Annotated in this window: 40 protein-coding genes (1 of these 40 only partly in view); 19 read left to right on the forward strand and 21 right to left on the reverse strand. The window is 41.3% G+C overall.

Annotated elements, in window-relative coordinates; all coding sequences use genetic code 11:
- The 4 genes from FC093_RS12315 to FC093_RS12330 form a co-directional block, all read left to right on the forward strand.
- Positions 1–1,954 (forward strand): choice-of-anchor X domain-containing protein (locus tag FC093_RS12315; protein WP_170971073.1); only part of this gene is annotated, 1,954 nt, incomplete at its 5' end.
- A 73-nt stretch (positions 1,955–2,027) separates the two neighbouring features.
- Complete coding sequence (locus tag FC093_RS12320; protein ID WP_137262095.1) at positions 2,028–3,266, forward strand: T9SS type A sorting domain-containing protein; 1,239 nt, start codon at positions 2,028–2,030, stop codon at positions 3,264–3,266.
- Positions 3,267–3,763: 497 nt separating this feature from the next.
- Positions 3,764–5,833 carry a choice-of-anchor X domain-containing protein gene (locus FC093_RS12325; protein WP_137262096.1) on the forward strand — a complete coding sequence of 690 codons (2,070 nt, stop codon included), beginning with the start codon at positions 3,764–3,766 and terminating at the stop codon, positions 5,831–5,833.
- Positions 5,834–6,568: 735 nt separating this feature from the next.
- Positions 6,569–8,572 (forward strand): T9SS type A sorting domain-containing protein, encoded by a 2,004-nt coding sequence (locus FC093_RS12330; RefSeq protein WP_170971074.1) that lies wholly within the window; start codon positions 6,569–6,571, stop codon positions 8,570–8,572.
- A gap of 118 nt (positions 8,573–8,690) precedes the next feature.
- Here FC093_RS12330 and FC093_RS12335 read toward each other — a convergent pair whose 3' ends face one another.
- The 15 genes from FC093_RS12335 to FC093_RS12405 all read right to left on the reverse strand — a co-directional run bounded on the left by FC093_RS12335 (position 8,691) and on the right by FC093_RS12405 (position 26,283).
- Positions 8,691–10,400 carry a GMC oxidoreductase gene (locus FC093_RS12335; protein ID WP_137262098.1) on the reverse strand — a complete coding sequence of 570 codons (1,710 nt, stop codon included), beginning with the start codon at positions 10,398–10,400 and terminating at the stop codon, positions 8,691–8,693.
- A 78-nt stretch (positions 10,401–10,478) separates the two neighbouring features.
- Positions 10,479–11,000 (reverse strand): gluconate 2-dehydrogenase subunit 3 family protein, encoded by a 522-nt coding sequence (locus FC093_RS12340; protein WP_137262099.1) that lies wholly within the window; start codon positions 10,998–11,000, stop codon positions 10,479–10,481.
- A 508-nt stretch (positions 11,001–11,508) separates the two neighbouring features.
- Positions 11,509–12,756, reverse strand: a complete 1,248-nt coding sequence (locus FC093_RS12345; protein ID WP_137262100.1) for an arsenic transporter — start codon at positions 12,754–12,756, stop codon at positions 11,509–11,511.
- Positions 12,757–12,996: 240 nt separating this feature from the next.
- Positions 12,997–16,020 carry an efflux RND transporter permease subunit gene (locus FC093_RS12350; RefSeq protein ID WP_137262101.1) on the reverse strand — a complete coding sequence of 1,008 codons (3,024 nt, stop codon included), beginning with the start codon at positions 16,018–16,020 and terminating at the stop codon, positions 12,997–12,999.
- Between the two features lie 89 nt (positions 16,021–16,109).
- Positions 16,110–17,042 (reverse strand): efflux RND transporter periplasmic adaptor subunit, encoded by a 933-nt coding sequence (locus FC093_RS12355; RefSeq protein WP_137262102.1) that lies wholly within the window; start codon positions 17,040–17,042, stop codon positions 16,110–16,112.
- Positions 17,039–18,382, reverse strand: coding sequence for a TolC family protein (locus FC093_RS12360; protein ID WP_137262103.1), 1,344 nt, complete (start codon positions 18,380–18,382; stop codon positions 17,039–17,041). Before FC093_RS12360 ends, FC093_RS12355 begins: the two co-directional genes overlap by 4 nt.
- A gap of 134 nt (positions 18,383–18,516) precedes the next feature.
- Positions 18,517–18,795 (reverse strand): SelT/SelW/SelH family protein, encoded by a 279-nt coding sequence (locus FC093_RS12365; RefSeq protein WP_137262104.1) that lies wholly within the window; start codon positions 18,793–18,795, stop codon positions 18,517–18,519.
- A gap of 121 nt (positions 18,796–18,916) precedes the next feature.
- Positions 18,917–19,627, reverse strand: a complete 711-nt coding sequence (locus FC093_RS12370; RefSeq protein ID WP_137262105.1) for a pirin family protein — start codon at positions 19,625–19,627, stop codon at positions 18,917–18,919.
- A 16-nt stretch (positions 19,628–19,643) separates the two neighbouring features.
- Positions 19,644–20,276: an alpha/beta hydrolase gene (locus FC093_RS12375; protein WP_137262106.1), complete on the reverse strand. Its 633-nt coding sequence runs from the start codon at positions 20,274–20,276 to the stop codon at positions 19,644–19,646.
- A 213-nt stretch (positions 20,277–20,489) separates the two neighbouring features.
- Complete coding sequence (locus tag FC093_RS12380; protein ID WP_137262107.1) at positions 20,490–21,443, reverse strand: ring-cleaving dioxygenase; 954 nt, start codon at positions 21,441–21,443, stop codon at positions 20,490–20,492.
- Between the two features lie 65 nt (positions 21,444–21,508).
- Positions 21,509–21,997, reverse strand: coding sequence for a DoxX family protein (locus FC093_RS12385; protein WP_137262108.1), 489 nt, complete (start codon positions 21,995–21,997; stop codon positions 21,509–21,511).
- Positions 21,998–22,093: 96 nt separating this feature from the next.
- A complete protein-coding gene (locus tag FC093_RS12390) occupies positions 22,094–22,672 on the reverse strand; it encodes a Crp/Fnr family transcriptional regulator (protein WP_137262109.1) in 579 nt (192 codons plus the stop codon).
- Positions 22,673–23,337: 665 nt separating this feature from the next.
- Positions 23,338–23,610, reverse strand: a complete 273-nt coding sequence (locus FC093_RS12395; protein WP_137262110.1) for a DUF4242 domain-containing protein — start codon at positions 23,608–23,610, stop codon at positions 23,338–23,340.
- A gap of 87 nt (positions 23,611–23,697) precedes the next feature.
- Positions 23,698–26,064, reverse strand: a complete 2,367-nt coding sequence (locus FC093_RS12400) for a helix-turn-helix transcriptional regulator (protein WP_170971075.1) — start codon at positions 26,062–26,064, stop codon at positions 23,698–23,700.
- 75 nt (positions 26,065–26,139) lie between these two features.
- Positions 26,140–26,283, reverse strand: a complete 144-nt coding sequence (locus FC093_RS12405; protein ID WP_137262112.1) for an ATP-binding protein — start codon at positions 26,281–26,283, stop codon at positions 26,140–26,142.
- Between the two features lie 113 nt (positions 26,284–26,396).
- Between FC093_RS12405 and FC093_RS24050 the strand changes: the two genes are divergently transcribed.
- Both FC093_RS24050 and FC093_RS12420 read left to right on the forward strand, forming a co-directional pair.
- Positions 26,397–27,020 (forward strand): DUF4242 domain-containing protein, encoded by a 624-nt coding sequence (locus tag FC093_RS24050; protein ID WP_206106560.1) that lies wholly within the window; start codon positions 26,397–26,399, stop codon positions 27,018–27,020.
- A gap of 122 nt (positions 27,021–27,142) precedes the next feature.
- Positions 27,143–27,982, forward strand: a complete 840-nt coding sequence (locus tag FC093_RS12420) for an FG-GAP repeat domain-containing protein (protein WP_170971076.1) — start codon at positions 27,143–27,145, stop codon at positions 27,980–27,982.
- Positions 27,983–28,023: 41 nt separating this feature from the next.
- Here FC093_RS12420 and FC093_RS12425 read toward each other — a convergent pair whose 3' ends face one another.
- Positions 28,024–29,040, reverse strand: a complete 1,017-nt coding sequence (locus tag FC093_RS12425) for a LacI family DNA-binding transcriptional regulator (RefSeq protein WP_240743282.1) — start codon at positions 29,038–29,040, stop codon at positions 28,024–28,026.
- A 469-nt stretch (positions 29,041–29,509) separates the two neighbouring features.
- Between FC093_RS12425 and FC093_RS12430 the strand changes: the two genes are divergently transcribed.
- The 4 genes from FC093_RS12430 to FC093_RS12445 all read left to right on the forward strand — a co-directional run bounded on the left by FC093_RS12430 (position 29,510) and on the right by FC093_RS12445 (position 35,574).
- Positions 29,510–30,766: an MFS transporter gene (locus FC093_RS12430; protein WP_240743283.1), complete on the forward strand. Its 1,257-nt coding sequence runs from the start codon at positions 29,510–29,512 to the stop codon at positions 30,764–30,766.
- Between the two features lie 78 nt (positions 30,767–30,844).
- Positions 30,845–31,090 carry a hypothetical protein gene (locus FC093_RS12435; RefSeq protein ID WP_137262114.1) on the forward strand — a complete coding sequence of 82 codons (246 nt, stop codon included), beginning with the start codon at positions 30,845–30,847 and terminating at the stop codon, positions 31,088–31,090.
- A gap of 141 nt (positions 31,091–31,231) precedes the next feature.
- On the forward strand, positions 31,232–32,536 hold the full coding sequence (locus FC093_RS12440; RefSeq protein ID WP_137262115.1) for a sugar MFS transporter: 1,305 nt from the start codon (positions 31,232–31,234) through the stop codon (positions 32,534–32,536).
- A 389-nt stretch (positions 32,537–32,925) separates the two neighbouring features.
- A complete protein-coding gene (locus tag FC093_RS12445) occupies positions 32,926–35,574 on the forward strand; it encodes an MGH1-like glycoside hydrolase domain-containing protein (RefSeq protein WP_137262116.1) in 2,649 nt (882 codons plus the stop codon).
- Between the two features lie 152 nt (positions 35,575–35,726).
- Here the strand turns inward: FC093_RS12445 and FC093_RS12450 are convergent, their stop codons facing one another.
- Positions 35,727–38,534: a hybrid sensor histidine kinase/response regulator transcription factor gene (locus FC093_RS12450; RefSeq protein ID WP_137262117.1), complete on the reverse strand. Its 2,808-nt coding sequence runs from the start codon at positions 38,532–38,534 to the stop codon at positions 35,727–35,729.
- 304 nt (positions 38,535–38,838) lie between these two features.
- Between FC093_RS12450 and FC093_RS12455 the strand changes: the two genes are divergently transcribed.
- The 8 genes from FC093_RS12455 to FC093_RS12490 all read left to right on the forward strand — a co-directional run bounded on the left by FC093_RS12455 (position 38,839) and on the right by FC093_RS12490 (position 51,674).
- Positions 38,839–40,164, forward strand: a complete 1,326-nt coding sequence (locus FC093_RS12455) for a sugar porter family MFS transporter (RefSeq protein ID WP_137262118.1) — start codon at positions 38,839–38,841, stop codon at positions 40,162–40,164.
- A 203-nt stretch (positions 40,165–40,367) separates the two neighbouring features.
- The gene (locus FC093_RS12460) at positions 40,368–41,291 is read left to right on the forward strand and encodes a carbohydrate kinase family protein (protein ID WP_137262119.1); all 924 of its coding nucleotides are present in this window, start codon (positions 40,368–40,370) and stop codon (positions 41,289–41,291) included.
- Positions 41,292–41,395: 104 nt separating this feature from the next.
- Positions 41,396–44,473 carry a SusC/RagA family TonB-linked outer membrane protein gene (locus tag FC093_RS12465; protein WP_137262120.1) on the forward strand — a complete coding sequence of 1,026 codons (3,078 nt, stop codon included), beginning with the start codon at positions 41,396–41,398 and terminating at the stop codon, positions 44,471–44,473.
- Between the two features lie 19 nt (positions 44,474–44,492).
- Positions 44,493–46,211 carry a RagB/SusD family nutrient uptake outer membrane protein gene (locus FC093_RS12470; protein ID WP_137262121.1) on the forward strand — a complete coding sequence of 573 codons (1,719 nt, stop codon included), beginning with the start codon at positions 44,493–44,495 and terminating at the stop codon, positions 46,209–46,211.
- Positions 46,212–46,301: 90 nt separating this feature from the next.
- A complete protein-coding gene (locus tag FC093_RS12475) occupies positions 46,302–47,810 on the forward strand; it encodes a glycoside hydrolase family 32 protein (RefSeq protein WP_137262122.1) in 1,509 nt (502 codons plus the stop codon).
- A gap of 74 nt (positions 47,811–47,884) precedes the next feature.
- The gene (locus tag FC093_RS12480; RefSeq protein ID WP_170971077.1) at positions 47,885–48,367 is read left to right on the forward strand and encodes a peroxiredoxin family protein; all 483 of its coding nucleotides are present in this window, start codon (positions 47,885–47,887) and stop codon (positions 48,365–48,367) included.
- A 24-nt stretch (positions 48,368–48,391) separates the two neighbouring features.
- Positions 48,392–49,909, forward strand: a complete 1,518-nt coding sequence (locus tag FC093_RS12485) for a glycoside hydrolase family 32 protein (RefSeq protein WP_137262124.1) — start codon at positions 48,392–48,394, stop codon at positions 49,907–49,909.
- A gap of 727 nt (positions 49,910–50,636) precedes the next feature.
- Positions 50,637–51,674: a hypothetical protein gene (locus tag FC093_RS12490; RefSeq protein ID WP_137262125.1), complete on the forward strand. Its 1,038-nt coding sequence runs from the start codon at positions 50,637–50,639 to the stop codon at positions 51,672–51,674.
- A 256-nt stretch (positions 51,675–51,930) separates the two neighbouring features.
- On the opposite strand, the gene FC093_RS12495 is transcribed toward FC093_RS12490, so the two are convergent.
- Entirely contained in the window at positions 51,931–52,890 is a 960-nt protein-coding gene (locus FC093_RS12495) for an NAD-dependent epimerase/dehydratase family protein (RefSeq protein WP_137262126.1), read from the reverse strand.
- A 318-nt stretch (positions 52,891–53,208) separates the two neighbouring features.
- On the opposite strand from FC093_RS12495, the gene FC093_RS12500 reads away from it, so the two are divergent.
- Positions 53,209–55,191 (forward strand): alpha-amylase family protein, encoded by a 1,983-nt coding sequence (locus FC093_RS12500; protein ID WP_137262127.1) that lies wholly within the window; start codon positions 53,209–53,211, stop codon positions 55,189–55,191.
- A gap of 8 nt (positions 55,192–55,199) precedes the next feature.
- Here FC093_RS12500 and FC093_RS12505 read toward each other — a convergent pair whose 3' ends face one another.
- The 3 genes from FC093_RS12505 to FC093_RS12515 form a co-directional block, all read right to left on the reverse strand.
- Complete coding sequence (locus FC093_RS12505) at positions 55,200–55,943, reverse strand: glycosyltransferase family 2 protein (protein ID WP_137262128.1); 744 nt, start codon at positions 55,941–55,943, stop codon at positions 55,200–55,202.
- A gap of 8 nt (positions 55,944–55,951) precedes the next feature.
- A complete protein-coding gene (locus FC093_RS12510) occupies positions 55,952–57,031 on the reverse strand; it encodes a glycosyltransferase family 4 protein (RefSeq protein WP_137262129.1) in 1,080 nt (359 codons plus the stop codon).
- A gap of 61 nt (positions 57,032–57,092) precedes the next feature.
- A protein-coding gene (locus FC093_RS12515; RefSeq protein WP_137262130.1) for a glycosyltransferase family 2 protein crosses the window boundary here: on the reverse strand, positions 57,093–57,671 show its 3' portion. Its footprint extends 384 nt past the window's final position; the window shows 579 of its 963 coding nt (coding positions 385–963); its start codon lies off the right edge, out of view; the stop codon is at positions 57,093–57,095.

Raw genomic sequence — 57,671 nt, forward strand, 5'->3', positions numbered from 1 at the left:
CGCATCCCAATCTTACAGTAATGAGCTGACAGATGAAGCTTTGCTGGCGTTTATGGCGGAGAGCGGAGGTGATGGTGCCCTGCAGCAGTTGGATGTGCCGCCTGCTGCCGAGGACGTGCTGGTACAGCGCATCAAGGGAGATAACAGTCATTTGCTGCTGATGGCTTTTTATTCAAAGGAAAACTATTCAAAGAAGTTCATAACCATTGAAAACGGCTTTCCTATTGTACTCAGAGATGATGGAAAAGACGTGGATAAAACAGCCGGTGATGGCTTGTACACTGCCAGAATACCTGCCGATGTACAGGCATTCAGAAAACAGGCTGTCAGCCTGGCAAAGCAGATGCGGGCAAGTGGCTATAAGCCCGTCCGCTATGTACGCCGGCAAATGATCATGGACCCTGATGCAGCAGAAGATTTTCAAACTGCACAGTTCGATGCTAATGAACCTGTCTCCATCTCCGGACTTACCAATGCGCTTGGCGCTGACTTTGCCTCCGAATCAACTCCCTCATCCGGCGAAACGTCTCGTACTGCTGTAACAGCCCTTGCTACTACACCAACTACGCTGGATTCGATTAAACAAAACAGTGTCTTTATCACCAACCTGGCTGTTGTGGAAGACCCTACACGTACCTGGAACTATTGTGATCAAACAGGCAATGTAAATGGTCCATGGACATTTGGCACTTTAATGCGTCAACTGGCATCCAAAGATCCGCTCCAGATTGCTACGGATGCGCAAGTGTCCGACTTTGTGAGGAATTGGCTGAACAGTTGGACTGTTACTCAAGTGATCAATGGAGATAGCTCATTTGCTCGCACACTCATTAACAATCAGATAATAAATCCCTGGATTACTAAGAGTAAAAATGCAGGTGCGACCGGCGGACAGTTGGACATGAGGTTTGCTCCTTTTAAACTGATTGCTATTGTAAACAGATTTGATTTGAGAGACGGACAAAAAAATGGGGTTCCCGGAAGCCCGCTCGGCGAAGCCCGGTTTGTATTTTCTTTGATAAAAAATGACTGTACAAAGTCATTACCAATGACCATTATTTTTGAATATGGCGTTAATAAACCAAATACCTGTGAAGACAAAAAGGCCTGGGCACAACAATGGGTAGATCTAAAAAACCTTACGCTTGGCAGTAGCGAATATAATCAGGCGCTTCAGAATATTACAGATCAGTATAGCTTGTGCGGAACGAATACTTCCAAACCCAACCAAAGCTCGCTTAATCAGTTGCGTACCAACGAAGTAACCTTATCGCCCGCACCCAAACAGTGGGAATTCAGAGAGTTTATTATAAATAGCACTACAGGTAATCTTGTACAATCTACTGTAGCGCAAACGCCGGCAGATAAATACAATTTAAAAATTGTTAATCCCGACGTACAGCGTATGGCCAATTACGTAAATCAAAACAGAAAGGATATTAAAGCAGGAAAGCATATTGTGCCTTTAACGTGGAAAGGGTTCCCGTTCTTAGGGGCAAACTCTCATATAATCGGACCGCCAACAGGCAATCCGCCCAACGTATTCCATTATGATGGAACCGACTCAACCAATAAAGCTACCTTTATTGTGGATAATGATGCGAGAGCAAATTTTTCGCTGGAAACCTGTGGCGGTTGCCATGCAGGCGAAACGCAAACCGGATTTACGCATGTTGATACCGCTTTCTTTGGCAAGGAAGCAGGACTTTCCGGTTTCTTAACTGGTACGGCAGGAACCGGGGGTGCTATTGATTTTGATGGAAATTCAACAAATAGTAAAATGACCATCAAAGATGCTGCATTAAGACCTTCGGAAACCAGCCCGAAGCTAAGAACGTTTAATGACATTAAAAGGCGCGCAAGTAGTTTGAAAAGTTTTGTAAGTACCACTTGCGGTACAGTTTTAAGCATCAGTTCGCAGTTAATGTTTGAACCTACCAATATGGTACATTGATAAAGGATGGTGCAGAACTGAGAATTAAAGTATTGAAATAGCGCATTTGTTTAAAAATTTTAAATTTCATTGTATGAAATTATACCAGATGTATCAAGGGAATAATTACCAGGTTGCTAAAATATGTACACCTGTTCTGATGCTGGCGATGGCTGCTTTTAGTAATCCGGTTACAGCTCAACAGAAAAAAACTTTTTTTGTGAATGAGCAAGCTAATCCCTTGAAAAGTTATGCTGTTCCCTCAAACCGCGAAAGTCATCCTTTTTTTATAGATATCGACGGCGATGGTGATCTCGACTGCTTTAGCGGAGAATATACGAACAGTCAGGTTTCAAAAATTTATTACTATCGTAATGATGGCACCAACAGAAAACCTGTTTTCAAACCAGTTAGCGGGCAGTTCAATCCCCTCTCTAAAGTGGAGGCCAACACACTTTCTATTCCATATTTTGTAGATATTGATGGCGATGGCGATTACGACTGTTTTATAGGAGAAGGCACTACAGGTGCTGTTATGTATTACAAAAATACAGGCAGCGCAACCCACCCGAATTTCCAAAAACAGTCGGCGGCATTTAACCCGCTGAGTATGGTAAAATTTTCAACTTCAGATGTCGCTAATCCTGCTTTTGCAGATATTGACGCTGATGGAGATTATGATTGCCTTATAGCAGATGAAGCGGGTTATCTTAATTATTTTAAAAATACTGGAACTGTTGATAAGCCTGTGTTTGAGCATATGGAAGACCGTGATAATCCGTTCGAATCTTTATCCTCCCAAGGCGGCATTTACAATGTTTCTTTTGAAGATTGGAACAAGGACGGGCTGATTGATTTATTCATTAATACTGCTTATTATAGGAATATTGGGACCAAAGTAAGACCTCAATTCAGTTCTGGCAGCGATGATAAACCTGTTTTCCAGGATGTATCGGCTTATAAATATACATACAACCCGCTCCGTTGGGTAGACTTAAATGATGATGGTGTGAAAGAAGTAGTTCAGGGCAGCGCAAAAGGTGGATTTGTTTATCAAACCTTTACTGCAAATAAGGGTAAAGTTGCCCATATTGCTTCCAACGTTGCAGTTCACGTGTCTCCCAACCCAAGTAGCAACGAGTTTACGTTAAGTATTTCGCCGGCCGCCCCGTCAATAATCAGGGTAATAGATGTTCAGGGTAAATTATTGTCCACTCAAATAACAGGTAGCAGTACTGTAAAATTTGGTACAGAACTAAAGCCAGGCGTTTATATTTTACAGATAATGCAAAACAATGAAGTAATATACAATCAAAAAATTATAAAAGAATAAATACAAATTTTCCCGGCTGCGCTGCGCAGCCGGGAAAATGGGATAAAAGTAGGTCCTGAGACTTGCTTCCTTTTCTGTAATGCTTCTTCTCTTACTTTTAATGCGTTCATTAAAGAATCATTGTATCGGCTGCATTCTAAGGCCAGCCAACCTAAAGGGATAATCTGCTATTGCAGAAAAGAGTTCGTCTCCTCTCCGGCGGGCTCACAAAAGAGCTTCGCAATAGAAGAATACTTACAAACTACACTATAGTTTTCATTGTTATTCTCTTTTGAAATCAGTGTCTTTTTACCTACTTATTATTCAGTAATTTTTTAAATCATCAATGCCGGCTGCTGCTGACATTTTCATCATGTGCGGTACAACATTGCCAAATAAAGGTGCCTACAAAAGATTAAAAAATTATAAAATATTTTATTTTTGTAATAAGCTATCTTTCAACCTTGCTGTAATCCCACATTGATTTGTTTTATTTATTTACAATTTGACTATACACCATGAGAACACTAAAAAGACCATTAGTAGTAGTCTCCACCCTGATTACAGTGATTTTACTTTTATCGTGGAGATATTTTGATGATTATGATACTGCATCCCAATCTTACAGTAATGAGCTGACAGATGAAGCTTTGCTGGCGTTTATGGCGGAGAGCGGAGGTGATGGTGCCCTGCAGCAGTTGGATGTGCCGCCTGCTGCCGAGGACGTGCTGGTACAGCGCATCAAGGGAGATAACAGTCATTTGCTGCTGATGGCTTTTTATTCAAAGGAAAACTATTCAAAGAAGTTCATAACCATTGAAAACGGCTTTCCTATTGTACTCAGAGATGATGGAAAAGACGTGGATAAAACAGCCGGTGATGGCTTGTACACTGCCAGAATACCTGCCGATGTACAGGCATTCAGAAAACAGGCTGTCAGCCTGGCAAAGCAGATGCGGGCAAGTGGCTATAAGCCCGTCCGCTATGTACGCCGGCAAATGATCATGGACCCTGATGCAGCAGAAGATTTTCAAACCGCACAGTTCGATGCTAATGAACCTGTCTCCATCTCCGGACTTACTAATGCGCTTGGCGCTGACTTTGCCTCCGAATCCACTCCCTCCTCTGTTTCAGGCACTTTTAATTCTCCAAATGCCCGCGCTTCCTCCGGAGTAACTGCGCTCGCCACCAAGCCAACACTTCTTGACTCCATTAAGCAAAATAGTATTTTAATTACCAACCTGGCTGTTGTGGAAGATCCCACCCGTACCTGGAACTACTGTACCCAAAAAGGAAATGTAAACGGCCCCTGGACATTTGGAACCCTGATGCGACAGGCAGCATCTAAAGGACCTGGTCAAATTGCCTCAAATGCACGGGTGTCGAACTTTGTAAAGAACTGGCTGAACAGTTGGACTGTTACCCAGGTGGTCAATGGAGATACAATAGCCGCCCGCACACTCATTAATAGCCAGATACTAAATCCGTGGGTTACTAAAAGTAAAAATGCAGGTGCAATTAACGGGCAACTGGATATGAGATTTGCCCCTTTTAAGCTGATTGCTATTGTAAACAGATTTGATTTGAGAGACGGAAGGAGGTTTGGACTTAAGGAAAAGCCGTGTGGTGAAGCGAGATTTATATTTACATTGATAAAAGACGATTGCTCAAGTGCATTGCCAATGACTGTCATTTTTGAATACGGTGTTAATATGCCAAATACCTGTGAGGCGCAGCACAATTGGGCACAGCAATGGGTAAATCTGAAGAACTTTGCACTTGGCAGCAATCAGTACAACCAGGCGCTTCAGAATATTACAGACCAGTTTACTTTATGCGGCACCAATACTTCCAAACCTAACCAAAGCTCACTTGACCAGCTACGTACCAACGAAGTAACCTTATCATCTACTCCCAAGCATTGGGAATTCAGAGAGTTTATTATAGACAGTGCAAGCGGTAATCTTAAAGAAATTACAGTAGCGCAGAACCCGGCAGATAAGTACAATGCGAAGGTAGCCAATGCCGATGTGCAGCGCATGGTAGCTTATGTAAATAACCATGCAAAAGGCATTAAAGCACAAAGAAATATAGTACCTTTAAAATTTCAGGGCGCTCCGTTTTTAGGTGGCGGAACCGAAATAATAGGACCACCAACAGGTAATCCGCCGAATGTCTTTCATTGGGATGGCACAGGCTCAGGTAATAGCTCTACTTTTATAATAGATAACGACGCGAGATTCAATTTTTCGCTGGCTACCTGTGGTGGTTGCCACGGGGGTGAAACACAAACTCATTTTACGCATGTTGATACTGCTTTCTTTGGCAAGGAGGCAAAACTTTCGGGCTTCTTAACAGGCACGGCAGGAAGTGGGGGTGCTATTGATTTTGATAATGATCCAACCAATAATCTTATGACCGTGAAAGACCCGGCATTAAGGCCTTCATCCACCAATCCTGCCATGAGAACCTTCAACGATCTTAATGCGCGGGCAAAAAACCTTAAAAGTTTTGTAAGCACCACCTGCGGTTCTGTTTTAAGCATTAGTTCGGAACTATTGTTTCAACCTATAAATATGGTAGATTAATAAAATAAGTACAGCACTTAACCTGAGCATTTTTTATAGATAATACAAAGTAATTATCAGAGCCGCAAAAGCTCAAAGAGTATAAAGCAGCATATATAACATAGTAAAAAACATGTTGTATAATTTATACTCTTTGAGCTTTTACGGCTCTGGTTTTTCTAAAGCTTTAAACTGCTTTTTAGTTTTTGTTATCCTTACTATTTTTAAGTAAGTACCTGTAAATTCCATTTCATCTCAGGGAGAAATGGAATTTTATTTTTGAATAAATAGCGCCAGCTGCTCATACGTTTCAAATGCTTTTGATTAGGTATATATGCCGCTTTTGTACCTTTTTGCTTCCTCGCTATTGTTTTTTACTCTTATTGTCCTTATTGGACCAACTATTACCAAACTAACCATTGTTCGCTAAATGAGCGCGAATTATGATTTTTATGTAGCTGTAGGCTCTTCTTTCCTATATGCAGTTTACAAAAAATTACCCCCTTCTGTTCATTATTAATCCAGTTTGATCTTTTTAAGCCAACAAATCAGGCAGGGCACAATATTTGTTTCTTGCCGCGCCAACCAATAAAAAGTCAACAGTAATGCAACAGTGGGAATATTGTTCTACATACAACCAAAATCATCCGGAATTTTTAGCCTGTTTTGTGACTGCTGATAATCGTTTTTAAGCTTTGTGAACCCACATTTATAAACTTAATTCAATTACAATCTAAAACAAAAATGCAATCAGACATGAAGAGGAGTTATACTTTTTTATTTTTTCCAACTGTAAAATCCGGAACAACTGATACGATCGCCAATGTTAATTTGTTGCACAGCAACAGTAATAATCGCATTTATAATACTGCAACCGATCTTAGGATTGCGCTTTTGCCATTACGCGTATTTATTTTACTAATGCTCTTTACCGTAACTTTTATTGAATTAAAAGCGCAGGTTACAAACACAACCGTCTTTCCTTTGAATGAATATTTAACTACGGAAAACGGCAGTCCATATCCTGTTCTTGTTCAGTCAAAACTTGATGAAATTGATACATCAATGTTTGTAAACGTAATGGATTATGGTGCTAAAGGCGATGGTGAAACCTGGGACGATGAGGCTATAGAAAGGGCATTCAATAATGCGCGTTATGGTGTAATATTTCCTGCCAATAAAACTTTTCTTGTACACAAGCTTACAACCATAACAATACCAAACAGAGATCTTACGGTGTATGCTTACGGTGCTACGATTAAAATGGATGCTTTTAGCAGATACAGTTTTTTGTCGCTTGAATATGAGCAGGGTAGCTATAATAATACGGTTATCTGGCTAGGTGGAAAATTGTGGGGCAATAAAAGAAATCAATCCTGGCCTGGCTCGCCTTCGGGAAATAATACCTGGGCAGAGGATCATGGCAGGTTCCTGGGTATCAGCTATGCAAAGTTTGCACTCGTTAAAGATGTTTCAGTTGTTGGTGTGGTAATGGACGGGATAGGACTGGAGTCTTGTAAATTGGGCGTTATAGCAGATTGTCAAGCCTGGGGCGGAGCACCGTTTACATACGCAAAAGATCAGGACCAAGGAACCTATTTTAAATGTACCCGTACAGGAAGTCAGGCCTTTTACTGTATGAACTTAGTCTGCAATGGCGGGTCAATTGGCGTGCATTATTCTACTTCTACTGTTGAGGATAATAGTCTGGCTGTAATTACCAATTGTCAGTTTAATAATCAGGCGCAGGATGCACTGCATTTTGAAGACTGCAGGAAAGTATTTATGTACAATAGTACGGTACAAAGAGACATTACCGGCGATTATGTGGCAGACATACACATTTCAAACCGTACGCAGATTGCCTCCATTAAAAGCTGCCAGTTTACAAACGCAAGAGTTGACTTTAATAATGCCAGCGATTTAATGATAGGAGTAGTAGATAGTTGCAAGTTTATATCGGAATTTAAAAACAATGATAACGGTTCTTTAGCTACTTGTTTGGCAGGTGCAACCCACTGTATTAATAGCTCCTTTTCAGGCAGAACTGATATAGAGCAAGCCTGGGCAGATAACGTAAAGAATTGCGATTTTAGCAACTTTGCTGATCTTGCTTTACGTGGACCACATGTTGCGAATAACTCTAGCTTTAAAAATGGTCCAAATCCAATGTCGCTTGCTAAGGATGGAGTCGTTGTTAATTGTACGTTTGACAACGTAGGCAATTCGGACTATAGAAAACCAGAGGATGATGACTGGAAAAAGCCGTTTTTAAGCGTGATTAATATTTATAGTGATGACAATGAATATTTAGGACGTATTACCTGTGGCGGAGCGGATAACGAGGACAAAGCCAGCATTGATGGAAATAAGACAGTTGCCAGCAGTGCCTTTTCCAGACCGCAATATTCCGGAACGTTAATTAATAAGGACACATTAAAGGGCGATAAAATGTCTTTTATTACTTCAGGCGGGGCAGCCTTAAGCATTAAAGATAATATAACCAATCAGCGCATTAGCTTATATCCAAATCCGACCACAGATGTGCTGCATGTAGCATTGAACGATAAACTTAGCGGTAAAGCAGTATTAAATATTTATGATCAGCAAGGACGCCTGATACAGACCAAAACAGTGTATAAAAATACATCTGTACTGGTAGAAACACTTGATGTACATACGCTCACAGCAGGTGCTTATGTGTTGCAAATCCTCAATGAACAACACCCGGCTTCACTCCGCTTTATTGTAGCAAGATAAAACTGCAGCATTAGCCTGAATTGATGCACACAGAACATAAAAAATAAGGGCTGTTCCAAAAGAAGAACAGCCCTTATTTTTTATGTTTTGCTCAAGACTTGCCGAAGCATGTAACCTATCATATCTCCATCTTTTTCAACTGCTGTACAGCGTAGTCTGCTGCCCTTGCGGTAAGCGCCATATAGGTAAGTGATGGATTTTGTGTGGAGGTAGAAGTCATGCAGGCACCATCTGTTACAAACACATTGCTGCACGCATGCATCTGGTTCCATTTGTTAAGTACCGATGTTTTTGGATCGTTGCCCATACGCGCTCCGCCCATTTCATGAATATCCAGCCCCGGTGCTTGTTTGCTATCATCTACCCTGATGTTGGTAAAGCCAGCTTTGGTGTACATCTCCGTCATTTGCTCCTGGAAATCTTTTACCATCTTTTCATCATTATCGTCATAAGCAATATTCACGTTGAGCAATGGCATTCCCCATTCATCTTTTTTATCTTTACTTAGCGATACAGTATTGGTTTCTTTAGGTATTGTTTCGCCCATCATGTGTGAGTTTACGTGCCAGGGACCTAACTCTTTTGAAGCTAATTGTTCTTTCAGGCTTTTACCAAAGCCATCCGTATTTCTGTTGCTATATCTTCCGGCCCCAAAGCCGGCTGCATAACCCCGTAAGAAATCTGTTTCCTGCTTATACACATTTCTGAAACGCGGAATATAAGCACTCGTTGGGCGGCGACCTTCGGTGGTTACATTTTTAAAATCATCACATTGTGCATTGATGTGCGCACGGTAATTATGAAACGCAACATATTTACCCAATACACCACTGTCGTTACCTAAACCATTTGGGAAGCGGCGCGAAGAAGAATTGAGCAGCAACAGGTTCGTGTTCAGTGCGGCCGCATTTACAAAAATAATTTTTGCATAATACTCAGTTACCTCCTTCGTATGCGCATCTATCACGCGTACGCCGGTTGCTTTGTTTTTAGTGTCGTCATAGATAATTTCCTGCACCACACTATCCGGCCGCAAATTCATATTGCCGGTTTTCATTGCCCAGGGAATCGTGGTAGCATTAGAGCTGAAATAGCCGCCAAACGGGCATCCTCGCTGGCACAGCGTACGATTTTGGCATTGCGCTCTGCCCTGGTCGAAATGGATTTGTTTAGGCTCGGTGAGGTGCGCGCAACGCCCGTATATCACGTGCCTTCCGGTGTAATTTTTTGCAACAATGCCTTTAAAATATTTCTCTACATCATTCAGTTCTATGGGCGGCAAAAATTCACCATCAGGCAGCATATCCAATCCATCTTTATTGCCACTGATGCCGGCGAATTTTTCTACATAGCTATACCATGGCGCTATGTCTTTGTAGCGAATAGGCCAATCCACCGCAAAGCCATCGCGGGCCGGGCCTTCAAAGTCAAAGTCGCTCCAGCGTTGCGTTTGGCGCGCCCACAGCAGCGACTTGCCACCTACCTGATAACCGCGAATCCAGTCAAACGGTTTCTCCTGTATGTACGGATGATCGTTGTCTTTTACAAAAAAGTGCATTGCATCTTCGCGAAAAGCATAACAACGGCTAACCACCGGATTTTTCTCGGTAATATCCACCGGCACTTGCCCGCGGTGCTTAAACTCCCACGGCATCATGTTGGTAGTTGGGTAATCTTTGATGTGCTGTACGTTGCGGCCACGTTCCAGCACCAATGTTTTTAAACCCTTTTCGCATAATTCTTTGGCTGCCCAGCCACCGCTGATGCCCGAGCCGATGACAATGGCATCGAATGTTCTGTTTTTAGTAGAATCGTTAGTATAGCCCATTTATAAAATAATACTGATAATGTGAATGAATTTATTAATAGCAGATAAACTGATGAGACCCTGATATTGCTGATGGCTTTATACTGCCACGCTGCTGATGTATTTGCCCGGTACTAATTTATATACCTGAATATTGGTAAGATAATATTTTGAACCCGTGTATGCCTGCACCGTGAGCCGCTTCAATGTGTTGTAAAAGTATTGCGCTTCGTCTTTGGCATCTTTGTGTGCCTCTGCAGCAGCAACGATGGACTGGCGCTCCTGTGGTGTGCATTGCGCAAAAGTTTTGCTGTATTCTTTTTGTACTTTTTCTTCAAACTGCTGCATACCTTTCACAAACTTTTCTCTATCGTCTGCCTTATAACAATCATTCATCATTTGCAGCGCAAAAAGGTGCGCCGATATGTCTTTAGCGCCCGGTGTATCGGTGGTGGGCAAAATGGTTTCCGCTACTTCAGCAAGCATTGCCTGCTGGTCTTCGTTGATGAGTATATTGTTGTACAGTGATACCTTTTTATTGCTTTTGCACGAAGGCAGTAAAGCAACGCCGGCAGAAAGAATAATAAATTGCTTAATGGCAGATCGTCTGTTGATGTTCATAAATCAAAATTGTAAAAAACGGGGGTAAAATATTGATATTTTTTTATCGCATAAAAGTATTTTTTAAATATTAACAAGTTTCTCCAGTGAGTATTATGGCTGTTCGCCTTAAGAAATCCGGAGCATCTTTGTATTCTCTATACTTCTCTGCAATAAAAAACTTGCCCGCCTAAACGCTTAACCGTTCAACCAGTTGCAATGCTAAAAGGTGTTGCGAAAGGGACGCATCAAAAGCCCGATAGTACTTCTTCAGTTCACCCCTAAAAAGAAAAATGCCGCCAAGCGTTTTCTTATGTTCTGAAGTATATATGGATTACTGCTGCAGTCCTACTTTGCCACTACTTCAAACTTATCTTTTGAGAACTTTTTGAAAAAGGTTAATGTGCCTTCACCATCGGATAAATAAACGGGAACAAGATTTACAAACTGATGGCTTCAACTACTGCATTTAATTCTTCCATACCTTCATTATTACTTTCTGAACAACACAGTACTTCTTCCCGTGTATTTATAGTAGCCAAAGCGATGCTATTGCAACAAGCAACGCTGTTGTCATAATGATGGCACCCAACTTTAAAAAAGTCCAGGCACTTACAGTTTGCCCTTCCCGCCGCAATGCCACCAGCCAAAGTATAGTAGCCAAAGAGCCGGTGATAGAAAGATTAGGACCCAGATCAACACCAATTAAAACGGCGCTTTTCACTACTTCTTGTACATGTGCCGCCTGAACCACATTGCCCGCAATTAAGCCTGCCGGCAAGTTATTCATCAAATTGCACACAACAGCAGTGATGCAACCACTGCCCCAAACCGTACCTGTTACGGAATGTGCAGCACTGGTATTCAGCATATTGGTAAGCATTTGTATCAGCCCGGTTTTATTGAGCGCTTCTACAATTACAAACAATCCTGCAACAAGCGGTAGAACAGACCAGGAAACGCCTTTAAGAATAATTAGAGGACTTTTTTTGGCGCGGATAATTACAATAGCAGCAGTTAATGTGCCGGTAATGGCTGTGGGCAAGCCAAGCTGCATATCCATTGCTGAGGCAGCCAGCAAAACTATGGCAGTTGCTGCGATACCCAGCATAGCTGTTTTGCCGCCCTGCGAAAGCTTTGGTACAGGTATCGTAGTTGCTATTGCTTGTTGTAACGCTTTCCGCTGGGTAAGACGTAGCATTAAAAAGGTTATTATAATAGCAAAAAAAGAAGGCACAAGATATTGCTGCAACCACCGAAACAATGGCGGCATGTGTGTTCCGTATATTACCAGGTTGGCAGGATTGGAAATGGGCAGTACAAAAGAAGCTGCATTGGCAACAAAAGCGCAGATCAGCAAATACGGAAGTGGCTTGGGTGCTTTTGCTGCTTTTACAGCAGCCGCAACTGCAGGCGTAAGCACCACTGCCGTAGCATCGTTAGATAAGAAAGTAGTAACTATTACCCCAACTACATAAATCAGCAGAAAAAGCCTGGTTGCCGAGCCCTTGGCAAGTGCAGTAGCATGCGCCGCCAGCCAGTCAAATAATTTTTCTTCCCGTGCACTTTCGGCAAGCAGCATCATGCCCGTTAAAAACAGGTACACATCCATGCCTTTGGAGATACCGGACAAACCTTCAGCAGGTACTATCAACCCAAACAAAACCAGCAAAATGGCGCCACTTACAGCCCACACTGCTTCGGGTGTTTTAAACGGACGGATAATTACACCCGTTATAGCTAACAGTGAAATGATCCAAATGCTTGTATGAGCCATACCTGATTTTGGGGCGTAAATGTAGGTCATACCAGGTTCAATTTGGTAGCCTTATAAAAGCTGTGAGCAGGATATATTGCTTAACTGAAAAAGCTTCAGCGAGAGAAGTTATACAAAGTATATTCTCTGTTCCTCTTTGTAAAACTTTGCTCCCCCTGCGTCTTAGCGGTTCAAATAATTGTTTCTGAATAATAAAGCAGCGATGTAATGAAGATTAATCCTTCTTCATGCAGAAAGCGGTTAAACTGTATTGTTTCTTTTATAAATCAACCGGATAAATGTTGGTAATACAATTAATAACAATGGCATAGCTACAATAAAGCCACCGATTACTGCAATGGCAAGCGGCTGGTGCATTTGTGCACCGGTACCAATGCCCAAGGCAATGGGCATCAAGGCAATAATAGCCCCCAATGCAGTCATTAATTTAGGGCGCAACCTTGTAGAAATAGAATAAATGACTGCACCTGTAACGTTACCGGTTTGCAACCATTGTTCACGAAATTGCAGGAAAGTAAAAATGGCATTTTCGCCAACAATACCCACAATCATAATAATGCCGGTATAGCTGCCTACATTCAACTCGGTGCCAGTGATATACAATCCTAAAAAACTGCCGGCAGCACCTAACGTAGCAATCAGCAAAATGGCTAATGCAATGAGGTAATCTTTAAACAGGAAAAGAATTACGCCAAACACCAGCAACGCGCCGCTTATCAATATCAGCAACAGTTCATTAAACGATTGTTGCTGGCTGGCATAATCGCCACCATATTCGATGGTATAGCCTGGTGGCAAATGCACCTTGGCAGCTACCTGCTGTTGTATATCCTGCACAGTGCTGCCGAGGTCGCGATTTTCAAGCCGCGCTGTTACAACGCCCATTGATTGCATATCCTGCCGTTGTATTTCGGCGGTGCCGGGCATAACATGTACATCCACCAAAGAGCCAATAGGTTGCAGTTGACCGTTGGGCAAGAACACCTGTAGATTTTTAATTTCATTCAAAGTCAATGTTCGATTGCCGGGATATACCATGCGGATGTTGCTCATTTCATTTTTGTCAAACACACTACCCACTATATTGCCTTCCAATGCAGTTTGCAACTGGTATTGCAAATTGACTGGTGTAATGCCGTATTGTTGTAAATTAATAGCATTTGGAATTACATTGATAGAAGGACCGGCAATGGTAATGCCGTTAAACACATCGGCAGTGCCTTGTACGTTTTCTGCAATATCTGCAACTTGTGCTGAAAGCTGCTGCAACGTATTTTGGTCGTTGCCAAAAATCTTTATTTCTATCGGCTGAACAGAAGTCATTAAATCGCCGAGCATGTCACCAATAACTTGTCCAAAATCTACACGCAAGGCAGGTTGCGTACTTTCTATTTGCTGACGTATATCGTCAATCACCTCATCAGTAGTTTTGTTTCTGTTCTTTTTTAACTCAATCAAATAATCACCGGTATTAGGTTCGGTAATAAAAAAGCCCATCTGCGTTCCGGTTCGGCGCGAGTAAGCCTGTACATCGGGGTGGTGCACAATTATTTGTTCTACCTGGCGCAGCATACGATCCGTTTCTTCTAAGGATGTGCCCGGTGGAGAAGTATAATCCAATACAATACTGCCTTCATCCATCTGCGGCAAAAAGCCGGTTTGCAGGTTGGGAAAAATAAGGATGGCAGCTACTATCAAAGCAGCAATAATAAGAAAGCTGATGTATGGCTTCTTAATAAAAAATTCTACCCATTTTTGTTTCTTTACTTCATGTACTTTTATCCTTTTTCCATTCCTTTTTGAAAACAATAAATAGATAACCGGCAGCAACAGCCAGGTAACAAAAAACGAGCACGCCAATGTAATAATCATCGAGTTGGTCATTACTTTAAAATAAGCACCTGCAACGCCCGACATAAGCATGAACGGCAGAAAAATAACAATGGTACTTAACGAAGAACCCACCATTGCCGGAAACAAATAACGAATGGCTTTTTGTACCAGCGCCAAAGAAGGCTCTTCGGGATGTTCCTCATGTGTGCGATGGATTTGTTCCACCACTACAATGGCATCGTCTATTATTAAACCAATGGCTGCTGCAATAGCACCCAAGGTCATAATATTAAGCGTTTGACCAATGGCATACAGCACAATTAACGTAAGCGCCAGCGTAACCGGAATGGTAAACAATATAACAGAACTCGCTTTTACAGAACGTAAAAAAACAATGGCAACAACAATAGCTAACAGCAAGCCAATCCATAAACAATCAGTAACACTTTTAATGGTATTCTGTACAAAATTGGCTTGCACATAGTAAGGCTTGATGGTTACATCTTTTGGCAATAAGTTTTGCAAGGCTTTTACCTTTTGTTCCATTTGTTCAGATACATCAATCAGGTTGGCATCAGGTTGTTTAATAATGGCAAGCAGAAGGCCTTCGTGCCCGTTGGCATTGATTTTTACATATTCTTTCGCTTCCTGTATTTCCACCTTTGCAATGTCTTTAAGCAACACAATACGCTTGCTGTTATTGCTAATCACTACATTTTCCAACTGCTCTTTGGTGCGTACCGAAGCATCGGTAACGGTTAAATACATAAGCCGGTAATCAGATAAATAACCATTGGATTGAATAAAGTTGGCGTTACTTAAAGCGGTGCTGGTAAAGTTGGGCGTAATGCCCAACCTGTTCATTTTTTGCACATCTAATTCCAGCCAGTATTCTTTGGTTTTACCACCAATCACCCTTACTTCCGATACACCTGCTACCTGCGATAAAAACGGCTTGATGGTGTACATTGCCAGCAGTTTCATGGCTATCGGTGACCGCTCTTGGCTCTCCAATGAATAACCGATAACAGGCAGAATAGATGGATTCATTTTTTGCACAGTTATCTGCACGCCTTGCGGTAAATCGTTTCTTATTTCGTTAATCTTCGATTCAATGCGCTGCTGGCTGATATCTACATTTGCATCCCAGTTGAGAAAGGCAGATAACTCGCAACTGCCACGGCTGGTGGTGCTGCGGATGGTTTCTAAGTCGGGTACTTGCTTAATAGCATTTTCTAATGGCCTGGTTACGGTAATCATCATCTTATCTACCGGCTGCTGACCTGCATCAGCAATGACTTTTATCTTTGGAAAAGTAATCTCCGGAAACAAAGAAGTCTGCATTTTAGAATAGGCAAATGCACCGCCTAAAATGAGGATAACGATGAAGACCGTTAACGGATTTTTATAGGTAACAAAAAAGTTGCGCATGGTTTATTTGTTTGCCACTAAGACACTAAGCTTTTTATGTTTTATATTTCTTAGCACCTTCGCGTCTTTGCTGTTTTATCACTCGCACATTACCTCATCATTTTCACCTTTGCTGTATCGCCCAAACCATAATTACCGGTAAGCAGTATGCGTGCTGAATCATTCAATGGCGGCGATATAATTTCCACTTTATCATTCTTTTCTATACCTTTTTGCACAGGCAGCTTTATCGCAATAGAATCATTCATCAACTGCATTATCCAAAACTCCGTTTGCTCTTCATTACTCAATACAGCTTCTTTGGGCAATATAGTGGCGAATGGCTTTGCTGCTTTTACCAGGTTTACCTTTGCTACCAGATTTTCCGGTACCAGTTTAGCAGTATTTACTTTAACAACGAGACGCTGTGTTTGTGCAATAGAATCTACGGTTGGTAAAGCCGATTGTATATACCCCTGCAACACAGTGCTATCGGGCAAGCGCAATTGTACGGCATGGTTGAGTGATAAATAAGGCTTCAATTCATAAGGTAAATCCAATAAAAAAGCAAAGCTGTTGTTGTCGCTTATTTCGGCAAGTTGCTCACCATCCTGTACGTAGTTGCCTGCCGTATAAGTAAGCTGTGTAATGTAGCCGCTGCCCGGCGCTTTCACGCGCACAATACCTTCAAAATGTAGGGATGTATCGATGCTATTGATGGTGTTGCCGAGTGCTTCTGCCTCTTTTGTTTTGATGGTAAACAGCGTTTGTCCTTTGCTTACATACTGCCCAATATGCGCGTTGGCTGATTGCAAGTAACCCACCGCATTAGCTTTTACATACGTCTTTAATAGAAACGATGAAACAGCATTGACTTCTACCGTTTCACTTATGTTTTCATGCATAGGATGGGTAATAGTTACGGGCGTTACAATATCTTCCGGTGAGGACTCTTCCCCGCTGTCATCAGCAGTAGCATTTTTGCACGACTGCATTATACAGGCAAGCAGGAATATCGTAACAAGACTTACATATTTATTCATCGTTTGTTCCAGTAATTGATTTGGGTAATGATTTGTAATTGATTTACCACATTTTGCGTTATCACATTTTGTGTGTTTAAATAATTGTTGATGGCAATGATGTAATCGGCAATATGCACATCGCCGGTTGCTAATAACTTACTATTTGCCTGTATTAATCCGCGCACGTATTTTAATTGATTATTTGTTTCATTAATAAGTTGTCCTGTCATCTGCAATTGCTGTGTAAGCTGAGCAATTTGTTGGTTGTATTGTGTGATAAAGAAGTCACGGTAGTTTACTCTTGTTTGTTCTAAAATGTTCAGCCTTTTATGTAATAACTTACGCTGCTTGCCATCGTAAATAGGTACTATAATATTCATGCTGGCACTTGCACCAAAATTTTTATAAGGCAAGTATGCTAACGATGATACATAGCCTGCATCGGCACCAAGACTTACTTTGGGTTTGTAAGCTATATCTATTTGTTTACCTGCATTTATCAATAACAAACTATCTATTCCAAATTTTTGATAAAAGACAGACGTATTCATTTCGGGTAACTGCTCCAGCGCAATGTGTGGCGAATCCAGCGGTGTTAAAGTAGTATCAAACAAACCACTGATAAAGTTGAGTGTTGCAAAGTCATTTTGATATTGCATTCTTGCCTGTGTAATAGCAAGATGTTGCTGTTGTAACGTAACTAAAAAAGTAAGGTAATCCGTTTGCCGATATACACTTGCCCGTGTGAGCTTTTTAAGAATGGTATCTTCCTTGGACAATAAATCATACACTTCTTTATTAAAAGTGTATTGCCGCCAGCTTCCATACGCAGCAATGTATGCTGCAATGATAGTTCGTCGCAAATCCTGCCCGGTTATTTTACTTGCAATCGAAATGGAATCGTTGAGCAACTGAATGCCATTAAACTGTATTTGCAAATTTCTTTTACTCACCAACTGCTTGGAAGTACTTATTGTTTCGCTGAAGTTGCGCAGGTTGGTAATTACTTCGTCGTAGCCATAGCCTTTGATTGTAGGTGCATAATAGTTGGTGCTAATACCGCTTACCTGTGGCTTATAGCTGGCAATAATGCGTAAGCTGTCTATATGGTTCAGCAGAATATTATTGGCATTCTCTTTTAGTAAAGGGCTATTTTGTACGCCCTGATTAAGGTAGTAATCTAAATTCTTTTCCTGTGCATATACTGCTAATGGCAATAGGTACATCAGGATAGCAACGCACCATTTAGTTAAGCTATTGAAAAGGGTAAATATTTCGTGCTCATGTAAAAAAAATAGAATGCTGTTGCAAGTATTATTGCACCACTTGTTTTTATCTCCGGTAAATACTTTTTCCATTGCTTCAAGCCAAAGCTATTGTGTGGAAGCCATAAAAGTAAACGCTTTCTGTTGTATTGTTTTGAATTAACGGAAGCTTGTAATAAAAAACCCGCAACATAATAGCGGCTGCAGGTTTTTCTATTTTTCAAAGCTTATTGTTTATCGGAATGACCGAGGTGCTTCTCAGGATTTATCTTATCTCTTATCAGTTGTTTTAACTCTTTAATTTCAGGAAATCTGCCCTGTTCTTTTCTATCGAAAACCTTCTCTTCATTGATGTAAATGGTATAGCGGCCGCTTACTTCGGCCGGCTGTAAAGAAACGCCTTTCAAGTCTTCGGAAAATGTGGTTAATAGCTCCTGCGCCATGTAAGCTGCACGCAACAACCAACCGCATTTCGGGCAATATTCAATGATAACAAGGGGCTTCATTTGATGACCAATATTTGCACAACAAATATCAGCTTTTATATGGCAGAATAGCGCATTAAGTTATAAACGTTGCATAAACACCAGTCCTTGTATTGGTTAATGAACTACGTTTTTTCCCTTTTTATTTCTGATTAATCACCGTTTCAATAATCAAAAACTGGGCTTCCTCCAGGCATTCGACATATATAGATGCAGTATCCCAAACACCCAGTGCATCGCCTTTTTGAAGCGTGTTATTGCCAATGCGAATGCAGCCTTCTATCGTATGAATGAACAAGCATTTATTCAGCGGATTGAAAGTATAATCTACTGTATTGCCTTCAAAATGCGCTAATGAAAGCCTTGCATTTTGGTTAATCCAGCAATGCGCCAACCCTTCTTCACCAGATACAATGGTGGTCAATTTATTTTTCCTTTTCTCCAGCGGAAAACTGCGGAACTGATAACGTGGTGCGATGTTCTGTAGTTTTGGTTGAATCCATATTTGCAAAAAATTCACTTCTTCTTCTCCTACATTGTATTCTTCATGTCGCAAGCCACTGCCGGCACTCATTATCTGCACACCACCTTCTTCAATTATTGTACTGTAGCCAAGTGTATCTTTATGGTTCATCTTGCCCTTCAACAATACTGAAATAATTTCCATATTCACATGCGGATGAATGCCAAAGCCTTTGCCCGGCTGCAGGTAATCATCATTAAATGTAATGAGCGTACCAAAGGCACTTTTTGACGGATTGGAATAATCGCTGAAACTAAAATGAAAGTTGCTTCTCAACCAGCCCTGGTCTTTTATGCCGCGTTCGGATGCAGCAAAGAATTGTGTTTGCATAGTGGTGGTGTTTTATTTATTGGTGAGCAGGAAGTCCTCGTAAAATAACATTCGCATGGCGCAATTCATCTTCATTAATGGTGTGCCCCATATTGTTGTAAATCTCTTCTGTAACTACTGCACCCATGTTTTTTAAGATGTTGGTAGTTGCATATACTCTTTCTACCGGCACATGAAAGTCGGGGTTGCTGCTGCCAATAAAAACGGGTGTTCCGGCAAAGTTGCCTGCATAGTTTTGAGGGTAAATGTTATCGCCAATCAGCCCGCCGGTAAACGCAATAATGCCGCCATATTTTGTAGCGTTTCTTGCTGCAAATTCCAATGTCAAACAAGCGCCTTGCGAGAAGCCTAATAAGTAAATTTGTTCGTTAGCAATGCCTTTATTATTAAGATATGCAACGGCTTCCTTTACTATATTCAAAGCCGATGATAACCAGGGTTCATTTTGTGCCGGTGGTGCTAAAAAGGAATAAGGATACCAGGTATTATTGGTAGCCTGCGGAGCTACCAGTGCAAAATCTTTTACATCCAGATAATCAGCCAATGAAAGTATATCCTGCGCATGTGCACCGCGCCCGTGCAGCATAATCAAAGCTTTGTTTGCTGACGATACATCAACGCCTGCGGTTATAATATTTTTTGTGTGCATGACACTAAGTTTTTAACATGAATACCTTACGAATTGCACGAATTATTTTAGATAATGACTGAACCGATATTTACTGATTAAACTGATTCATTCACTTAACAAATCTTTTCCTATCCGTGCCGCAGCGGCGTCATCCATGTCTGTCGACAGGCATCCGTGTGCTATAGAATTCGTGTAATTAGTGCAATTCGTATTTGAATAATTCGTGCTCTATTATTTATAATTTTCTACATTAAAGCTTACCGGCGCTACTATTTTTTCTATCTCGGTGCGGTAAGGCTCATATTGTGGGGGCAGTTTGAGCGCTTCGCCCAAATGCTGCAGTTCTTCATCAACTGCAAAGCCGGGGCCTGCCGTAGCAATTTCAAACAATACACCACCCGGTTCGCGGAAATAAACAGAAGTAAAATATTGCCTGTCGAGCACCGGTGTTGGATTCAACATGCGTTGTGCAATCTTTATTCTTGCCTGCTCCTGTGTATTGGAGTCTGGTGTAGCAAAAGCAATGTGATGCACGGTGCCATTACCGCCCAATCCGCGCAAGCTATCAGGCGTACACAAAATATCTATATAATTACCGGGTGTATTGGTTGCTGCAAAACGAAAACGGTTTCCTTTTTCTGCTATCAGTTGATGATCCATTTGCTCGGTGAGTAAACCAGCGGTGCGCTCGTAACCTTCAGCCCAGATTTCTGCATTGTAAAAGCCCTTGATGGCGTATTCGGCAGGAACAGGCCCGTGCGCATAGCCCGGACGTTTATCTGTATCATTAAACACCAATTCTAAGCCTAAGCCATCCATATCTTCAAAATAAATAACCACCTCGCTGCCAAAGCGTTCCTGTGCAGGCTTGTAGTTGATGTTGAATTTTTTTAAACGCTGTTGCCAGTAAGCCAAGCTTGCTGTTGGAACCGAAAACGTAGTTGTATTCAACATGCCTTTGCCGTGGCGACCATTTTGTATGTTGCCGTATGGAAAAAACGTAAGAATACTGCCGGGTAAACCTTGTTCATTGCCATAATAAAAATGATATACTTCCAGTGCATCAAAGTTTACCGTTTTCTTTACCAGCCGCAGGCCTAAGATACCTGCATAAAAATCTATATTTTTTTGAGCATCACCGGCTATTGCCGTAATGTGATGAATGCCTGTAATTAATTGGGACATATTGCTAAAATTAATCGTTATAAAATGACCGTACTATGTAGTAATCTGATGAAGGTTAGTCAATCTTAGGCAGCCTGATAAGCGTAAGAAGATGTCTCCTTTTTTACGGATGAAGATGCAAAAGCCGCATCAATGCTCCATTTGCCCCCACCGGCTATCAGCGATACAAAGGCTAAACCAAAGAGTAAAATGAAGTATTCCAATCCTTCACCTTTATTAGGCTCCATATACCAGTTCATAAAGAAGCCATTGTTAATGATTGATGTGGCAACTACACCTATAAAATTAACTATCACACCAAAGGCCGCCAATCTGGTAAAGAGGCCTGCTATCAACAATACAGCACCCACACTCTCAATAAGTATAACCAGCAGGGCTACCATGTAAGGCAGATGTGCCTGCCCGGTCAAAAAGCCCATAGTGCCGGTAAAGCCATATCCACCAAACCAGCCCAGCAGCTTTTGTGCGCCATGCGGAAATAAAGTAACGCCCAGTGCGAGTCTTGCTATTAGTGCAGTCCAGTTGTTTTTGTTTGTTGCTATCAGCTTGTTCATATTGCTTTGTTTTTGTTTCACAAAGCTAATATGGCACTATAGCCTTTGCCATTGAGGTAAGATAAGAAATAGTCTTGATATACATCAAGAAAAAGCTTAGCGAAATGCCATTTGCCTGCGGATACGGCTCAGTGTTTCGGGCGTGATGCCGAGGTATGAAGCAATATAATGTTGCGGCACACGCTGCACGATGGTAGGACTAACAGCCAGCAACTGCAGGTACTTATCTTCGGCAGTATAGTTGAGTGAACTGATGATGCGCCGCTGCAAGGCTATCAGACTGTTTTGCATCAGCAGCCGTAAATAACGCTCCATTTTAGGGACCTGCAACACCATCTCGTCTTGTGCAGCTTTGGTTATCAGCAGCAGTTCTGCATCCTCCAGCGCATCAATATTGCAGGTAGAAAGCTCGCCGGTAAGAAAGCTGTAAATATCGGCTATCCACCAGTCTTCCAGCGCAAACTGAATGATGTGCTCGCTACCTTTTTCATCAATCGTATAAGAGCGGAGAATGCCTTTGTTTACAAAAGCGGTGTATTTACACACCTCACCTTCCTGTAATAAGTATTGTTTTTTGCGGAGGTTTTTGGTGGTAAAAAATGTTTGAATGAGTCGTTTTTCATCTTCGCTTAAGATTACTTTTTTATTGATATTTTGAAACAGCAATTCAAACATAAAACGGGCACGTATGCAGCAAATATAACCGATAATGGTGTAGTGTAAAATAATAGGTGCTTACGTTGGAGTCCTGCTGCTGTGCTGAAATATTATAAATGTCAGACTGGCAACTTAAGTTGGTGAAAAGACTAATGATGAAAGTAACTACAAAAGTTAAAAATTGATTGTGAAGCCAGATAATAGCTGGTAGCAGTACATTATCCGATTGTTATTCTGTCTGCCAGCATAGTAGCAAACCGAGTATTGTACGTTCGCCCTTAGTTTCTGTATGCTGAATTGAATATAGTAATCCAATAAAATGGAGAGCATCCTGGAAATGTTGGCACAGGGGCGGACTATTTTGAAAGGTTAAGCTTTGTGTGCCTTGCAAATATGCTTGATCTGGGTATTGATTCTTTGAAACTGTCTGCCTGATAAAACAATCGTTGCTCAATTCATGAATAAAGAGAACATAAGTGAGTTGCAAAACTTAAAAGATAAAAGTTCAAGTCCTATTAAAGTGCTTGAAGTGCTTGATTTTAAAACCGATTTTATTTTTTCAATTTTGAAACCATCATTTTATAAAGGCAGATGTGCATTCCTCTCGGGAAATTTTTCTTCTAAGTAGTCATAGTCTTGCAGCATAACAAGGAGGAAAAATATTAGTTTTTCCTAAATTTACTTCATCCGGCAGTTGCAGGGTTGATTATTACTTTTATTTCTTCAATCCCATTCACGGGAAAATCTGCACAATTTGAATGCTCTCTGATAACATCTTCACTTTCTGCTTCGTGAACGCAATAAATTTTATTTTGGGTAACATAAGATTCAACCCATTTGTAGGGCTTTCCTAATACAGAGATTACGGAGACGGAAGTCTTTGAAATAGCCTGCAATTCTTCTGCAGTCAAATTTCCTGCTCCGGGCAGTTCTCTTTCAATAATAAATTTTTTCATTGTATAATTTTTTAAGTAGGATACAAAAGTATTTTGAGCATTACAGGCGCAAATGCAAGTTGTTCCCCAATTTACACAGCGATATCCCTATTTTAGAATGCCCAATCGAACAGCCTCGGTAACTGCTTTAGAGCGGGAGTCTGCATCCAATTTAAACAGAATGCTCGAAATATGATGGTCAACCGTTTTTGCAGAAATATATAATTGCGCAGCAATCTCTTTATTGTGCAGTTCTTCTTTCAGCAACTGTAAAATATCCATTTCCCTGCCAGTTAATAAGGCAGCATTTGAACGGGTTGAAGCCCTTATGCCGCGGGGAATGTTTTTAATACCCGAATTCCTCATCTCCTGTTTCAATTTTTCGTATGCCGCTGTGGCACCCAAATCCTGAGCCATTGTAATGGACTTTCTTTTATCATCATCTTTCCCTTCAAACAAAAAGAGCAACTGCTCGTAAGGGCAGCCCCGTTTTTCCCAAAAAGCTGCAGCTTTCAAAGCCTTTGCTGCACTGCTTATATCATACTCTTCGGCAATTTCTTCAGGTGAAACATAATGCCTGCCTGCTTTCCTCATCCAAAATAGGAATTCAGCCTTTTCTGAGTCAATACCAGCACGTTGCATGAACACAGATGTCTGTTCTATATCATCTTTTTCAATAATCGTTTTCCCTGTAAGCCATTCATATTCCAGTAAAGCAACCATTGCAGGAATAACCCTTTGCAGTTCCATCGTTTCAAAAGCCATTGTTTTTGCTTCCTGCAAAAGCGTAAGTGCATCTTTTCCTCTCCTCATTATTATCTTTGCCAACACAATCAGTGCAGTAATCTTAATAATGGCTGGCTGAGCCTCATTTTTAAGAAGGTTATCTGCCATGTTCCATGCCTCCGTCCAATTACCCTTATCAAGTTCCAGCCTTGCTTTCCATGATAACATATAAGCGGTCCAGGTATCCAAGTGCCTCTCTTCACAGTAACGGATACCTTCTTCCAATACCTTCTCTGCAAAAACATAGTTTTTTATTTTTACTGAACCGTTCGCCAGGTTCGTATAGGCACGTGCAGCATGTTCATGATAAGAATTCTTTACTGCCATTTCCAGGCTTTGCTGCAACATTGCTACACCTTTTTGCCTGGATGAAGGGATAACCATTTGTACTGCGCCCATATTATTCAATGCATGAGAGAGAATTTCTTCATTGTCCAACTCCTTTGCCATCTCAATAGCCTTCTCTCCCCACAAAATACATTCAGCCGGTTCATCGGAAAGCATTTTTAATTGGGACATATTACTAAATGCCATTGCCTTTGTTGGTGAAGCCGGTTGGTCCTTCAGCAGGTCAATAGCCCGTTGCGCAAAGTTCTCCACATTCTTCCTGTCGCCATCAAACCACCACAGGCGCGACAAAAAGCGCAGGCTGTCTCCGGTTTTTTCTATATCGGCTTTCTCTTCCCTGAGGTTTAAAACTTTTTCTGTAAAATGGATGGCTTCCTTTATCCCATTGCTGAGATAGCACTCATAGGCATACGCTTCATAAAGTTCCGCCAATTGGTTTGTATCACCCCCCTGAAAATATTCAATGGCGGTGCGAAATAATTTTGATGCTTCCTTGTGTGCACCTGTTAACGCAGCTTTCCTTGCAACCAGTGGTGCATATTTGACCACTAGTTTTTTTTCACCGGCATTTTTAGCATAATGCAATATCCGCTCTATCTCACCCTTTTCTTCAAAATCTTCTAAGAAAAGTTCAAGTATCATTTTATTCAGCTCAATCCGCTTAAGTGGCGAAAGGGATTCTTCAATTGTTCTGCGGTATAACTCATGTTTAAAAACGACTATATCATTTTGTACAATGATGACGCCGATTGCAAAACAATGATTTATATCCCACGACAATTTTATCTTAGCAACGCGGTCAACTTCCAGTCCTTCCGGCATAACCGACCATATTTGCCAGGCATTTTTTGTCCCTTCTCTCTGACGTTCATAAACAGAAAGTATAGAATCTTTAATATTATCAGGCACACCGGGGCTGTAACTTGCCAAAATCTCATTTACATAAAATGGATTGCCTCCTGATATGCTGTAAACATCTTCACCGTTATAACCCTTTTCTGTTGCCATCTCCACAACTGCCTGTTTTGATAATGGCGTTACCATCAGTTTTGTAAATGAATCCGGCGGCAGTTGACCTAATACATTTCGAAGCGGATGATTTGAATAAATTTCATTGTCGCGGTACGTAAGAATGAAAAGACAGGGCAGTTGATCTATCCGCCGTACAAAAAACTTGATAAAGTCAAGCGTTCCTTCATCGGCCCAGTGAATGTCTTCAAACACAATTAACAGCTTGTCGTTTCTTGTTCGTAACTCCTGGAAAAAATTTGCAAACAGTACAGAACGTTCTTTATTGGAAGGAGGCACAGACCAGCGTTCTTTATTAACCTGCCAGAGCACATCATACAAAGGTGCTAAGGTACGTGGTGTAAACAAAGCATCGCAGGCTCCCTGGTAAATGCACGCATCGGTTTGTTACCTGCAAAAAGCCTTTACCAATGCAGTTTTTCCAATACCGGCTTCACCATATAAAAATATGCAATGCCCTTCTCCTTCTGCAACATTTTCAAAATGTTTTTGCAGCGATTCCATGAACACATCTCTTTCAATCAGCGCCATATTAAATAGGGATACCGTAAATTTAAAATAGGGAAAACTTCTTACAAGCTGCGGGCCGTTATAATCGTGCTTTGTACCTGAAATAAAATTACCAAAAAACTAAACTATTAATTATGAAAATCAGCTTTTCAGTATTGCCGATCGTCATTTGCAGCTTCGTTTCCTTTCATTCATCAGCCCAAACTAACAAAAATGATACAATAAATGAAAAAAAATTGTACATAGATGTTCACCAATTAGAACCGGGCAAAGTAAAATTTGAAGATGTGGCAGCTGCACATGCAAAAGACCTTGCCATTGAAAAAAAATATGGCGTGCGTTTTATTAATTATTGGGTTGATGAAGAGCAAGGTCTTGTTTATTGCCTTTCATCAGCCAGCGATACGACCTCAATAGGAAAAACACATGCAGAAGCTCATGGGTTATTGCCAGCATATATCTTAGAAGTGACGGATGGCTCAGCAGCCGCTTTAACAGGTAATAAAAAATTATTTCTGGACATACATAAACTGGGTGCAGGCAACGTTACTGCCGAAGCAGTGGCAGATGCGCACAAAAAAGACCTTGCTGTTCAGGGAAAGTATGATGTAAATTTTATTAATTACTGGGTGGATGAAAAAGCAGGAGTAATTATGTGTTTGTCTGAAGCAAATAGCGCAGAATCAGTTGTCGGCACACATAAAGAAGCACATGGACTGATACCAGTTGAAATACATAATGTAAAACAGGGCGAATAAAATAAATATACAGGTGGTAAACATACCCCGTGAAAAATACGGGTGTCCAGCCGTGTATTTTACTATAGGTATCTGCGTACAGGATATTTAAATTTATTATTATGAAATCTAAAATAAAAACTATGAAAAAGAAACTACCGGTTATATCATTAACCCTTATCATTTTTTGCATATCCTGTAAAAAAGATAATGTACAAATACAATCCAACAACTTAAAAGAAACGGGTACAGCTGCCATACAAGCTGACGGATTTATTACGACATGGTTAGCATCCTACGGAGCAACAACTAAATGGAAAACATTGCAAACCTCTGAGAAACTTAATGACTTATCCAATCTTGCTTTTGGAATTTTCCGTACCAATAATAAAAAAACGGATGTACTTCAAACAGAAACAGGAGAATTCTGGAAAGTTTCACATGATGGAACCAGTCAATTGGCGACGCTTAACACTCAAATAAAAATAACTGCCGATAAGCTTTTGATAGGCGATTTTGATGGAAATGGAAAGTCTGATGTGTTCTATGCAGATGGAATAGCAAAGACATGGTATGTATCCTTTAATGGATCAGGTAGCTGGACGGTAATAAATACTGCGAGTGAAGATTATACCAAACTTAAATTAGGTGATTTTGATGGTGATGGAAAGGCTGATGTGTTCTATGCGAATGGAATAACAAAGACATGGTATGTATCGTATGGAGGAAAAACAAAGTGGAGAGTAATAAATACTGCAAGTGAAGATTATACCAAACTTGCGCTCGGAGATTTTGATGGCAATGGAAAGACTGATGTATTTTATACAGATGGAGCAACATGGTATATATCTGATGACGGTGTAAAAAGTTGGAGAAAGGTTAATACCGCCAAACTACCTCTCAGCAAATTGGGATTCGGAGATTTTAATGGTGACGGGAAAACTGATGTATTTTATGCCAAGCGCACCTATTGGACGGAATAGAGTGTACCATCCACGTTTATAATAATACACTGTGTTATTGCTTACCTCGTAGAAGCTCTTATCACCAGTTCTGCCTGCATGTTTACCTGCGTTACCTTATTGTTTTTTCCTATACAGTCAAGCAAAATCCGGGTAGTCAGTTGCCCCATTTCATGCATGGGCTGTTTAATATAAGTGATGGACGCATAAAACAAATCGAGCGATTCTGTTTCATCAAAACTGATAATGGCTAAATCTTTAGGCACTTTTAGCGGTAATGTATTAATATATTTTACGCCATGCACGGCAATACTGTTGGAGCCGAATAAAATTGCATCTGCCGGCTCATCTAATGACAATAATTCCTGCACTGCTTTTTCGATAGCGGCTTTGGGGTTAATAATATTTACCTTTTTTATCCAGCTTTTATTAGCATCAATTCCACTTAATTTAAGCGCTGCCGAATAGCCACGTACGCGCTCCTGCATGTGAAAAAGGGTTGTATCGTATGTAACAATTGCTGGTCTTTTGCAACCGCCGTCAATCATATATTTAACCGCATTATAGGCAGCGGTATAATTGTCCAGCGCTACATAATTTGTATTTACCGATGGACAATAGCGGTCGAAAAGCACAAAAGGTAATCCTTGTTGCCGTAAACGAAAGACCTGGTTTTCTGCATTTTCGGGCGGAGCAATGATCAATCCGTCCACCTGCCGGGTAAGAAAAGTATCCACGAGCTTGCCAAACTTTTGTGCATTTTCATCTGAGCTGCCAAATATTACCGTATAGTTCAGTTTGTCTGCTTCGTCTTCTATAATGCGCGCCATGCCCGACGAAAACGGGCTGGCAATATCAGCTACAATCAAACCAATGGTGTATGTTTTATTAATCTTGAGACTGCGCGCAAGCAGGTTGGTGCGATAGTTTAGCTCTTTGGCAGTTTCTCTTATTTTTTGCGCTACTTCTTTTTTTATTCGTCCTTCTTTCTTATTATTGAGGACATAAGAAACCAAGGCGGTAGAAACACCTACTTTTTGTGCAATATCTTTAAGGGATACTCTTTTATTAATAGCCATAGCAAATACCGGTTCTTACAAAGATAGAAAATTTAAACGTTTAAATTAGTATTTAGTTAATTTATTTCTGTTCAACTCCGTTTTCATGTGGAACAACCGGGGCACATTTTACATGGTTATTACATAACGCAAAGCAATAGTAATTCAACCAACTTTTTGATATTCATCCAGTTAAATTATCACCTCTAATCTTATTTAGCTAAATATTTATTTATTAAAATAAGTACATTTCTTAATCTAAAACAATCAAATTAACAGTACGAAAAATATTTGTTTAAACGATTAAACAAAATTAGCACTATCTTTGCGTTGTTCTTATCCAAACAAAAATCAGGTGTAAAAAATAATGAAAATTATACAACCTGATTGCTTTAACCGTGAAAGGAATTTAGATCTGGTTTAAAAATAAACGATTGCCTGCATTATAGCAGGCTTTTATTTTTTGTAATGAAAACTCTAAAGAGAATTTATGAATAAAACAACAATCTTTTCATCCATCAAGCCGAGTTTGCTTACGCTTACAATTGGTGGTTTTTGCATAGGTATGACTGAATTTATGATGATGGGGGTACTGCCCGATGTGGCAAAAACACTCGCTGTTTCCATCCCTGAAGCAGGTCATCTTATTTCTGCTTACGCTTTGGGTGTAGTGATTGGTGCACCACTGATGGTGGCACTGGCAGGTAAGTATTCTCCTAAAAAAGTATTGATTGCACTAATGCTGATGTATGGTGTTTTTAATGCCTTGTTTGCTATGGCGCCCAGTTATCCGCTGCTGATAGCAACAAGGTTGTGTGCCGGTTTGCCACACGGTGCTTTCTTTGGCATGGGTGCGGTGGTAGCCAGCAAGCTCGCCGATAAGGGTAAAGAAGCAAGAGCCGTAGCTTTAATGTTTGCAGGATTGACTATTGCAAATATTATAGGCGTTCCGCTGGGCACTTACATTGGTCACAACTATAGCTGGCGCCTTTCTTTTTTCATTATTGCGGCTATTGCATTTATTGCTGCCGGCAGCATCAAAAAGTGGATGCCTGCTTTACCTGCCGCGCCCAACAGCAGCTTCAAAGAAAGTACTAAAGTCTTTAAAAAGCCGGAGCCCTGGTTAATAATCGGCATTTCAGCTATAGGTACCGGCGGGCTATTTACCTGGATTAGTTATATAGCGCCATTGATGACGCAGGTAGCTCACTTTTCTGCTAATGCCGTTACGTTTATTATGATTGTTGCAGGCTTAGGCATGGCGGTTGGGAACTTCATAGGTGGCAGGTTGGCAGATCGTTATTCGCCGCTTGAAACTACCAGCATTTTATTACTATCTATGATTGTATCGCTGCTGATCGTGTCTGTCGTGTCGTATTACCAGGTGACCGCTGTTATTATGACGTTTGTTACCGGCGCTGTTGCCTTTGCCGTGATAGCACCTATGCAAATGCTGATGATTAATGCAGCAAAAGGCTCCGAAATGCTGGCTTCATCTTCTTTGCAGGCAAGTGCCAATACGGGCAATGCCTTGGGCGCTTTCCTGGGCGGGCTGCCGATTGCCGCAGGTTACAGCTATACCTCACCGGAGTATGTAGGCGCCGGACTGGCGTTCATCGGTCTCCTGTTTTGTATGGTGCTGATGCAGCGGCAAAAGGCAGCACAATCCTCACCAGCCCTTACTCCGATGCGCAAGCCCGAAGTAAAACAAATCAATCAACAACAAGTGTATCCATCTTCCATTTAAAATATAAATAAGGATGAACGCCGTAAATCAGATGGCGTTTATCCATCCGCATTTCTTAATCATTTAAAAAGAACAGTTATGAAATTTTTATCAATAATTTTCTCAGGCATTGCAAGAACACGTAGCTTATACAGCACCCAATATGGACAGGTATTTGATGTGCCAACAGAAAAAGAAAGCAAACGCATAATCAGCGTGAAAGCACCGGTTGACGATATTATAAAACCGGGTAAAAATAAAGCACAAAATGATAAGCTGAAGCTGCCGAAAATCAATTATTTTGCTGGTCCGCATTGTGTATTTGATCCGCATATCAAATACTAAGGCGGTTGCTTTTGTGAATGGCGTATGGTGAGTTGTGATTTGTGAATAATAGTCCAAAGTATTTTTATATTCGCAATTCACTACCCACCACCCAAATAGCAAGCTATTACAAAAAATACTTTTACCTAAAGCTAACTAAGCATGAGTAATGTAAATACCGCAACACAAACCAACAAAGCCATGTTTATCATCGGCGCATTATTTTTTGTTTTCGGGTTTGTAACATGGGTTAATAGTACGCTTATCCCCTATTTGCAGATAGCCTGCGAATTAAAGACCTCCGAAGCGGTATTGGTGACGTTTGCTTTTTATATTTCTTATGCAGTAATGGCTTTTCCATCATCCGGGGTGTTGCGGAAAACAGGTTTTAAGAATGGGATGGTGCTGGGCTTGGTAGTAATGGCAGCAGGCGCACTTATTTTTATTCCTGCTGCTAACATGAGAACATTTGGATTGTTTTTGTTTGGGCTGTTTGTAATAGGTATGGGGCTGGCTTTGCTGCAAACAGCATCTAACCCATACGTTACCATCTTAGGTCCTATTGAAAGTGCAGCAAAGCGCATCTCTATTATGGGCATTTGCAACAAAACAGCAGGGGCTATAGCTCCATTAATTATGGGCGCTATCATGCTTAAAAATGCAGATAGCTTTGTACAAAGGTTATCTACCCTGGACGCCGCACAGAAAGCCGCCGAGCTGGACCAGTTAGCATCAAGAGTAATTATGCCTTACATTATTATTGCAATCGTATTAGTGGCATTGGCACTCTTTGTTTATTTCTCTCATTTACCCGAAGTGAAAGCCGAGGGCGAAGATGATACAGCAGATAGCCCAGGTGCTAATAGCCGAACCAGCATATTCGATTATCCTTATTTATGGCTGGGATTTATCAGCCTGTTTTTGTATGTGGGTGTAGAAGTAATGGCAGGCGACATTATACAGGTATATGGCAGTCATATTGGTATTAGCCTGGATATTGCAAAGCACTTTACTACTTACACCATGATCGGTATGTTAATAGGTTACATAACCGGTATTATAGCCATCCCAAAATATATTTCTCAAAGCATGGCTTTACGGGTATCAGCAATGTTAGGTGTACTGTTTACACTGGGTGCCATTTTTACAGATGGTTATACATCGGTGCTATTTATTGCCTTGTTAGGTTTAGCCAATGCGTTGGTGTGGCCTGCACTTTGGCCATTAGCCATCAATGGCTTGGGCAGGTTCACCAAAACAGGTTCAGCCTTACTTATCATAGGTATTGCAGGTGGCGCTGTATTGCCTAAGCTCTGGGCATGGCTGGGTGAAAAAGTAGGCTTGCAGCAGGCGTTCTGGATAATGGTACCCTGTTATTTATTCATCTTATACTTTGCAATAAAAGGTCATAAGGTTGGGCTTAAAAAGCAGGGATATATACCTCCCATCACTGAAGCAGTAGTATAAAAGCTGTTAAATAGTAGTTTAAACTGTAAAACACAAAAAGATAAAGCCGTACAAAGAAGAATAAGAAATTTTTTATTCCAGGCTTACTGATTGAATCAAATCACATTAAAGCAGTTTAGCATTTAGTAATGAAAAGTGTACCTCTTTATAATTGTAGCCTGCAACAGCCGGCGTATTTTATCATACAAATTTTAAATCTATCCTTACGATAAATTACCGGCATTTGATGGCTGTGCACTACAGCTAATTAAGCAGCATCCTTTATTCCTGCCGTAATATTTTCATTAGTTAAATAAACGCATTGCATGCTGCTGTATGTAAATGCCTGATTGCTGGTTAACATATATAACATGTTGATAAGGCAACTATTTGTTCACGAAACATTTTTTATGACAACAGAACACAAACGTATAGCAATAATTGAGAAGAAAGAAGTACCACTGGTACAGTGGGGACCTTATCTTAGTGAACGCCAATGGGGCACTGTACGTGAAGACTATAGCCACGATGGCAACGCCTGGCAATATTTCCCTTTCGATCATGCACATTATCGTGCATACCAGTGGGGAGAGGATGGGCTTGCAGGTATTGCTGATGCAGCTCAAAATCTGTGCTTTGCCATTGCACTTTGGAACGGCAAAGACCCAATTTTAAAAGAGCGCTTATTTGGTTTGAGTAATGGCGAAGGCAACCATGGCGAAGACGTAAAAGAACTGTATTATTATACCGATAATATTCCATCGCATTTTTACATGGAATATTTATATAAATATCCGCAGCTTCCTTTTCCATATCAGGAGCTGCGGGAGCAAAATGCATTACGTGGCAAGCATGAGGCAGAGTATGAAATACTGGACACGGGCGTGTTTAACAACAACCGCTATTTTGATGTACAGGTAACATATGCCAAGCAGTCGGACAAAGACATTTTTGTACGCATTAACATCACCAACCGCTACAGCGAAGCAGCATCTATTACATTGTTGCCAACACTTTGGTTTAGTAATCAGCATCCTGGAAACACCATGCCGGCTCAGCCGGTGATCACTTATCGGAATGCAAATACTGTTGTGGCAACCCATCCATCGCTCGAAAATTATTACCTGTACTTTCAGCAGCCGGATGATCTGTTATTTACAAACAATATTACTAACACCGAGAAAGTAACAGGCGTCCCAAACAAAAGCATTTTTGTAAAAGATGCTTTCCATGATGCAATTATCAAACGCAAACATGTGAAAGGGTTACGTACTGTAAAAAAAGGTACTAAATGTTCGCCTGTGTACCGTATGTCTATTGCTGCGGGCGAGACTAAAACAGTGTATTGCCGGTTGAGCAATACTGAAATAGATAAGCCCTTTGATCAGGGCTTTGAAAATATCTTTATTGTTCGCAAAAACGAAGCTGATGAGTTTTATAATGCTGTTTTACCACAGCATCAGAGTGAAGATATAAAGCAAATTCAACGCCAGGCATTAGCCGGTTTGCTGTGGAGCAAGCAATATTACAATTTTGATGTAGCTCAATGGCTCAACAGCAGCGATGGCATTACCGAAGTAAACAGCAATAAGATAAACGGACGTAATAACGACTGGCTGCATCTAAAAAATCAGGATATTATTTCCATGCCCGATAAATGGGAATATCCGTGGTATGCTGCATGGGATCTGGCTTTTCAATGTATAGCTTTTGCAAAGATAGATGCGGCATTTGCCAAGCACCAGTTGCTCCTGATTATGCGCGAATGGTACATGAAACCCGACGGGCAATTGCCTGCTTATGAATGGAATTTCAGTGATGTAAATCCACCGGTGCATGCATGGGCTGCCTTGCAGGTGTATAACATAGAAAAGGCGCAAAAAGGAGAAGGCGATATTATTTTTTTGAAGAAAATTTTTCAGAAGCTGCTCATCAATTTTACGTGGTGGGTAAACCGTAAAGACCGTAAAGGCAACAACATTTTTGAAGGTGGCTTTTTAGGGTTAGACAACATTGGCGTGTTCAACCGTAGCTTTCCGGGTACCAATATGCAACTGGAGCAGGCAGATGCTACCGGCTGGATGGGAACGTATGCGCTGAATATGATGGAAATAGCACTGGAAATTTCAATGCACGATATATCTTTTGAAGATACCGCCATCAAGTTTTTTGAGCATTTTGTAATGATTACAGAAGCCATTAATGAGCATCATTTGTGGAATGAAGAAGACAAGTTTTTTTATGATGTGCTCTCGGTATATGGCAGCGAGCCCATGCCTTTGCAGGTAAAATCTATAGTAGGGTTGATGTCTTTATTTGCTGTTGCAGTTATAGATAAAAAGGCATTGAATAAATTAAAGAATTTTAAAAAGCATATTCAGCATTTCAATGAGAATAAAATAAATCATCAATCCTGGCTTAATGAAGAGCAGGATGAAAGTGATAAACTGTTATTATCACTGGTGCGGCCAAACCGGTTGGTATATCTGCTACAGCGCATGCTGGATGAAGCAGAGTTTTTATCAGATGGGGGTATCCGGGCTTTGTCCAAATATCATCAGGATCATCCCTATACCATTAGTATAGATGGTGTTGAACATTCCATAAGCTACGATCCCGGTGATTCTACATCAGATATGTTTGGTGGCAACAGCAACTGGCGCGGGCCGGTGTGGTTACCCATCAATTACCTGTTCATTCAGTCTATACGCCGGTATGGCGCATTTTACGGTGATGATTTGCTGGTAGAATATCCGGCACACTCGGGCAATAAGGTGAACCTTTGTGTTGTAGCTGATGAGCTTGCTACAAGGGTAATTTCCCTGTTTGAGAAAGACAAAGAAGGCAGGCGCAAAATGCATGGGAATTATAACTGGTTTTATCAGCAAAAAGGCAATGAAAATTTGCTGCTTTTTTATGAATATTTTCATGGAGACAACGGCGTTGGGTTAGGTGCGAGTCACCAAACCGGGTGGACGGCATTGATTGCAGATTTGATAAGTGAGTTGCATGAAAGTAAAGCAGCGGTGAAGAGTGAGAATGCTGTGTTGGCTTCTTAAGTTAAACTATTAGCATCACATAAGTTAATACATAGCGTAGCACAACAAAGGAAAAAGGTTCGGGACTTTCAAAAGTTCCGAACCTTTTTTATGCAAATGCAAAGATTACGCTATGCGGCTCTTTGTTCTTCCGTGACGCTGTGGTTCACTCTCTATCCCCTTGCCTTTTCTTTAAACTCCGATGGTGTAACCGACAGCTTATTTTTGAATACCGTAGCAAAATAAGCCTGTGATGAAAAGCCAACCTGGTAAGCTACTTCTGCGATGGTCAGGTCCTCGTTGGTGAGTAAATACTTTGCTTTTTGCAGGCGGGCATTAAGTATATATTCATTCACATTAATGCCAAGTAATGCTTTTATTTTTCTGCTGAGCTGCATACGCGAAATACCGGTTGCTTTACAGATGTCTTCAATTGAAAAATTTTCGTTGGCAATATTCTTTTCTACAATAGCCGTAAATTCATTGATAAACTTCCTATCCAGCTTTTTGGGTGCACCGGCTTTTGACTCCTGTGGCGATGCATCGGTGGTATAGTGCTCCCGCAACATTTTCCTGTTTTTCAACAGCGACTTAATGGTTTCTTCCAGGTGCTGCAGGTTGAATGGCTTGGCAATAAAAGCATCTGCCCTAAACTGCATACTGGCTATCTGTTTTTCAACACTGTTATTGGCAGTAAGGATAATCACTGGTATGTGCGATGAGCGAATGTCGGTTTTGAGGGTTTCTGTAATTTGTAAACCATCTTTACCCGGCAGGGAAAGGTCGCAGATAATGAGGTCGGGTACCAGCTCGTATGCCATACTTAAGCCGGTATTACCATTGTCGGCTTCGTACACATCAAAGTTGGCAACCAGACGGTTTTTCAAAAAGTTACGCAGGTCGTCGCTGTCTTCTATCAGCAGTATAGAATATTCTTTGGACGAACCGTTTATTGCTGCAGGCGCTGCAGCAGGCTGTATATTGCTATCTGCTATATAGGCTTTTATATCTTCGTAAGCAGTAGTAGATGGATTAGCATCTTTTACCATTTCATCAGTTGCGAGGTGTGCAGTGCCCAGCGGCAGCCGCACTTCAAAGGTGGTTCCCTTCCATTTCTCGCTTTGCAGGCTGATGCTGCCATGATGCAGTCCAATCAATTCTTTTGACAAGGCAAGTCCCAATCCGGTACCTTTGATGGCAGTGCCCTGCTCCTGGTAAAACAAATCAAAAGCGTGTGCTGCCGTTTCGGGTGTCATGCCAATACCTGAATCTTCTACCTGGATGATAGCTTCTTTTCCATCCTTGCTGGTGCTTACCGTAACGGTAACAAAGCCGTTTTCTTTGGTAAATTTGAAAGCATTAGACAACAAATTGAATAATACTTTATCCAGCAGGTTCGTATCAAACCATACCATCAGTTCATTTACTCTATAGCTGCTATTCAGGCTGATATTTTTCTTTTTGGCAATCTCTTTAAAAGCATTCAGGATATCTGCTACAAAAGCAATGAGATTATTTTCGGAAGCCCGGAGCTTCATCTGGCTATGCTCAATTTTCCGGAAGTCCATTAACTGGTTCACCAGGCGCAGCAGCCGCAATGCATTTTTTTGCATTACTTCCAAATCGTTCTTTATAGTAAAGTGCAATTTGGGCGAGGTCAAAGCATCTTCAAGCGGGCCTAAAATGAGTGTCAATGGCGTGCGCAGCTCGTGGGAGATATTGGTAAAAAAATTAAACTTAGCTTCCGTTGCTTCCTTGGCTTTTGCCGTCATCTCTATCAGTTGGTTACGTTGCAAAAGGATTTCATTATTGCTGGCAGATAGTTGCCGGTTGATGATACGATTGTTACGCCATGCAACCAGCACAATAATGCCGAGTATGAGCACGAGTACCAGGGCAGTTACCGCAATGTTTAACAGCGTAGTCTGGCTGTTGTAAATTGCCTGCTGTGCTTCCAGCAATGCTTGTTGTTTTTCTATATCTTTTTGTTGTTCATCTATCTTATTTGCCTGCAACTGCATCAGGTGAACATTGGTAGAATCTATTACCAGTGTTTGCAAAATATTCTCTTTGCTGAACGGCTCGCCATTCAATATTTTAAAAGCGGTACGTATCGCTTCCTGGCCGCCAGTGGGGTACAGCATAGTGGCATTTATCAGGTGATTGCTTATCAGGTCGAGTCCGCTGCCAGGTCCTGGTTGTCCATCTACGCCAATAATTTTTACTTTATTTTCTATTCCCAGCTTTTTACATACCTGGTAAGTGCCGAGCGCCATTACATCATTGTGGGCAAATACGAGGTCGGCATGCATTAGCTTATCCTTTACTTTTAGCAGCCCGGCTGCGGCATCATCCTTCAGCCAGTTGCCATATATTTCTGCATTAATATTTATATCGGGATGCTGGCTGATACTTTGCTGAAAACCTTTTTGCCGCCCGATCGCTGGCGTAGAGCCGGGCCGCCCGATTACTTCTATAATATTGCCTTTGCCATGCAGCAGATTAGCGGCATAATCGCCGGCCATTTTGCCTACTTCCACATTATCGGCGCCTATAAAAGAAGTGTATAGTTTAGATGCAATCGTGCGGTCTATCACAATTACGGGGATGCCTTTGTTGAAGGCATCTTCTACAACGCCCGTGAGTGGCTGCGCCTCATTAGGCGAAATCATCAGCAGGTCTATGCCCTCGTTCATCAATTCTCTTACCTGCCGGGCCTGCAGCCGGCTGTTGTCTTTAGCATCTTTGTACAAAAATTCAATACCGGGGTGAAAAGCCATTTCGCGCTTCATATCGGCGAGCATTCGCCTGCGCCAGTTATCATCGCCGGTACACTGCGAAAAAGCAATGCGGTATTTTTTTTCAGGAAGTGCATTGTCCTTACAGGAAAAAAGTAAAAGGCAGCAAATAACAGCTATGAATACAGAAAGATTCACAGACAAGCTCAACAACCGGCAAGCAAAGGTTCGTACACGATTCATTATCAACAAATTTGCAATTTCAGAACCCGAAATTCCTTATAAAAATGTGCTTTTTTATTTCAATTAACCAAAAATAAAATGTGTACTTGGTACATACTGAAACAACGGCGTGTTATAATTTTAGAAAAAAGGAGTTCAACTTCTAAAAAGCATAATCTAATAAACTTATATTTTTATTTATTAAATCTTTATAATCAGTAAATTATAGCATTATTTAAGAAAACGGTAAATTTTAAAGCATTTTATTCCATTTTGAAAAGATCGCGTCTGCTCCGGCTTGTAAGATTGCTTTTCAAAATGCTATATGAAACAAAACAAGGTTTTCCTCTGGTCGGTTGTTATTGCTTTAGGTGGTTTTCTCTTTGGTTTTGATACGGCGGTTATCTCCGGTGCCGAACAGTCTATTCAAAAATATTGGTCTTTAAATGCCTTTGAGCACGGGCTTACCATTTCTATTGCACTGGTAGGAACAGTGATTGGTTCTTTGCTCGGCGCCATTCCGTGCGACCGGCTGGGCAGGAAAAAAACGTTGTATATTATTGCTATTTTATACCTGATTTCTTCTGTAGGCAGCGCACTCGCAACGAACTGGTACCTGTTTTTGTTTTTCCGCCTTGCCGGTGGGCTGGGTGTAGGCGCTTCTTCAGTTACGGCGCCCATTTATATATCGGAGATTGCACCGGCAGAAAGGCGCGGCAGGCTGGTAGCGCTTTTCCAGTTTAATGTGGTATTTGGTATTCTCATTTCGTATTTGTCCAATTATATTTTGGGGCAAATGGGCGATAACTCCTGGCGGTTAATGCTGGGCATACAGGCAGTACCATCATTTATATTTTTAGTCTTGCTGAAGCTCATTCCCGAAAGTCCGCGCTGGCTCATTTTGAAGAGGGGCAAAGTGGAAGCGGCAAGAGGCATCCTGAAAATCATCAATCCCGCAACTGCCGATGCAACCGTTACCGCCATCCTGAATGCGGCTGCCGAAGAGGGGACTATAGAAAAGGATCCGTTATTTTCTGCACAGCACAAATTTCCGGTTATGCTGGCAGTGCTATTTGCCGTGTTCAACCAGGTGTCGGGCATCAATGCTATTATCTATTATGCGCCCCGCATTTTTGAAATGACGGGTTTGGGCACCAGTTCTTCGTTGCTTTCCACAGCCGGTATTGGTCTGATCAATTTTATTTTCACGCTTATCGCCATGAACTATATTGACCGCTTTGGCAGGCGTACCCTCATGCTCATTGGCTCATTTGGGTTAATTGCAACACTCGGGCTGGTAGCTTATTCTTTTTACAGCGGGCAAAGCGGACTTGCCGTACCGGTTTATTTATTCATTTACATTGCTTTTTTCGCCTTCTCACAAGGCGCCGTTATCTGGGTGTTTATTTCCGAAATTTTTCCAACGCAAATACGTGCAAAAGGACAAACGCTGGGCAGCACTACGCACTGGTTTATGGCAGCGCTCATTGCTTTTTCGTTCCCCTATCTCGCCGAGAAAGCCGGTGGTGGTAATACCTTTTTATTCTTCACGGTAATGATGATTGCACAGCTGCTTTTCGTATGGAAAACGATGCCCGAAACAAAGGGTAAATCGCTGGAGCAAATAGGGCATACGCTGGTATTGCACTAAATAAAAAGAACATACTTAATTAAACCAGGCAATAAAGAACCATAGGTAGGAAAAGCTAACCCAATGCTTTAGCCTGAGCAAACGGGCACTTTGGCTAAAGCCGATAACCTTTCACTTAAGTTCCCAAGGCTGAAGCCCTGGGTTGATATAACAAATGCTGTACACACTATTTAAAACCGGATTTCATTTAAAAAATATTGCTAATGTCAGATACGAAACACTATCCCGTGGTTTGCTTTGGAGAAACGCTTTGGGATATGCTGCCCACCGGCAAGCAAGCCGGCGGTGCGCCTATGAATGTTGCCTACCATTTGCAAAAGTTGGGTAAAAGCCCTGCAGTTATTTCCAAAATAGGATATGATGAATTAGGCAAACAGTTAATTGAAACGCTGGAAGCAAAAAACATCTGCACCGAATTTTTCCAGATGGATGAAAGTAAGCCTACCAGTACAGTGCAGGCAGAGATAAAAGACGGGCACGAAGTAGTATATACCATATTGAATAATGTAGCCTGGGATTACATTGGCTACAACGAGGAACTGGCAACGCTGGTAAGTAATGCCGATTATTTTGTATTTGGAAGCCTTGCCACCCGCAGCCGGCAAACCCGTGATACATTGCTTAAACTGCTGCCCTTTGCCAAAAACAAAGTACTGGATATTAACCTGCGCCCGCCGTTTTACAACCGCAATACAATAGAAATGCTGCTGACGCACGCCAATATGGTAAAGCTGAACCTGGCAGAACTGGAGCTCATTACCGGTTGGTTTTCGCCACTCACCAGCGAAACAGAACGCATTCAACTGCTGAAAAACCGTTTTGCACTTGACATGGTAGTGGTTACGCGCGGTGCAAAAGGAGCTATTGTATGTAAAGGCGATGCCTTTGCTACCTGCAAGGGTATTCCGGTAACGGTAGCTGATACGGTAGGCAGCGGCGATGCTTTTTTAGCGGCCATCATAGCCAAAACAATGGAAGGTGCTGCAATAGAGGAGGCGCTTCAGTTTGCCAACAAGCTGGCTGCTTATGTTACTACACAAAAAGGCGCTTGCCCCGATTATAACGCAAATGGCATCAGCAATCTGTTTGCTGAAGAAACAGCACAGCCACCGGTTACACATTCATAAACAAAAATCAATTCCAATTAACTGCAAATAGCTGTATTCGATAATTATGGCTTGCCAATGCAGTGCTTCCTTCCATACTTAATCATTCTATTTAAACACACACTATGAAACAGTTCATCACAATTCTCCTCTTGTTTTTTGCTACTGCCCTTTGGGCGCAGCAAAAACAGGTAACAGGCGTAGTAGTCGCCAAAAACACACAGGCTGCCCTGGCAGGTGTTACCGTACAATCCAAAAGCGGGATGGTAGTTACAGACAACACCGGGCATTTTACCATGCTCGCATCTACAGGCGATACGCTCACATTTACCTATGTGGGTATGCAGGCGGGCACGGCAGTGGTGCCGACTTCCGGCAATCTCACCATGGAGCTGTCGGAGAACCTTAACGACCTGAATGCGGTGGTAGTAACCGGCTATCAGACGCAAAGAAAAGCCGACCTTACCGGCGCGGTGTCGGTAGTAGATGTGGGCGCTATTAAAGATATACCGCTGGGCAATCCTGTAAAAGCATTGCAGGGCAGAGTGCCGGGCGTATATATTACTACTAATGGCGACCCCGCAGGCGGCGCTACCGTTCGCATCCGTGGTATTGGAACGCTCAACAATAATGATCCGCTGTATGTGATTGATGGCATTCCTACCAAGAGAGGATTGCAGGAAATTAACCAGGCTGATATTGAATCCATTCAGGTGCTGAAAGATGCATCTTCTGCTACTATTTACGGCGCAAGAGCAGGCAATGGTGTTATTATAGTTACCACCAAAAAGGGCAAAAAAGGATATAGCCGCATCAGCGCCGATGCTTCTACTTCTTTGCAATACTATAATACCAAGCTAAAAACTTTAGATGCTGATGGCAGAGGCAGGGCTTACTGGCAGGCTGCCATAAACGATGGCGCCGATCCCAACCAAAACCAGATTTACCAATATGACTGGAATGGCGATTACAACAATCCGGTATTGAATAAAATTATGTATCCCGATTTTATTGATGCTGCCCACACGATGAAGCCGGCCAATACTTACTGGTTTGATGAAATAGCCCAAACTTCATTAATACAGAACTACAACTTATCTATGAGCAATGGCAGCGATAGAGGTAGTACACTTTTTTCTTTGAACTATTATGATAACAAAGGCATTGTAAAAGCTACGCACAGCCAGAAAGCCGTTGCACGTTTCAATTCTGATTATAATTTCTTTGATGGCAGGCTGAAGGTTGGCGAAAACCTGGATGTTACCTACATCCGTAATGCTTTAATTCCGGCGAGCGATATTTTGTTTGCTTCGCTGGTACAGCAGCCGGTAGTGCCGGTGCACACGGTTGATGATGGCTGGGGCGGTCCTGCACCCGGTATGACCGACCGGCAAAATCCCGTGCGTTTGATAGAAGACAACCGGCAAAACCACAGCGATTTTTTCCGTGTATTTGGTAATGCGTATGCCGACCTGACCATTATCCCCAACCTGCATTTCAGAACCAGCTATGGGGTAGATTATGATGGCACTTTCCAGCGCACCTTGCGTAAGTCTTATACATCGGGCTTCTTATCCGATCCTTCTAACCAGGTAGCAGAAACGCAATGGTACGATGGCAACCGTATATGGCAAAACACACTGAACTATAATGCCAGCTTTAATAAGCATCGTATCGAAGCTTTACTGGGTTCAGAAAATATTCAATATGTTTTTCAAACTTTTTATGGCAGCCGCCAGGGATATGCTTTAGAAAACATTGACTATTCTTATCTCGATGCCGGTTCGGCCAACAAAGACAACGGCGGCTCGGGCAATGCGTATGCCCTGCAGTCTTTCTTTGGTAAAGTAAACTATACTTACAACAACAAGTACTTAGCTTCCGTAACGCTACGCCGCGATGGCTCTTCGCGTTTTGGTAAAGCCTACCGCTATGGTACGTTCCCGGCTTTCTCTTTGGGCTGGCGCATCAGTGAGGAAGGCTTTATGAAAAACCAGGATATTGTATCCGACCTGAAGCTTCGCTATGGATTTGGTGTATCCGGCAATCAGGATTTACCCGGTTATTATCCCACTTATTCATTGTATTCTGCGATCTATGGCGTAGACCCAACCTGGACATTTGACCAAGGCAGCGCTTATGATATAACCGGCGCTGGTTCGGGACAATTACCTTCGGGCTTTACCGCCATACAAACCGGCAATGATTCTTTGAAATGGGAATCAACTAAAGAAAACAACTTTGGTCTCGACTTTGGTTTGTTTCACAATAAGGTTACCGGCTCGGTAGATTACTTCATTAAAAAAACTTCCGATATTCTTATCAGCCCGGGTTATTTAGCCGTAGTAGGCGAAGGTGGCAATCATTGGTTTAATGGTGCTTCGGTACAGAATAAAGGCATAGAAATACAGGTTTCTTACAATGGCAACATTACCAGAGATCTTACTTTCAGCGTTACCGGCAATTATTCTTCTTACCGCAACAAAGTAACCTACCTCCCAACCGAAGTGCTCACTTCTTATCCCGGCAACGGTACCGACAAGACCATTCTTGGCAGACCTAATAACTCTTATTTTGGTTGGGTAGTTGATGGTTTATTCCAAACACAGGAGGAAGTAGACAAATCGCCTGAGCAGGTAGGTAAAGGGTTGGGCAGAATACGCTATAAAGACCTCAACAGCGATGGTGTGATTGACGATAAAGACCGCGATTATATTGGCGATAACAACCCTAAGTTTTTATATGGTTTAAACTTCGCGCTGGAGTACAAAAACTTCGACCTGAGCTTCTTTATACAAGGCGTGCAGGGCATAACAGTGTTTAATGATTTTAAAACCTATACCGACTTTTCTTCGCTGTGGGTTGGCACCAACTGGGGCGCCAGAACCTTAGATGCATGGACACCGCAAAACACCAGTTCTGCTATACCGGCGCTTACACTGGTAAACCGTAACGATGAAGGCCGGCTTTCTACTTACTTTTTGGAAAAAGGTTCTTACCTGAAGCTGCGCAATATACAGTTGGGCTATAACCTGAAAGGTGTATTTAAAGGCGCAAAACTGCACGATGCACGGCTGTACCTGCAAGGCAGCAATCTTTTTACTATTAAAAGCAAATCCTTCACCGCTACCGACCCGGAAAATCCAGGCTATGGCTTTCCCATTCCTGTTATCGGCACTATCGGCTTGAATGTATCATTTTAAACTTCTTATTTATTTAATCATGAAAAAGCTATTTTTTCTTCCCATAATTGCAAGTCTGCTCTTTGCAGCGTGCAATAAAACTTTAGATAAAGTGCCGCAGGGCGCTGTCTCCAGCGAAGACATCAATACACCAGAGAATATAGATAAAATGGTGATTGCCGCTTACTCGGCCTTAGGCAACGATCATTACACTTCTCCTTATTCCAGCCTTTGGCCATATGGCAGCGTGCGCGGCGGCGATGCCTACAAAGGTGGTGATGGTCCGGGCGATATTACCGAATTTCACTGGATGGAGACCTTTTCACTCAACCGCCCTAACAATGGGTTGATTGATGAACTGTGGTTTAGGTTGTATGTGGATATTGGCCGTGCTAATGATGCATTGAGAAGATTGGACGCCGTTTCTACCGATGTTTTTCCAAATAAAACAGAACGGCAGGCAGAAGTGCGTTTTTTACGCGGGCATTTTTATTTTCTGCTCAAAATTCTCTTTAAGTACATGCCGTATATTGATGAAACGATACCGAAAACCAACTACGATACCGTTTCTAACCGCGGCTATTCCAATGATGAACTGTGGGCAAAAGTGGCAGCGGATTTTCGCTTTGCGGCAGATAACCTGCCCGAAACGCAGGGGGATAAAGGCAGACCCAACAAGTATGCGGCGAAGGCTTATTTGGCTAAAGCATTGCTGTATGCTGCTTACCAGCAGGACGAAAACAACCAGGTTACAGGCATTAATGCTGCTTTGCTTACAGAAGTAAACAGTCTGTGCGATGAAGTTATCAATTCCGGTCAATATGCTTTGGATCCCGACTTTGCCGATAACTTTTTAACGCAGCATGAAAACAGTTCCGAATCGGTATTTGCCATCCAATATTCTAAAGATGATGGCACGCCCAAAGGCAGGTTAGATTACGGTCATGCATTGAATTATCCAATGAACCAGGAGTATGGCTGCTGCGGTTTTCATGTGCCCAGCCATGATATGATTAATGCTTTTAAAACCGATGCCAGCGGCTTGCCCATGTTTACTACTTACAATCAGAATGATGTGGCTGCTTCGCTCGATTTTCAAACAAACACCTTCGATCCACGCTTAGATCATACCGTGGCAATACCAGGACATCCATACAAATACAAGCCGGATTTCTTATTTGAAAGATCGTGGGCACGTGCACCGGAAGTATATGGCGCTTTTGCCAGTCTTAAAGAAGCCGTTACTTACGACGATCCTTCTTTTCAAAAAATACCACCTTTTATGTCCAGCTCTAAGAACTGGACGATTATCCGCTATGCTGATGTATTATTGTTTAAAGCTGAAGCATTGATAGAATTAGGCAGGCAGGACGAAGCATTGCTGCTCATCAACCAGTTGCGCGCCCGTGCTGCCAACAGCACTGCATTGCTGAAGCAAGGTGATGGAACGTCCACTTCTCATTATGGCATGGCTACCTATCAGCCGGGTGTCAATTGTACCTGGACACAGGACTTTGCACGTCAGGCGTTGCACTGGGAGCGCCGGCTGGAGTTTGCTACCGAAGGGTATCATTTCTTTGACCTGGTGCGCTGGGGTGTGGCTGATAAAGTGATGAATGCGTACTTTGATATTGAAAAAACGAGGTCATCACATTTGTCTGATGCCGTTTTTCAGAAAGGAAGAGATGAGTATTTCCCTATTCCGCTCAACCAGATTAATTATAGCCGCGGATTGTATCAGCAAAATGTGGGCTGGTAATCCATAGGCAAAAGGTACTGCATCGCTGTTGTTCAACACATACAATGCAGCGATGCAGTTATTTTTATTTTTTTATTCTAAACATATCCTATGCAAAAACGATTGTTATTAGCTGTATTTGCCAGCTTTTTGAGTTCTTTTCTTTTTGCACAAAACAATACAGCAGCAACACCTCAATGGCGCCCAGTATATCATTTTACACCCGCTAAAAACTGGACGAATGATCCCAACGGATTGATTTATGTGGATGGAAAATACCAGTTGTATTATCAGCACAATCCGTTTGAAAACCAGTGGGGACACATGAGCTGGGGACATGCCTCCAGTACAGATTTGCTGCATTGGCAACACTACCCGGTAGCTATGCCAGAAAAGACAGATAATGGTGATACTACCTGGCGGTTTTCGGGTTGCGTGGTGAATGATAAAAACAATACCAGCGGCTTTTGCAAAAACGGTGGTTGTCTCGTTGCGGTGTACACAGCACATTCACCAAACCGGAAAAACGAATCGCAATACATTGCCTACAGCAACGATGGCGGGATGAGTTATACGGATTATGATAAAAATCCGGTAATTGATTTAGGAAAAACCGACTTCCGCGATCCTAATGTACAGTGGGACGAGCAAAATAAACGCTGGCTGATGGTAGTAGCTCTGCCGCTGGAACATGCAGTTCGTTTTTACAGCTCACCCAACTTAAAAGATTGGACTTTGCTAAGCGAATTTGGTAGCAACCAAGGCTATAGTGGTCATCCCTGGGAATGTCCATCGCTGTTGCAGATGCCTGTAGATGGTGATGAGGCTAATAAAAAATGGGTGTTGTTTGTATCGTGCGGCGGTCCTGAAGGTGGTCCGTTCATGCAATACTTTATTGGCAATTTTGATGGTACCACGTTTATCAGCCATAACCCGGGAACATCCTATTTGACCGTGGATGAAGGCAATACGTTTTATGCAGCTATTTCTTACAACGATGCGCCACAAAATAAAAACATTATGGTAGGCTGGATGGTGCCTTTAAAAACAGGAACATCGCCTTGGCGCGGGCAAATGTCTATACCAAGAGATCTTAGCCTGCGTACAACAGCCGATGGTATCCGGTTATTTCAACAGCCATCTTCGGTAGTGGCTAAGCGTATTAGTACACTGCCGGCAAAGCAGCAATTAACCAAGAGTAATGTGTCGCTTATCAATAAGGAATTAGCATTCAGTACGCAGCCTGCATTTAACACCAATGCTTACTGGATAGAAGCTACGTTTATACCCAACTCTGCAACAGATGTTGGTTTTACAATTGCACAGCAAAAAGGCGGTAACGGAACGATTATAAACTATAATGTAGCTACTAATGAACTCACGGTTAAGCCAGCGGCTGGTGATGAAATCCATCCATTAAAAGCAGTGGTACAACCTGTTGAAGGTAAAATAAAACTACAGGTGCTGTTTGACAAATCCTCGCTGGAAGTATTTGCCAATGATGGCGAGAAAGCAATTACTACTTATATTTTTCCACCAAAAGATGCAACACAGTTTTCGGCATTTGCAAAAGGCGGAACAGCCATTCTGGATACGCTGAAGGTTTATAGTATGCAATAATACTGTTTTGAGAAAGTTGCGGGCATATACTATTATTGTGCAACTTTCGTTCAGAAAATTATTAAATAATGTATATGTATAAATATTTGCTCAGCGCCTTGTTTTGTGTTGTTCTTTGCTCAATGGCATTTGCCCAGCAAACTAAAACCACTAAAACCACCATTGCACCTTTTAAAATAAGATTGGTAAACGGGGAAGGATTTACCTATAGCCAGCTTGCCAAAAACAAGCCTACTATACTGGTGTATTTTTCGCCTACCTGCGATCATTGCAAAAAGTTTACGGAAGCTATGCTCAAGCGTAAAAAGGAACTGGCTGACAGGCAGATTATAATGATTTCCTATCTGCCTTTAAACGAGGTAAAACAATTTGATGACGAATTTCATTTGTCATCTTATCCCAACATTAAAGTAGGTAGCGAAGGCTACACCTTTATCGTGCAGAAGTATTACAACATACAGCAGTTTCCGTTTGTAGCAACGTACGATAAACAAGGCAAGCTCAGCAAGATTGTACCATACAACAAAGAGTCTGCGCAAATGGCGGCGCAATTGTGACAGCATCGCATTTAAAAACTTATTATGCAACAAATAAAATACCTTTTTTTTATACTTCTTTTTGCTGCCTCTACACTGGCAAAAGCACAAGACGACACCGCTGTTTATCACGAGCAGTATCGTCCGCAGATACACTTTTCACCAAAGGCACACTGGATGAACGACCCAAATGGAATGGTGTACAATGAAGGTGTTTATCACCTTTTTTTCCAATACTATCCAGGTGCCAGCGTGTGGGGACCAATGCACTGGGGACATGCTACCAGCACCAACCTGGTGCACTGGCAGGAGCAGCCGATTGCTTTGTACCCGGATAGCCTGGGCTTTATTTTTTCGGGCAGTGCGGTAGTGGATAAAAACAATACTTCGGGCTTTGGTAAAGGAGGTAAAGTGCCGCTCGTTGCCATCTACACCAGCCACGATACAGCGGGTGAACGTGCCGGAAGGAATGATTATGAAAACCAAAGTATTGCTTACAGCCTGGATAATGGAAAGACCTGGACGAAATACAGCGGCAACCCGGTAGTAAAAAATCCTGGTATCCGCGATTTTCGCGACCCGAAAGTAAGCTGGAATGAAGCGGCCAACAAATGGATCATGACGCTTGCTACTAAAGACCGCATTACCTTTTTCTCTTCCCCAGATTTAAAAAACTGGACAAAAGAAAGTGAGTTTGGCGAAAAGTTGGGCGCACATGGCGGTGTATGGGAATGTCCGGATTTATTTCCGCTGGATTATAATGGACAAAAAGTGTGGGTGTTAATTGTGAATATTAATCCCGGCGGACCCAATGGGGGAAGTGCTACACAATACTTTACCGGCAATTTTGACGGTCACACATTTACGCCCGATGATACTACTACCAAATGGCTGGATTACGGCCCCGATGAATATGCAGGTATCACCTGGAGCAATACGGGTGAGCGTAAAATATTTTTGGGCTGGATGAGCAATTGGGAGTATGCCAATGTTGTACCTACCGAAAAATGGCGCAGCGCTACAACAATACCCAGAGAACTGGGTATCAAAAAAATAAATAACCAATTTCTTGTTACCTCACAGCCGGTAAAAGAATTAAATAGTATCACCAAACCATTCACCACACTTACAAATGTAAAAGCAACGGACTATACCGTTGCCAGCACTACAAAGCTTACCACTCCTTACAAGCTATCGCTTACAACAGATGCAGTGAAGGATTTTTCCATTACTTTTTCCAACAAAAGTGGCGAGCAATTAGTAATAGGTTTTGATAAAGCAACCAATCAATATTATATTGACCGCACAAAGGCTGGTGAATCTTCCTTTAAACAAAGTTTTGCTGCCAAAACAGTAGCACCACGTTTTGCACAAAAGGCTTCTATAGACTTAGTACTTATTATAGATGCAGCTTCTGTCGAGTTATTTGCTGATAGCGGATTAACGACGATGACCGCAATCTTTTTTCCAGAAGATTTGCTAAATCAAATACATGTACAATCAACCGGCGGAGTAGTATTAAAATCCTTGCAACTGAGCAGTATGCAAAGTATCTGGAAGTGAGTTTTGTAACCAGTAAATAGTTTAAATTAACGCTGGCAGGTTTAAGAACCCTGCCAGCGTTTTTTGCAAGGCTACCAACCATGTTAACCATGTTTAATAACGAAGAGCACGCATGCCAACAGCACTATTTTTATAAATTAAGTCTCTACCTTTTATTTACTTCATTATTTATTCTTTGTGTTCCGTTGTGCTTATATATTTATCGCAACAGAGAAGCTTACACCATTTCAGATTAAGTTATGCGGATTAGTAAGATTACGCAACTCATTTATCTTTACTGATTAACCGAACTATTTACCCTGAAATGGAATAGGTGTAAAAACCACAAGCATTCTTATGCGTAAATGCTATAAACACAAAAAAGTTGTTGCCCGTTTGCGGCGTTATTTCCCGACTTAAACTTTTGCTTTAATTTATTATAAATAAACTGCCGGCACATTGCCATTTTTGTTTAGTATCTTTTAAATAATTTTTTTATATACCCTGGCGCCCGTTACAAACCTTCTCATATTAATTGAAGCTGCTTACTAATTGGATATCATAGTAAAAGTGCAGTTTTACTGTTGCTTTTAGAGGGGGTTATAGCATTAAATAGCCGAGGCATTCTTTTTAGGTGAATTTAATGCAAATGAAAAGGTGTTTAAAATCAATACATAGTGTTCTAATTCCTATATGTCCTTCTATCTTTGCAGTGTTCTTTTTTAAATCCAATATCAAATTCAATATCATGAAAAAGTATTATTCACTGGCAGTGGCATGTATTGCACTGTTCCTTTGCAGTTGCAGCAAAGAAGACCTAAACGGAACCGTTACCAACAGCACTACATCGGCAAATGCTTCCACTAAAGCAGAAGGTTCCATACTCACACTTATTCCTAATAAATCGCTGAATTATGGAGCATTAATCGGCGCACCCTCCGTAACAGGCAGCATAGATTTTCAGCTTAATGTTGCAGACGACCTTGGCGTTTCATGCTTACGGGAGCGCACTAATGTACCGAGTAATACTCCCGATCCTATTGTTGTAAAGAGTAATTATAAGGTGTTGCTCAACTTTTGCCGCGGAAGTTTTAGCAGCGGCACTCCTATGCCCTTTGTTACTAACCTTACTCAATATAAGAAAGATTTGAAAAGTACGCTTGCTGTATATACTGTTAACCCAGCTGTAGCGGTAATTGAAAACGAAGAATCTAATAAACTGTACTATTCAGGTAGTGCACAGCAGTATATCAACCAGTTAAAAGCAGCTATTAGTGTGATGCACGGGCGCGGCATTAAAGTAGCAAATGGTGGCATTACCAGCACTGGCTTGAATTACCTGGTGTACCAGGACTTTATGAATCAGGGTAAAACCGATTCGGCAGAACGGTTTAAGCAACTCACAGGTGTTGCACCAAAGGCACTCACTATACAAGAGCGCGGTAGATTTGTGGATACCTTGTTGCAGGCGTATGCCACTATAAATTTAGACTACGTAAACTTCCATTGGAAGGGTACTTCACCCAATACCGAAGCATTACAATCAGTTATAAATTACATGAAAAAAAGAACCAATAAGCCAGTTATCTCTAACGAGTTTGGCCAATTTGATAAAGAAGTAGTTACGCTACAGGCAATGCTGCAAGTAGCTACTGATAATAACCTTCCTTATGTTGTATGGTACAGCCCCGATGAGAATGCAGGCAAGAAAGATACACCGCTGCACCATAGCGATCAGTCACTTACACCTAACGGTTTTGCTTACAAGGATTATCTTAAAAACTAAAATCTTGTTCATAGGTCAAAAGCGGCGCTTTTTAGAAAAAGTGCTTAAAAATTGACCTAATAAAAACCTACCCTGTTTTAAGTATAAAACAGGGTAGGTTTTTATTTATTTGCAGCATACAAATTAATATTTTACACTTTTTGTATTTGCTATGTTGCATGGGTATAAGCGTAAAAACTATTGCTCAAACACATGCATGAATATGCCTTTGACTACGGTTGATTTTTACATAAAGGCCAACTGTTGCAATGGTAGTTCATGATTCCTGCTGCATTGCCTGTATTGTTTTAATTAATCCTTCGTACAATGTGTAAGATGGTGTAAAGCCGGTTTGCCGCCATTGCTCTCCCGAAAACTGTGTAGTAGCACAGAACTTTTTTACGCGCACAGCAGAAATAGAAAATTTTTTACGCGTAATAACTGCTGCTATATCAAAAGCCACACCGCCTAAATAGCCAAGCCAATAAGGAATTCTCACAGCCGCAATTTTTTTGTTCATTGCTTTTTCAACAATTGCTACTAATTCATTCATTGATAAGTCGGGCTTATCGGTATAATTGAACACGTGGTAACCGCTCCCGTTTTTTTGCAACAAATACCTGATAAAACCGGTAATATTTTCAATATAACTCATGGATTTTCTGTTGTTCCCTGAGCCTATCATAAGAAATTTTCCGGAGCTGATTTGTTGCAGCAAATTATGCACATTGCCTTTGTTGTTTGGACCAAAAACAACGGTAGGACGTACAATAATTAATGTTTTATTGTTTGCATCTTTTTGCTGCCATTCACGCAATACTTCTTCCGCCATCCATTTAGATTTTCCATAGTGATTGAACGGGGCTGCCGGAGCGTTTTCATCAGGATTCAATTTATTCAATCCATACACTGCAACAGAACTAATAAAGATAACTTTATGAATACCTTTTTCATCCAAAGCTTTTAATACATTCTTAGTGCCCTGTACATTTACATCGTAATACAATGAGGCAGGCGATACATCATCGCGGTGCTCTGCGGCAAGCAGTATTGCCCAATCTGCAGGTTGTATAGCAGGGAGCAAGTGGTCGTAATCTCTTATATCAACTATGGAAGTAAGATGTGGAAATGCAGTGGAGTTGCGCTTATCTATATTTAGTAACTGATGCTCTGGTTGTAGCAATTCAATCAAATAAGTGCCAATAAAACCCGAGCCGCCAATGGTAATAATCTTCATACTTGTCTTTACGAATATAATTAAGCAGTGGTTATTGTATAGCTGAAAATTTATGTAATCACACGCTTCTTAAACTTACAATAGTGTTATTTTTTCAAAATACTATATATGGTTTACAAGCGTAAACAGATAAGAATAATAGCTATACTATAGTAATGGCATATTTTTTATAAACTTATAATATTAATAATATTAACGGGGTTAAATATAATAAGGATTAAACGAAGTGAATTAAAAAGCAACTAATACAATAATTATTATGGTTCTTTCCTGTCTTCAACTGTGTATAACTTTAATAATGTAAAATGTTTAATAATTATGATCTATTCTATTAAGAAAGCACTGGCAACCACGCTGTTGTTGTTATGTATTTATACAAGCCATTCACAATCTGGCAAAGCACCTTTGCAAAGGAAAGATTGTTTCTTTGGTGTGCATTTCGATTTTCATGCAACTGCTGCGGATACAGAGATAGGTAAAACGGTAACTGCCGACATGATAGATGCGTTTTTGGAGCAGGTGAAGCCCGATTTTGTGCAGGTTGATAGTAAAGGACATCCGGGCGTTGCCAGCTTTCCTACCAAAGTAGGCACTGCAGCAGGTGGCTTTACAAAAGATGCGCTGAAGATATGGAGGCAGGAAACGGCGAAGTATGGAGTAGGTTTGTATGCGCATTATTCTGGTCTGTTGGATAAGGCGGCTTTAAAAAAACATCCCAACTGGGGTGTGGTGGATGGCAATAAAAAAGTAAGTACAGAGTTAGCTTCGGTATTTAGTAATTACGAAGACTCACTGATGATTCCACAATTAGAAGAGTTGATAAAAAATTACAACATAGATGGAGTTTGGATTGATGGCGATACCTGGGCAACACAACCCGACTATAGTCAGAATGCATTAGCACAGTTTAAAAAACAAACAGGTATTTCAACTGTTACTGCTAACAAAAACACATCTGCTTATAAAGCATTAGTACGTTTTGAGCGTGCAGCATTTATCCGGTATGTAAATAAATATGTTAACCAGCTACATAATTTTGATAAGAATGTTGAAATAGGTACCAATTGGTTATACTCTTCGTATGCACCCTTACCTATTGATGTAGATGTCGATTTTCTATCGGGCGATATACCCTCCAGCCAGGGCGATTTGCATAAGGTTGCCTTTGATGCACGTACTTTCTCTTCGCAGGCATTAACCTATAATAAACCCTGGGACCTCATGTCGTGGGGCTTTGATAATAAAGGCATAAGATCTACCGATGTATTGTTCCAGGAAGCTGCGGAAGTAATAGCAATGGGTGGCGCATGGCAATGTTATTTTCCACAAAACCGCGATGCTTCTATAAAAAAGAATTACCTGAACACGCTTACGGAAGCTGCAAGGTTTATGCGTGCGCGACAAGCGTATTGTCAGCATGCCACTCCGGTTAAGCAAATTGCTGTGCTGTACAGTGGCACTAACCAATTAACTAAAAATACCGGGATTTTTCAAAACATAGATATTGCTACTGTCCGCAATACGTTGTATGCATTATTGGATAATCAGCAGCCCGCAGAAATAATAATGGAGCATCAGTTAAACGCAAGGGCGAATGATTATCCGTTGATCGTAGTGCCCGAACTGGGCGTGGCACAACAGTATCAGGAGAAACTGTTGCAGTATGTTTCCAATGGCGGAACTCTATTGTTATTGGGACCTGATAATGCTATGAAATTTGCAAAATATGCCGGTGTTCAACTAAACAAAAGTGCAACTGGTAAAGCAAGTACATTAAATTTAAAGCCGGGTAATGCTGCTTATTCGTTTTCCATACAGCCATTTGCTTTACAGTCTGGCACCGAAGAGATAAAAGACGTGCTTGCCGGTGAAAATGCATCTGCAAACACGTTACCCGTTGCTGCAGTAAGAAAATATGGTAAAGGCCAAATAGCCTGCCTTTTTATCAACCAGAGCAGTGCTGCTTCCAATGCCAAATATGCAGTATATAAGCAAATGCTGGATGCAGTAACCGAAAAACTGTTTACCAATCCTATGGTGCAAGTAACGGGTTCGCGCAATGTGCATGTAACTATCAATATGGTGAACGGCAAAACGGTGATTAATCTTATCAATACTAAAAATGCAGCAAATGGTGCTATACCTGCATTGGAACCGCTTACTGTAAAATTGCACAGCGCTAAAAAGCTGCAAATAAAATTGCAGCCGGAGAATACAACACCAAAGTATGATTATGCCAATAACACTTATACCATACAGGTTCCAGGCTTTAAGATACATGAAATGATCGTAGCAGAATAGGCAATCATTTAAAAATATTGAATAATCTTGCGGAAGGGCTTAAGCAGTAGTGTAAAAAAATAAGGCTTGATGCCATTTATTTTCCATGCCATGCGGTCTTCCTTATTAGCTTTTATCCTGTTTTTTAAAGATGCATTGCTGGTGCCGCCTGTGCGCATGCAAATAATGGTTTCGGGTAAATAAGCAATAACAAAATTGTTCTTAAAAAAGATGCGCAATATAATTTCGTAATCAGCGGCTGATTTAAAGCACACATTAAAAAGTCCTACTTTTTCATATACCTGCCGCTTTACAAAAATGGTGGGATGCGGTGGCATCCATCCATAATAAAACGACGATTTTTGAAACCTGCCCGATTTCCACCGACGGATAACTTTAGCGGTATTTACGGGATGAACATAATTCAGATCGGCGTAACATACATCAGCATTTGTTTGCTTTATTAGGCTGACTACTTTTTCAATCACTTCATTATTTTCATAATAATCATCCGAGTTGAGTATGCCAATCACATCGCCGGTCGCATATTGTATGCCTTTGTTCATGGCATCGTACAAACCCTTATCCGGCTCCGAAACAATGGTGTGAATTTTATCTTTATACCATTCAATGACCGACATCGTATTATCTGTTGAAGCACCATCAATAATAATGTATTCAATGTTTGCATACGTTTGACGGATAACAGATTCTATCGTATCGCGTATGGTTGCCTCGCTGTTATATGCTACGGTAATAATGGAAACCTTCATAATACGTTTTAACTGTTCAGCACTTCCTGGTAGAAGTCTTTTACTTTATCAAAACAAATATCCCAGCTATACTGCCTGCTGTTAGCAATGCCATTCGCTATCACCTCACTGCGGTTTGCCTGCAGGTAATTCATTTTTGCTATACATTCCTGTACATCCGTTGTATGCAAAAGCAATTGCTTATTGCCGGCAATCTCGGGTATAGAAGAAGCGTTCAAAGCAATTACCGGGCAGCCTGCGCGCTCTGCTTCAATCACCGGAATACCGAAACCTTCATACGCAGATGGATACAATAAAAATTGTGCAAAGTTGTATAGCTTATTCAAGATATTGTTATTAATTCCAAGAAAATGTTGCCAGCGATCACCAAGCGATTGCTGCAGAAAAGTTTCTTCTTCGCCGCTTAATAATCCACCGCCAACCATTACTAAAGTGTGATCTTCCAAGGTTCGCAGCACATGCACTGCAAAAGAAAAATTTTTATAATCTTCCCTGCTTCCTATAAATACTACATATTTTTTATCAGCCAGTTCTGTTAAACAATTATCTGCTATCAATTCCTGTTTATCAGTTATTGGAAAGAAAGATTCACTTACACCATTATAGATAACAGCAATCTTCTTTTTTGATAAATAAGGATACAATTCCAGCATATCTTTTTTGGTATTCTCTGATATGCAGATAATGCCATTTGCCTTATCCAGCGCTGCTTTCTTTTGTGATTGATGAATCTTTTTTTTTATGCCGCTGCGCATTTTTTCATAAGTAAAATCATGTACCGTAACTACCGGTAATGCGTGCTTGTTATTTGTTGTTCTGTAGTAACTGGAATGAAAAATGCACCGCTCTGCTGATGTAAATGATACTGGTAAATATCTTGATGAGATAAGCGGCAATTGCCGGTCTGGAATAATTACTTTATTTGGAATAATTAATTCATTTCTGAAGATATTATTTGTATTTGCTCTTTCTATAAAATAAATGTCGGCTGCCGATTGCAGCCATCGCTTACTCAGCTCGTACCAATATACCGAGATGCCTCCTGCCGTCTGTAAAGAATAAACAATATTGTCGAAATAGATAGTCATTAATACAGTTTTATAGAATGCAACACATCAGGCAAAGCAAGGAAGTGTGCAGAAAGAAAGTTTAGTGCGCATCTTTATTTTTATAAAAAAAGAAACTGCCGTACAACAATAATGTTTGAAGCATTGTTTGGCTTCTGATGCCATTGCGTAGGTTCTTCCATAGCAGTGGTAAAGAGGTGTTATTGTATAATGCCATAAAATCGTCTAATGTCATTTTAAAATTCGTACTCAGTTGCGGATAATACTGCTTTTTAAATTGTAGCAGCATGTGCTTCTTTTGAGTAAGTATGGATAGATTTTTTTTGTTTACGATAATTCTCTGTACTCTTTTGTTAAGAGAACTATTGTCGTAATTGCCCGATACATTGCTGGTGTGCTGGCGATATAAAATTGTTTTTTGAGGCAGATAATACAATTTACCAAAAGCCGCTGCCACCAATGCTATCCAGTAATCATGATTCTCTGCCTGCGGTGGTATTACAGCCACTTTACCGGCAAGCGTTCTGTTTATCATAGCGGTGCAACCATAAGCCGGGTTTTGTACCAGCATTTGTGGAAACGCAATGTCTTTTATCCTGTTAACGGTAAATTTTTTCTTCGATTCTATAACGTTCAGGTTTTCATCGGCATACAAAAAATC

This window comes from Ilyomonas limi, assembly GCF_005233845.1.
GTDB lineage: Bacteria > Bacteroidota > Bacteroidia > Chitinophagales > Chitinophagaceae > Ilyomonas > Ilyomonas limi.

Bases quoted from the DNA above. Each gene is read 5' to 3' on its own strand.
- FC093_RS12320 (WP_137262095.1), top strand. From the start codon at position 2,028: ATGAAATTATACCAGATGTATCAAGGGAATAATTACCAGGTTGCTAAA.
- FC093_RS12325 (WP_137262096.1), top strand. From the start codon at position 3,764: ATGAGAACACTAAAAAGACCATTAGTAGTAGTCTCCACCCTGATTACA.
- FC093_RS12330 (WP_170971074.1), top strand. From the start codon at position 6,569: ATGAAGAGGAGTTATACTTTTTTATTTTTTCCAACTGTAAAATCCGGA.
- FC093_RS12335 (WP_137262098.1), bottom strand. From the start codon at position 10,400: ATGGGCTATACTAACGATTCTACTAAAAACAGAACATTCGATGCCATT.
- FC093_RS12340 (WP_137262099.1), bottom strand. From the start codon at position 11,000: ATGAACATCAACAGACGATCTGCCATTAAGCAATTTATTATTCTTTCT.
- FC093_RS12345 (WP_137262100.1), bottom strand. From the start codon at position 12,756: ATGGCTCATACAAGCATTTGGATCATTTCACTGTTAGCTATAACGGGT.
- FC093_RS12350 (WP_137262101.1), bottom strand. From the start codon at position 16,020: ATGCGCAACTTTTTTGTTACCTATAAAAATCCGTTAACGGTCTTCATC.
- FC093_RS12355 (WP_137262102.1), bottom strand. From the start codon at position 17,042: ATGAATAAATATGTAAGTCTTGTTACGATATTCCTGCTTGCCTGTATA.
- FC093_RS12360 (WP_137262103.1), bottom strand. From the start codon at position 18,382: ATGGAAAAAGTATTTACCGGAGATAAAAACAAGTGGTGCAATAATACT.
- FC093_RS12365 (WP_137262104.1), bottom strand. From the start codon at position 18,795: ATGAAGCCCCTTGTTATCATTGAATATTGCCCGAAATGCGGTTGGTTG.
- FC093_RS12370 (WP_137262105.1), bottom strand. From the start codon at position 19,627: ATGCAAACACAATTCTTTGCTGCATCCGAACGCGGCATAAAAGACCAG.
- FC093_RS12375 (WP_137262106.1), bottom strand. From the start codon at position 20,276: ATGCACACAAAAAATATTATAACCGCAGGCGTTGATGTATCGTCAGCA.
- FC093_RS12380 (WP_137262107.1), bottom strand. From the start codon at position 21,443: ATGTCCCAATTAATTACAGGCATTCATCACATTACGGCAATAGCCGGT.
- FC093_RS12385 (WP_137262108.1), bottom strand. From the start codon at position 21,997: ATGAACAAGCTGATAGCAACAAACAAAAACAACTGGACTGCACTAATA.
- FC093_RS12390 (WP_137262109.1), bottom strand. From the start codon at position 22,672: ATGTTTGAATTGCTGTTTCAAAATATCAATAAAAAAGTAATCTTAAGC.
- FC093_RS12395 (WP_137262110.1), bottom strand. From the start codon at position 23,610: ATGAAAAAATTTATTATTGAAAGAGAACTGCCCGGAGCAGGAAATTTG.
- FC093_RS12405 (WP_137262112.1), bottom strand. From the start codon at position 26,283: ATGGCGCTGATTGAAAGAGATGTGTTCATGGAATCGCTGCAAAAACAT.
- FC093_RS24050 (WP_206106560.1), top strand. From the start codon at position 26,397: ATGAAAATCAGCTTTTCAGTATTGCCGATCGTCATTTGCAGCTTCGTT.
- FC093_RS12420 (WP_170971076.1), top strand. From the start codon at position 27,143: ATGAAAAAGAAACTACCGGTTATATCATTAACCCTTATCATTTTTTGC.
- FC093_RS12425 (WP_240743282.1), bottom strand. From the start codon at position 29,040: ATGGCTATTAATAAAAGAGTATCCCTTAAAGATATTGCACAAAAAGTA.
- FC093_RS12430 (WP_240743283.1), top strand. From the start codon at position 29,510: ATGAATAAAACAACAATCTTTTCATCCATCAAGCCGAGTTTGCTTACG.
- FC093_RS12435 (WP_137262114.1), top strand. From the start codon at position 30,845: ATGAAATTTTTATCAATAATTTTCTCAGGCATTGCAAGAACACGTAGC.
- FC093_RS12440 (WP_137262115.1), top strand. From the start codon at position 31,232: ATGAGTAATGTAAATACCGCAACACAAACCAACAAAGCCATGTTTATC.
- FC093_RS12445 (WP_137262116.1), top strand. From the start codon at position 32,926: ATGACAACAGAACACAAACGTATAGCAATAATTGAGAAGAAAGAAGTA.
- FC093_RS12450 (WP_137262117.1), bottom strand. From the start codon at position 38,534: ATGAATCGTGTACGAACCTTTGCTTGCCGGTTGTTGAGCTTGTCTGTG.
- FC093_RS12455 (WP_137262118.1), top strand. From the start codon at position 38,839: ATGAAACAAAACAAGGTTTTCCTCTGGTCGGTTGTTATTGCTTTAGGT.
- FC093_RS12460 (WP_137262119.1), top strand. From the start codon at position 40,368: ATGTCAGATACGAAACACTATCCCGTGGTTTGCTTTGGAGAAACGCTT.
- FC093_RS12465 (WP_137262120.1), top strand. From the start codon at position 41,396: ATGAAACAGTTCATCACAATTCTCCTCTTGTTTTTTGCTACTGCCCTT.
- FC093_RS12470 (WP_137262121.1), top strand. From the start codon at position 44,493: ATGAAAAAGCTATTTTTTCTTCCCATAATTGCAAGTCTGCTCTTTGCA.
- FC093_RS12475 (WP_137262122.1), top strand. From the start codon at position 46,302: ATGCAAAAACGATTGTTATTAGCTGTATTTGCCAGCTTTTTGAGTTCT.
- FC093_RS12480 (WP_170971077.1), top strand. From the start codon at position 47,885: ATGTATAAATATTTGCTCAGCGCCTTGTTTTGTGTTGTTCTTTGCTCA.
- FC093_RS12485 (WP_137262124.1), top strand. From the start codon at position 48,392: ATGCAACAAATAAAATACCTTTTTTTTATACTTCTTTTTGCTGCCTCT.
- FC093_RS12490 (WP_137262125.1), top strand. From the start codon at position 50,637: ATGAAAAAGTATTATTCACTGGCAGTGGCATGTATTGCACTGTTCCTT.
- FC093_RS12495 (WP_137262126.1), bottom strand. From the start codon at position 52,890: ATGAAGATTATTACCATTGGCGGCTCGGGTTTTATTGGCACTTATTTG.
- FC093_RS12500 (WP_137262127.1), top strand. From the start codon at position 53,209: ATGATCTATTCTATTAAGAAAGCACTGGCAACCACGCTGTTGTTGTTA.
- FC093_RS12505 (WP_137262128.1), bottom strand. From the start codon at position 55,943: ATGAAGGTTTCCATTATTACCGTAGCATATAACAGCGAGGCAACCATA.
- FC093_RS12510 (WP_137262129.1), bottom strand. From the start codon at position 57,031: ATGACTATCTATTTCGACAATATTGTTTATTCTTTACAGACGGCAGGA.